49 protein-coding genes are annotated in these 42,134 nt (G+C 45.3%); 25 read left to right on the top strand and 24 right to left on the bottom strand.

The annotated features are described in order from the left end of the window. From QXE01_02445 to QXE01_02425, 5 genes are all read right to left on the bottom strand, one after another. Positions 1-393, bottom strand: a 393-nt coding sequence (locus tag QXE01_02445; GenBank protein ID MEM4970093.1) for a hypothetical protein, incomplete at its 3' end; no start/stop codon positions are given. 91 nt (positions 394-484) lie between these two features. Then, a complete protein-coding gene (locus QXE01_02440) occupies positions 485-955 on the bottom strand; it encodes a DUF411 domain-containing protein (GenBank protein MEM4970092.1) in 471 nt (156 codons plus the stop codon). 32 nt (positions 956-987) lie between these two features. Further along, on the bottom strand, positions 988-1,764 hold the full coding sequence (locus QXE01_02435; protein MEM4970091.1) for a hypothetical protein: 777 nt from the start codon (positions 1,762-1,764) through the stop codon (positions 988-990). Between the two features lie 123 nt (positions 1,765-1,887). Then, a complete protein-coding gene (locus QXE01_02430) occupies positions 1,888-2,160 on the bottom strand; it encodes a winged helix-turn-helix domain-containing protein (GenBank protein ID MEM4970090.1) in 273 nt (90 codons plus the stop codon). After that, positions 2,157-2,720, bottom strand: coding sequence for a hypothetical protein (locus QXE01_02425; protein MEM4970089.1), 564 nt, complete (start codon positions 2,718-2,720; stop codon positions 2,157-2,159). Before QXE01_02425 ends, QXE01_02430 begins: the two co-directional genes overlap by 4 nt. 98 nt (positions 2,721-2,818) lie before the next feature. Here QXE01_02425 and rbsK point away from each other — a divergent pair, with 98 nt between their 5' ends. The 4 genes from rbsK to QXE01_02405 all read left to right on the top strand — a co-directional run bounded on the left by rbsK (position 2,819) and on the right by QXE01_02405 (position 5,890). Further along, on the top strand, positions 2,819-3,760 hold the full coding sequence (gene rbsK, locus QXE01_02420) for a ribokinase (protein MEM4970088.1): 942 nt from the start codon (positions 2,819-2,821) through the stop codon (positions 3,758-3,760). Positions 3,761-3,862: 102 nt separating this feature from the next. Next, positions 3,863-4,417, top strand: a complete 555-nt coding sequence (locus QXE01_02415) for a hypothetical protein (protein ID MEM4970087.1) — start codon at positions 3,863-3,865, stop codon at positions 4,415-4,417. A 224-nt stretch (positions 4,418-4,641) separates the two neighbouring features. After that, the gene (locus QXE01_02410; protein MEM4970086.1) at positions 4,642-5,649 is read left to right on the top strand and encodes a PhoU domain-containing protein; all 1,008 of its coding nucleotides are present in this window, start codon (positions 4,642-4,644) and stop codon (positions 5,647-5,649) included. A gap of 97 nt (positions 5,650-5,746) precedes the next feature. Then, positions 5,747-5,890, top strand: a complete 144-nt coding sequence (locus tag QXE01_02405) for a hypothetical protein (protein MEM4970085.1) — start codon at positions 5,747-5,749, stop codon at positions 5,888-5,890. Between the two features lie 20 nt (positions 5,891-5,910). On the opposite strand, the gene QXE01_02400 is transcribed toward QXE01_02405, so the two are convergent. Beyond that, a complete protein-coding gene (locus QXE01_02400; protein ID MEM4970084.1) occupies positions 5,911-6,687 on the bottom strand; it encodes a hypothetical protein in 777 nt (258 codons plus the stop codon). 254 nt (positions 6,688-6,941) lie between these two features. Here QXE01_02400 and QXE01_02395 point away from each other — a divergent pair, with 254 nt between their 5' ends. The 6 genes from QXE01_02395 to QXE01_02370 all read left to right on the top strand — a co-directional run bounded on the left by QXE01_02395 (position 6,942) and on the right by QXE01_02370 (position 12,779). Beyond that, a complete protein-coding gene (locus QXE01_02395; GenBank protein ID MEM4970083.1) occupies positions 6,942-8,006 on the top strand; it encodes a TIGR00303 family protein in 1,065 nt (354 codons plus the stop codon). Beyond that, a complete protein-coding gene (locus QXE01_02390; protein ID MEM4970082.1) occupies positions 7,993-8,826 on the top strand; it encodes an adenosylcobinamide amidohydrolase in 834 nt (277 codons plus the stop codon). The genes QXE01_02395 and QXE01_02390 overlap by 14 nt, the downstream gene beginning before the upstream one ends. Next, the gene (locus QXE01_02385; GenBank protein ID MEM4970081.1) at positions 8,807-9,355 is read left to right on the top strand and encodes an NTP transferase domain-containing protein; all 549 of its coding nucleotides are present in this window, start codon (positions 8,807-8,809) and stop codon (positions 9,353-9,355) included. Before QXE01_02390 ends, QXE01_02385 begins: the two co-directional genes overlap by 20 nt. Beyond that, entirely contained in the window at positions 9,331-10,389 is a 1,059-nt protein-coding gene (locus QXE01_02380) for a histidinol-phosphate transaminase (GenBank protein MEM4970080.1), read from the top strand. Before QXE01_02385 ends, QXE01_02380 begins: the two co-directional genes overlap by 25 nt. 123 nt (positions 10,390-10,512) lie before the next feature. After that, positions 10,513-11,748, top strand: a complete 1,236-nt coding sequence (pgk, locus tag QXE01_02375; GenBank protein MEM4970079.1) for a phosphoglycerate kinase — start codon at positions 10,513-10,515, stop codon at positions 11,746-11,748. After that, the gene (locus tag QXE01_02370) at positions 11,745-12,779 is read left to right on the top strand and encodes a type II glyceraldehyde-3-phosphate dehydrogenase (protein ID MEM4970078.1); all 1,035 of its coding nucleotides are present in this window, start codon (positions 11,745-11,747) and stop codon (positions 12,777-12,779) included. Before pgk ends, QXE01_02370 begins: the two co-directional genes overlap by 4 nt. An 89-nt stretch (positions 12,780-12,868) precedes the next feature. On the opposite strand, the gene QXE01_02365 is transcribed toward QXE01_02370, so the two are convergent. After that, positions 12,869-14,506 carry a thiamine pyrophosphate-requiring protein gene (locus QXE01_02365; protein ID MEM4970077.1) on the bottom strand — a complete coding sequence of 546 codons (1,638 nt, stop codon included), beginning with the start codon at positions 14,504-14,506 and terminating at the stop codon, positions 12,869-12,871. Between the two features lie 191 nt (positions 14,507-14,697). Beyond that, positions 14,698-15,249, bottom strand: coding sequence for a hypothetical protein (locus QXE01_02360; GenBank protein MEM4970076.1), 552 nt, complete (start codon positions 15,247-15,249; stop codon positions 14,698-14,700). Between the two features lie 380 nt (positions 15,250-15,629). On the opposite strand from QXE01_02360, the gene QXE01_02355 reads away from it, so the two are divergent. From QXE01_02355 to QXE01_02345, 3 genes are read left to right on the top strand one after another with little or no spacing between them, the layout of a single operon-like run. Further along, positions 15,630-15,962 carry a hypothetical protein gene (locus QXE01_02355; GenBank protein ID MEM4970075.1) on the top strand — a complete coding sequence of 111 codons (333 nt, stop codon included), beginning with the start codon at positions 15,630-15,632 and terminating at the stop codon, positions 15,960-15,962. Positions 15,963-15,991: 29 nt separating this feature from the next. Next, positions 15,992-16,291: a DNA-binding protein gene (locus QXE01_02350; protein MEM4970074.1), complete on the top strand. Its 300-nt coding sequence runs from the start codon at positions 15,992-15,994 to the stop codon at positions 16,289-16,291. Positions 16,292-16,301: 10 nt separating this feature from the next. Next, positions 16,302-16,580 (top strand): hypothetical protein, encoded by a 279-nt coding sequence (locus QXE01_02345; protein MEM4970073.1) that lies wholly within the window; start codon positions 16,302-16,304, stop codon positions 16,578-16,580. A gap of 257 nt (positions 16,581-16,837) precedes the next feature. On the opposite strand, the gene ilvC is transcribed toward QXE01_02345, so the two are convergent. Genes ilvC through ilvB form a run of 3 tightly spaced genes read right to left on the bottom strand, consistent with a single transcriptional unit; the run spans position 16,838 to position 19,805 of the window. Beyond that, entirely contained in the window at positions 16,838-17,824 is a 987-nt protein-coding gene (ilvC, locus tag QXE01_02340) for a ketol-acid reductoisomerase (protein MEM4970072.1), read from the bottom strand. Continuing rightward, positions 17,824-18,051, bottom strand: coding sequence for a hypothetical protein (locus QXE01_02335; protein ID MEM4970071.1), 228 nt, complete (start codon positions 18,049-18,051; stop codon positions 17,824-17,826). Before QXE01_02335 ends, ilvC begins: the two co-directional genes overlap by 1 nt. Further along, entirely contained in the window at positions 18,036-19,805 is a 1,770-nt protein-coding gene (ilvB, locus tag QXE01_02330) for a biosynthetic-type acetolactate synthase large subunit (protein ID MEM4970070.1), read from the bottom strand. Before ilvB ends, QXE01_02335 begins: the two co-directional genes overlap by 16 nt. Positions 19,806-20,059: 254 nt before the next feature. Between ilvB and QXE01_02325 the strand changes: the two genes are divergently transcribed. Then, entirely contained in the window at positions 20,060-21,322 is a 1,263-nt protein-coding gene (locus QXE01_02325) for a hypothetical protein (protein MEM4970069.1), read from the top strand. Between the two features lie 105 nt (positions 21,323-21,427). Here the strand turns inward: QXE01_02325 and QXE01_02320 are convergent, their stop codons facing one another. From QXE01_02320 to QXE01_02310, 3 genes are all read right to left on the bottom strand, one after another. After that, positions 21,428-21,661 carry a hypothetical protein gene (locus tag QXE01_02320; GenBank protein MEM4970068.1) on the bottom strand — a complete coding sequence of 78 codons (234 nt, stop codon included), beginning with the start codon at positions 21,659-21,661 and terminating at the stop codon, positions 21,428-21,430. Next, the gene (locus tag QXE01_02315) at positions 21,645-22,001 is read right to left on the bottom strand and encodes a hypothetical protein (protein ID MEM4970067.1); all 357 of its coding nucleotides are present in this window, start codon (positions 21,999-22,001) and stop codon (positions 21,645-21,647) included. Before QXE01_02315 ends, QXE01_02320 begins: the two co-directional genes overlap by 17 nt. Positions 22,002-22,152: 151 nt before the next feature. Further along, positions 22,153-22,380 (bottom strand): hypothetical protein, encoded by a 228-nt coding sequence (locus QXE01_02310; GenBank protein MEM4970066.1) that lies wholly within the window; start codon positions 22,378-22,380, stop codon positions 22,153-22,155. A 110-nt stretch (positions 22,381-22,490) separates the two neighbouring features. On the opposite strand from QXE01_02310, the gene QXE01_02305 reads away from it, so the two are divergent. Then, positions 22,491-23,729 (top strand): extracellular solute-binding protein, encoded by a 1,239-nt coding sequence (locus QXE01_02305; protein MEM4970065.1) that lies wholly within the window; start codon positions 22,491-22,493, stop codon positions 23,727-23,729. A gap of 414 nt (positions 23,730-24,143) precedes the next feature. Here the strand turns inward: QXE01_02305 and QXE01_02300 are convergent, their stop codons facing one another. Next, on the bottom strand, positions 24,144-25,268 hold the full coding sequence (locus QXE01_02300) for a PrpF domain-containing protein (GenBank protein MEM4970064.1): 1,125 nt from the start codon (positions 25,266-25,268) through the stop codon (positions 24,144-24,146). A gap of 73 nt (positions 25,269-25,341) precedes the next feature. On the opposite strand from QXE01_02300, the gene QXE01_02295 reads away from it, so the two are divergent. The 4 genes from QXE01_02295 (at position 25,342) to QXE01_02280 (ending at position 30,783) form a co-directional block, all read left to right on the top strand. Then, entirely contained in the window at positions 25,342-26,724 is a 1,383-nt protein-coding gene (locus tag QXE01_02295) for an MmgE/PrpD family protein (protein ID MEM4970063.1), read from the top strand. 108 nt (positions 26,725-26,832) lie between these two features. Next, positions 26,833-28,089: an extracellular solute-binding protein gene (locus QXE01_02290; GenBank protein ID MEM4970062.1), complete on the top strand. Its 1,257-nt coding sequence runs from the start codon at positions 26,833-26,835 to the stop codon at positions 28,087-28,089. A 1-nt stretch (position 28,090) separates the two neighbouring features. Then, positions 28,091-29,725: an iron ABC transporter permease gene (locus tag QXE01_02285; protein ID MEM4970061.1), complete on the top strand. Its 1,635-nt coding sequence runs from the start codon at positions 28,091-28,093 to the stop codon at positions 29,723-29,725. Positions 29,726-29,730: 5 nt separating this feature from the next. Continuing rightward, complete coding sequence (locus QXE01_02280; protein ID MEM4970060.1) at positions 29,731-30,783, top strand: ABC transporter ATP-binding protein; 1,053 nt, start codon at positions 29,731-29,733, stop codon at positions 30,781-30,783. A 52-nt stretch (positions 30,784-30,835) separates the two neighbouring features. On the opposite strand, the gene QXE01_02275 is transcribed toward QXE01_02280, so the two are convergent. After that, entirely contained in the window at positions 30,836-31,927 is a 1,092-nt protein-coding gene (locus tag QXE01_02275; protein ID MEM4970059.1) for a mandelate racemase/muconate lactonizing enzyme family protein, read from the bottom strand. Between the two features lie 333 nt (positions 31,928-32,260). On the opposite strand from QXE01_02275, the gene QXE01_02270 reads away from it, so the two are divergent. Beyond that, positions 32,261-32,482: an antitoxin gene (locus QXE01_02270; GenBank protein MEM4970058.1), complete on the top strand. Its 222-nt coding sequence runs from the start codon at positions 32,261-32,263 to the stop codon at positions 32,480-32,482. Between the two features lie 256 nt (positions 32,483-32,738). Here QXE01_02270 and QXE01_02265 read toward each other — a convergent pair whose 3' ends face one another. Both QXE01_02265 and QXE01_02260 read right to left on the bottom strand, forming a co-directional pair. Then, positions 32,739-33,935, bottom strand: coding sequence for an ABC transporter permease (locus QXE01_02265; GenBank protein MEM4970057.1), 1,197 nt, complete (start codon positions 33,933-33,935; stop codon positions 32,739-32,741). A 3-nt stretch (positions 33,936-33,938) separates the two neighbouring features. Continuing rightward, positions 33,939-34,862, bottom strand: a complete 924-nt coding sequence (locus QXE01_02260; GenBank protein ID MEM4970056.1) for an ABC transporter ATP-binding protein — start codon at positions 34,860-34,862, stop codon at positions 33,939-33,941. Between the two features lie 136 nt (positions 34,863-34,998). Between QXE01_02260 and albA the strand changes: the two genes are divergently transcribed. Continuing rightward, positions 34,999-35,289, top strand: a complete 291-nt coding sequence (gene albA, locus QXE01_02255; GenBank protein ID MEM4970055.1) for a DNA-binding protein Alba — start codon at positions 34,999-35,001, stop codon at positions 35,287-35,289. A 52-nt stretch (positions 35,290-35,341) separates the two neighbouring features. On the opposite strand, the gene QXE01_02250 is transcribed toward albA, so the two are convergent. Genes QXE01_02250 through pstS form a run of 5 tightly spaced genes read right to left on the bottom strand, consistent with a single transcriptional unit; the run spans position 35,342 to position 39,770 of the window. Next, the gene (locus tag QXE01_02250; protein ID MEM4970054.1) at positions 35,342-35,962 is read right to left on the bottom strand and encodes a PhoU domain-containing protein; all 621 of its coding nucleotides are present in this window, start codon (positions 35,960-35,962) and stop codon (positions 35,342-35,344) included. Beyond that, the gene (locus tag QXE01_02245; GenBank protein MEM4970053.1) at positions 35,959-36,732 is read right to left on the bottom strand and encodes a phosphate ABC transporter ATP-binding protein; all 774 of its coding nucleotides are present in this window, start codon (positions 36,730-36,732) and stop codon (positions 35,959-35,961) included. The genes QXE01_02250 and QXE01_02245 overlap by 4 nt, the downstream gene beginning before the upstream one ends. A 4-nt stretch (positions 36,733-36,736) precedes the next feature. Continuing rightward, positions 36,737-37,615 (bottom strand): hypothetical protein, encoded by an 879-nt coding sequence (locus tag QXE01_02240; protein MEM4970052.1) that lies wholly within the window; start codon positions 37,613-37,615, stop codon positions 36,737-36,739. Beyond that, entirely contained in the window at positions 37,605-38,522 is a 918-nt protein-coding gene (gene pstC / locus QXE01_02235; protein ID MEM4970051.1) for a phosphate ABC transporter permease subunit PstC, read from the bottom strand. Before pstC ends, QXE01_02240 begins: the two co-directional genes overlap by 11 nt. A gap of 3 nt (positions 38,523-38,525) precedes the next feature. Continuing rightward, complete coding sequence (gene pstS / locus QXE01_02230; protein ID MEM4970050.1) at positions 38,526-39,770, bottom strand: phosphate ABC transporter substrate-binding protein PstS; 1,245 nt, start codon at positions 39,768-39,770, stop codon at positions 38,526-38,528. Between the two features lie 672 nt (positions 39,771-40,442). Between pstS and QXE01_02225 the strand changes: the two genes are divergently transcribed. From QXE01_02225 to QXE01_02210, 4 genes are all read left to right on the top strand, one after another. Next, positions 40,443-40,721 carry a hypothetical protein gene (locus tag QXE01_02225; GenBank protein MEM4970049.1) on the top strand — a complete coding sequence of 93 codons (279 nt, stop codon included), beginning with the start codon at positions 40,443-40,445 and terminating at the stop codon, positions 40,719-40,721. A 62-nt stretch (positions 40,722-40,783) separates the two neighbouring features. Continuing rightward, on the top strand, positions 40,784-41,131 hold the full coding sequence (locus QXE01_02220; protein MEM4970048.1) for an alpha-amylase family glycosyl hydrolase: 348 nt from the start codon (positions 40,784-40,786) through the stop codon (positions 41,129-41,131). A 7-nt stretch (positions 41,132-41,138) separates the two neighbouring features. Further along, positions 41,139-41,291 (top strand): hypothetical protein, encoded by a 153-nt coding sequence (locus QXE01_02215; GenBank protein MEM4970047.1) that lies wholly within the window; start codon positions 41,139-41,141, stop codon positions 41,289-41,291. 108 nt (positions 41,292-41,399) lie between these two features. Beyond that, positions 41,400-41,690, top strand: coding sequence for a DUF1953 domain-containing protein (locus QXE01_02210; protein ID MEM4970046.1), 291 nt, complete (start codon positions 41,400-41,402; stop codon positions 41,688-41,690). A gap of 38 nt (positions 41,691-41,728) precedes the next feature. Here QXE01_02210 and QXE01_02205 read toward each other — a convergent pair. Further along, positions 41,729-42,134: class I SAM-dependent methyltransferase (locus QXE01_02205; protein ID MEM4970045.1), on the bottom strand; the 406-nt coding region annotated here is incomplete at its 5' end.

Here is a 42,134-nt window from a genome sequence, read left to right as displayed (position 1 = left end):
AGGCGGGCTGACCTTCTTAATGAAGGGAGGTAGCCTCCCCTCCTTCATAGCCTTAAGCTGTGAGAAGAACGAGTTCCAGGCCTCGTTATTCTTCTGAATAACGGCCTGGGCGTTAACACCTAGAACATTTTTATACTTCTTATAGTACCTCCTCCAGGTTCCCTCGAAGTCCACCCGCTGGTTTCTAAAGAACTGTTGTCTCCTCTCGTAGTTAAGCTCATTATACAACCTGGCGCAGACATCAGCTAGCTTCAGCAACTTCCTATGCTGGCTACCGCTCGGTAGGAGTCTGATAACGTTGGTTCTCACATTCGAGGAGGGGGCCTCCGAGATGGTGGGTATTGCGGGGGATAATCGGCCCCCGCCCCTCATCCTAGTAGATTGACCCACCATCTCGGAAGCCCAGAGCATATATCGAAACAAAAACTTAAAAATCTAACCCCGCCTTTAAAGTCGAGGTTTGCCAACTATTTTATGTAACCCTTTATAGCACAGCGAATACTTTGATCGAGCCGTCGAAGCTATATATAATAAATGGCCCCTCCTTAGGCCCTGGCATTCCCGGGGATCCCTGTGGCATCCCCGGAAGAGATATTCCCTTGATATTTGGTTTTTCGTTGATGAGCTTCTTAATAGCCTCTGCGGGCACGTGCCCTACTACTATGTAGCCTTCTACTATTGATATGTGGCAGGATCTTAGCTCCGCAGGGATTCCCAGCTTATCCATCAACCCATCTATATCATCTATAACTCCAACCTCTACCTCAGCACCCAAGCTAGAGAGATACCCTGCATATCTAGTGCAGCACTCACAACCAGGAGACTTATATAGTGCTATGCTTAACCCGCTGAGATCCTTATTCTCACCCCGCATACCCAGCACAATGTAGAGGGCAACTATAGCTAGCACTAGGGATATGGAGGCAACGGTGAAAAGGGTTTTTCTTGAAGTCATAGGCATCACCAAAGAAAGGGGGAAATAAAAAATTATTTATTTGGAATTGCTGTGTAGCCGTTGAAGCTGATCTTGCTGACTATTATGTGGGGCAGGTTCATGAGGGCTTCACATGCTTCCATATGGTGCTCTTCCTCGTCGCTGTGATTTTCACCCCCCATAGCCATGCCCCCCATATGGTGGTTCACCATATGGCCCATGCTATGCATCATACCCCCCATACCTCTTTGTTGTGCTGGGTATCCTTGGAGGTTGTGGCACATAGCTGTTCCATGCATCATCCCTCCCATCATGCCCATCATGCCGCATCCCATCATGTTGCACATATCTGCCATGCTACCCATATAGATTCCCTCTATAGAGACTCTTGTGTTGTTCAGCGTCTTCCTCAGATCCTCTAGATCAAGAATAGCTCTTGTGCCATTAGGTGATATAACCACCCACTCCTCAGCTGGGAGCACTAAGGCATAACGCCCGCCTCTGCTATCGACCAGGATTGCCATGTGTTCCATATCCTCGATATCGCTTGTCACTAGGAAAACACCGCTCAGCCCGGTCTGGCTATAGTTCATCGACATCATCCCAGCCATGGAGGACATTCGGCCCATATAGCTGTTGCCCCACCCTATCATACCCCCCATACCATGCATGGCGCCTGGCATACCATATGATCCCATGGCGCTCTGCACGCCCATATATGCTGTGTTGAACATATAGCCCCAGCCATATGCTATCGCCTGTGCTATAGCTATAATAGGGATCAACAGTACCGCAGATGCCAAAGCTATAGCAACTACACCTATCCTCATATACCTCACCAAGATCAAAGGTGCAGGGATATTTAAAAGGGCTGCTCACGATCTGTACTAACGATCTGTTAGTGCTAGAACCCTTCCTAGAGTAGAGAGAAAACCTATAGTCTCAAGAGTCTGCTAACCTTCGAGGCCTAGCTTTTCGAGGATCTTAATCGCCTTCTCAAGATCCTCGAGACTCTTCAACCCCTTCTCCGTTATCGACACCCTCTTCGACGACCCCTCATAGGCTATCAATACAAGTCCTTTCCCCTCAAGCTCTTTAAGCAGGTTCTCCAGCCTATCATAGGGCATTCTAGCGATATATGTGAGGCCTGTTATTGTTGTTGAGCCCTTATATGCTAGGTGATATAGTATATCATATACAATCCTAGCTCTAGATCTTTTCTTCATCTATGCACACCTATACCTAGGGATATAGATAGAAACCCCCCTGTCCTGAGGATCTCTGCGATAGAGATCACTATGAATCCATATGGCGCTGGGGCGATCGATACTATGAATCTGAGTAGGTGTGAGGCTGAGAGTAGCAGGAATCCGGCTATGATAGGCGCTGATCTAGATCTAACTGCTATGAGGGTAGAGAGCACAAGCCCTATTAGCTCGCCATAAACATAGTAATATGCCAAGGGAAATATGAGCGCTTCCACATAGATCTTTGAGAACCTACATGCTATGATTAGAATATAGCCAGAGATGGAGGCATAGGTTGAGAACAAGATTAGGGATGAGAACACAAATAGATCGCCTATGAAGAATGATGCGAGAGACAGGACTATTGATCCTAGTAGAAGTGAGAAGGCTAGAGAGAGCATTGTGAGAGCATCATCATCCGTGGATCTCGCGGCATGGAATAATCTATAGCTGGTTGATGCAAGGATATATGTGGAGATCAGCTGCATAAAGATAAGGGGGATATCAGCAATACCTGGTAGCACGATCTGCAGGGCCATTCTACCTTCCACCTCTAGTGATGCTTAAATATTTAAATAGCCCCTATAGCTTTGAGTATATGAGGGTTTAAGGGGAAGTATATTGGCTGGGCTGTGATATGGTTATAGCTGTTGTTGTTGGTAGCATAAATGTGGATTTCATGATCTATCTGGATAGGTTTCCAAGCCCTGATGAGACTGTGAGTGATGGTGTCTTCGAGATCCACTTTGGCGGGAAGGGCGCTAACCAAGCCGTTGGCCTTGCTAGGCTGGGTTCGAAGGTATATATGGTTGGTCTTGTGGGGATGGATAGCTTTGGTGATATGGCTATCGAGAATCTCAGGAGGAACGGGGTTATAGTGGATTATGTTGGGAGGAGTGATAAGAGCCACACAGGGGTGGCGTTTATATTTGTTAATAGGCATGGGGGCACGATGATCGCTGTTGCTCCAGGGGCTAATAGGCTCTTAAGACCTGAGGATGCGGAGAAAGCCCTGAGATCGATTGGGAGGGCTGACATAGTGCTCTCACAGCTAGAGATCCCTGTTGAAACGGTTGCTAGGATCGCTAGACTCTCAAGGGATATAGGTGCTAAGTTTATCCTAACCCCGTCACCAGCTAAGAAGATCCCGGATGAGGTTCTTAGAGAGATCCACACGATAGTGCCAAATAAGGTTGAGGCGTATAAGATCCTTGGGATAGAGCCTAGAGAGGATGTTAAGGAGAGAGATCTTGAGGAGATATCTGGAAAGCTCATAGAAAAGGGGGTTGAGAATGTTGTTATAACGCTGGGGGATAGAGGGGCTGCATACTATACCAGAAAATCCACACATATATCTATTATACCAGCTATCAAGCCTGAAAAGGTGGTGGATACAACGGGGGCGGGAGATTCCTTCACAGCATGCTACTCCTACGCAGTAGCCTTGGGCAAGAGTGTTGAGGAAGCCGTTAAAATGGGGATCACATGTGCCTCGATAAAGATCTCAAGGAAGGGGGCCCAGGAGGGGATGCCAAGGCTGGATGAGGTTCTAGCAATACTAAACCAGAAGATGATCTGATACGTCTGCAACCCCTTTTAAACCCAACTCCAGCTTAGCGAGTCGATGTTCCCCGTTAAAAAGCTATATCGTGGAGTAGCGGAATAGCTCTAAGGATAGGCTATGTTTAGAAAATCCCCTAGGATTTCCGTATATATAGCAATAGCCATGGTGATTTTAGCGGTAATAGCATCCCTTATAATCGCTAACCAAGGTGAAAAAGCCTCTAACACGTTGGGTAGTAGTATATCATCTATAACCGCGACCCAATCGTGGCGGCTAATATGTTTATTGATAAATGGTGTTGAGGCAAAGCTATATCTAGCTGACACACCATCGAAACAGGCAGAGGGGTATATGTTTAAAAACTCAACCGACTTCCTCGGGGTAGGTGCTGTTGGGATGCTCTTCAACATATCAACCCAGCCAGGCTATACAGTTGCATTTACTATGAGAAATGTTATCTTCCCACTATATCTTCTCCATATAACACCTGTTGAAGGGGTAGGAGATATAGCTGTTGAAGTAATATATATGGAACCAGGTAGAGAGCCATATATTGTTTCTGCTAGATCGCAGCATGACTATTTCATAGAACTTGATACAAATTTCTACAACAAATACATAGCCCCCAGAGGAGCGGAGGGTATATTGGTGAGGGTTACTGGCATTTGCTAGATCATATTTACTGGATGGATATAGATCCTTCGGCTCTATCATATTTCCTCGAGATATTTAATTAGAGGCTAGGGCTGACCATTCATCTGTCTAGTAAAACCCATATAAACCGGGGCTCCTTAATGGCTGAGAAGCTTAAAAGGGTTTTTCTCTTCAGCATTTTCCATATGTATACATATTTATCATATTATAAGCTTCTATAGCATGTTTTATTATGGATGCATATGTCTACTTCTCTGCAGGAGGAGAGGAGGATCCAGGAGGTTAGGGGTTCATATATCCTCTATCTTCCGAAGGAGTGGTGTAGGGATCTCAATCTTGGAAAGGGTTCCAGGGTTCTTATTAAGAGGGTTGGCTCTAAGCTTGTTATAGAGCCTTCAGAGGCTCCCCGTATTAGGCTATACTCTGATGTGGATTTGGATGAGATTGGCGAGGGTTCTCTATACCATATGCTGATCTCACTCTATATCTCGGGAGCCGAGCAGATCAAGGTTGTCTCTAAAAAGCCATTGTCTAGTGAGGTTAAGAAGATGATATCCATCTATGTTAAGCATATGCCTGGTTTTAGCCTGTTCGATGAGGCTAGGAACTTTCTGGTTCTTAGAGAGGTTAGAAGGGGGTCTGAGCTAAACACAGTTGTTAGGAGGATAATCCTTAATGCGAGATCCCTATTCGAATATGTTATAAAAACATATGGTGGGGATAGAGCTGAAGAGGATCTTGAGGAGCTGGATAGCGAGATAGATGCTATTAGGAGGGAGGCTGAGAGGATTTTCAACATAATGCTGACAAGCCCTGGGCTAGACGGTGATTCAAAGCTTCTTCAGAAATCATATATAATGGTTCAGATAGCGAGGGTGATCGAGAGGATCTCGGACCATTTAGTAGCTATTGCACAATATACAGAGAGCTCCGAGGAGGATAGAGCTAAGATTCACTCGATGCTCAGCAATATATATAGCTATTACACAATGATTGAAGAGCTTATCAAGCAGAATCTACAAGATGAGGAGATGGGTAGAAGAGGTAGGGAGCCTCTTAAAAGGGTTATATCGAGACTCGTAGATCTTATAGAGAGCAAGAAGAAAATCCACAGCATGGTAGCCGAAGCAGGGCTTGAGAAGGATATAACAGCTTACCATATAATGAGGATCTATGACTATATAACAGATATAGCAGAGTATGTTCTAGATATGATAGCTATTTCATCGCTAATAAATAGATCCTCTTAGTTACAACTGAAAACCTCGCCCCTTTAGGGCGGGGATGGCTATATGCTTATAATCTTTGATGCTGGTGGTTTGGTTAGATGATGAGGTAGTGATGTGCTTGGCAACCAGGTCCCCGGATGATCATGGATGGGGGCTGGCATCTATAGCCCCGGATCCCCGAGAGGGGATGGGGGTAACTGGCTGGAGACCCGGCCTAGGGCTAAACCATGCGAGAGACCATGGTGATCTACTAGAGAATTGAAAGAAGAATTGAAAGAATAGCTATGATCTACCTCCGCTCAATGCTTCGTCTAGCTCTGAATGCCATTCCATATGCCTGCTGAGATTTAGTATAGAGGTTGATAGGGAGTAGATGATATAGAGCCCTAGTGTTATAATTGCGAGGAAGATCCCGAGGGATATAGAGCTTCTCTTGCTATTAACCCCTTCTATAAGTGGATCTTCTCTAGATATTTTTCTTATAATAGATATCTCTTGAGATCTATGTATGTAGAGCCATACCTCAAGATCCTCTATTAGTGAATAGATAGAGGAGATCACAGCTACTGGTGATGCTACCCCTGTTATAAGTACTAGTGCTAACCTTATCAGAGGATCTAGGGGGATTAGAATTGATAGTAGGAAGAGGAATAGGAGTACCATAGATATTATGAGTAGCTTGAGGCTTGTTAAAAGGGAGGGTCTATTACTTCTAATAGCATTTATCTCAGCTGAGAAGCCCTGTATATCTATCCCCCTTGATGAGAGATAACTACTGAGCTTCGAAGCAGAGTCCCTAGCATGTGTTGATAGAGCTCCTCCCAGATATATTATGCTTGGAGCTGCAATACCCATCCCCACAAAACATAGAATCGATCCTATGACGATGATCAAAATACTTAAGGGCATTGGAAAGCCTAGAAGGATCAGGAAGAGCATTATCAACCCTATATAGAGAATAAAAACACCAACACCTAGAATAAATGATATAGCTAAATATCTCGCAACAGGGATAGCAATGCTTTGCAAACCCTCTCGAGACGTCACAGCCCTTCCCATAGTAGTGCATTAAATAAAAAATATAAGCCCCGCTATAGAATGCTAGGTTCTTGAGAGCATTCTAATCTATAAAAGCTAAAAAGCAGCATACCTTAAGTATAGATATTTATATCTCGGAATATACTCTAGATATGGTGTGATGAGGGGGTTATGATCTGAATATATGAGGAGGATAGATCCGGGGCTGATCATTGAATAGCCCTCCGATGGCTTCTATATATTCCTAAATAAATATATATGGATGGTATATCCATATGGGCAGAGGTTTCAGGGTTTTAAGGGGGTCTCTAGATGATCTGGATCTAGATAGCTATGTAACCATCTACCTCATCGCTTCCACAAAAACCTCAACCATCCCGGGGATTTCTATTGCAGGGGCTACCCCCCAGCTAACCCTATATACACCTGCCCTTGATGTTGAGTATCTCTCATGTGGAAGGCCTAGAACCATGGATGTGATCCCTGTAACCCCTGATGGTCTTCCAACCCCAGCTCTTCTTACAAGGGCGTGTCTTAACCTTCTTGGTAGGAAGCCTCTTGTCGTTGACTCGGGCTCCTATGTTGAGCCCATGATAACCCATATAGATCTCTCTAGCAGGGTTGTGGGAGGCTCTATAGATGTTGAGAACGCTCTTCCGCGCGGCACCTCTAGAAGGCTGTTTAGCGAGGCAAGGATTTTGGGTAGGGTTCTCGGTAGAAGCTATGGATTGCTGGTTATAGGGGAGAGCATGCCTGGGGGTACAACAACCGCTATGTCGATCCTCGAGGCCCTAGGCTATAGGGCTGCGGTGAGCAGCTCCTCAAAGGATAACCCTTTGGAGCTTAAGAGGAGGGTTGTTTCGAAGGCCCTTGAAAGGGTTTCGAGGAATATGGATCTATTTGATCTTAACGATAGCGTTGGCGACCCCCTACACATATCTATAGCTGGGATAGCTGTTGGGGCCCTCGAGAGAGGCTCTGAGGTATTGCTTGCTGGAGGCACCCAGATGGCCTCTGCGGTGGCTCTTGCAAAGAGGATCCGAGGGTCTCTGGAGGGTCTACACGTTGCAACAACTAGATGGGTTATAGAGGATCCAACAGCTGATCTATCGGGTATGCTTAGAGAGATAGCCCCCGAGGTATCCCTAGCATATATAGATCTAAGTTTTAGCGGATCACCCTATCCAGGTCTTAGAAAATATGATGAGGGCTATGTGAAAGAAGGTGTAGGCGCTGGGGGAACATGCCTGCTAGCCCTTTTAAAAGGGTATAGCCTTGATGAGGTGCTATCCTCCATATATAGGGAGTATGGGGTGCTAACAAATTATGCTAAGACCTAGGCTATTAGATGGCGAGACACTGCTTGTAGAGCTCCCAACCACTATGAGATCCCTTGGAACAACTGTCTATGGGGGAGGGCTGGCATGGATCGACTCGGCTATATTTAAGAAGGTGGATAAATGCTTCTCCAACCCATCACCCCAGGAATATGCAAGATCCATTGCAACAATGGTTAGAAGAAATCCAGCTGTTTTCCTAACAGCTGCTGATGTTAGCGAATACATATACGTAGCTCTGGAGAGGGATGGGGTTAGGGTTGAGGCTATAGCTACCGTAGGGCTTACACATCCAGCATGCATCGGGTTAGAGCCTAGAGGTATAAGGGGGGTGGGCACTATTAACATCTTTCTAGCCACAGATCTAGGGCTTGATGAAACAGGAATCACAGATCTATTCAGATCCGTGTCAGAGGCTAAGGCAGGGATAATCTCGATCCTGGGCTTATCATGTGAAGGCCTCCCAGCTGTGGGAACCGTTTCAGATGCAACTGTAGTTGCATCTCCACCAGGCACCAATACATATGCTGGCCTGGGAACCACTGTTGGGTTTCTAGCTGCTTCAGCTGTGTTGGAAATTATTAGGAGGCATATGCTTAGAAGGGATTCCAAGGACTATCTAAGATATATGGGGCTAGAGAGATCTTCTGGGCACCATGGTATCGAGGCGAGGGAGCTACTTATAAAGAGACTCTCACTCCTTATAACCCAGCTCAGAAGACTCGCCATTATCCCTTGGATAGATGATGAGAGTTTCGAAGAGATCAGAAGGGCTCTTGAGAATCTCGGTGAGAGGAGAGACTGTGGAGAGGCGGAGAAATAGAGTCTCGATCCTCGTGATGGCTGGAGGGCTTAGCAGGAGATTCGGAGGCCCTGGCAAAGTGTTTATAGATGTATGTGGTAAGAGGCTCATAGACAGGGTTTTAGAAGCTGTATCTGGGCTGGGAGATGTATATATAGCTGTGTCTCCCCATACTAAGGCCTATTCCGAGGATCTATGTAGGATATATAGATGCATAGAAACAAGTGGGAAGGGATATCCATGGGATCTTTCTGAGGCTCTTTCAAAGCTCGATAAACCCGTGCTTGTTCTACCAGCCGATCTTCCCTTCATAACACCAGATGCTATAGAATCTTTCCTCTCAAGAGCATTCGAGGCTGGAGAGCCTGTGGTCACCCTTAGAATATGTAGGGAAGGATCTTGTGAGCCTATAGGTATATCCCTCATAACCGGTGATGGAACTTCCTGGGCTAATATAGACTATCAATACTCAGAGATATTCATGGATATAGATACCCCGGAGGATCTTGCGAGGGCTGAGGAGATATGCGGATCCACGGTGGCTCGGTAAGGGCTAGGCTGGATTTCAGCGTGAACACAAATCCTCTGGGCCCGCCGGAGGAGCTCTACAGGGTTCTGAGAGGCATCTGTGCTCTAGAGGATATGTTGAAGAGATATCCCGACTATAGCTATAGAGATCTTAGGAGAAGCCTCTCCGAATTCTATGGGGTTGATGAGGATTCATTACTACCCCTTAACGGCTCTTCAGAGGGCTTCACACTAGCCCTGCTAGCTTTCAGGCCTAGGAGGGTCTTATCTATAGAGCCAACATTCGGAGATCACATGCTGGCCTGTAGATCTCTTGGTATTGAGAGCATCTATATACAGTATAAGGAGCGAGGGGATAGATTCATCCTGAATGAAGAAGATCTTGGGGATTTGGAGAGCCTCTGCAGAGATCCATATACTATGATATATATGAGCAATCCTAACAACCCAACAGGCTCTTATATAGATATAGAGAAGCTCTATAGAGCTCTGGATAGATGCAGAGGCTATATAGTCATAGATGAGGCATATGCAGAGCTCTGTGATATATGTCCACTAAAGCCTGTGGAGCCTCCGGAGAACATGGTGATCCTCAGATCACTTACGAAATGGCTCTCAATCCCTGGCTTAAGGCTTGGATTTCTATACACCTCGTCGAAAAGGGTTCTAAGGGTTTTTGATGATATAAGACCTCCCTGGAATGTTAATTCTATAGCTGAGTGCGCTATTTCAAAGCTACTAGCTATATACCCGGCTGAGATGAAGAACTTCATCGAGAGATCCAGGGTATATATAGCTGGGGAGAGGGGCTTCCTTATAGAGAGCCTTAGAGGAGCAGGGGTTCCGAAGGTCTATAGAAGTATTGCTAACTACATATTAACATGGTTTGGCGATAAAGCCGAGGAAATCCTAGATGAGCTGTTGGAGAGGGGGATTTCTCTTAGGGATTGCAGCTCCTTCAAAGGCTTGGGGAAGGGATATCTGAGGATCTCTGTGAGGGGGAGGAGGGATAATGAGGAGCTTATAACAGTTATTAGAGATCTATTGAGGGGCTAGGTAGAATGGGTATACCCATTAATACTCATATAGAGGTGGATAAATATAGATACTAGGGTATATACATAGTAGATGGGTATAATCTTAATAGCCTCCTTGGATATATGATATGGGGAGAAGTTTTTGTCGTACAAGATCCTCGGATTCTATGGGATCGGAGATATAGATCTATCCTCTAAAAAGATCCTCTTAAGGCTTGATCTTAACTCCCCAATAGATCCTAGGTCTAAGAGGATATCAGATGATAGCAGGATAAAGGCCCATGCTGAGAGTGTTAAGAAGCTAATAGAGATGGGAGCTAGCATTGTTATTATAGCTCATCAGGGGAGGCCTGGGGATAGCGATTTCACAACTCTTATGGAGCATTGTGAGAGGCTATCTAAATACACAGGTTATAACATTGAGTATGTAGACGATATTATAGGACCATATGCTATAAAGAGGATCTCCTCTCTAGAGCCTGGCGAGGCTATAATGCTTGAGAACATCAGATTCCTCTCCGAGGAGATGATCGAGGCGCCTCCAGAGGCTCAGGCCAATAGGATCTATGTTAGAAAGCTCTCAAAATACTTCGATATATATGTTAACGATGCATTTGGAGCATCCCATAGATCTCAGCCCAGCATCGTGGGGTTCCCAGTTGTTATGAGGGGTGTTGCTGGGCCTATAATGGAGAGGGAGCTCTTAGAGCTCTCAAAAGCCTTCTCCGAGGAGAGTAGACCCAGGATCTTCGTTCTAGGGGGTGCTAAGGTGCAGGATACAGTGAAAATTATAAGGAATATTGTTTCTAGAAGAGCTGCTGACGCTATACTCCTAACAGGGGTTATATCCCTTGTCTATCACATGGCCTTGGGAACGGATCTAGGGGATGAGAATAGATCCTTCCTAAGCTCGAAAGGCTATACCCAGCTTCTAGAAGATGCTAGGGAGACCATGGGGGCTGGGGTGCCTATAATACTTCCAAGGGATTATAGGGTTCTCAGAGGGGAGGCTGTGGAGAACCTCAGGGTAAGCGATCTCAAGGCTGGTGGAAGAGCTCTCGATATAGGTGAGGAGACTATAGAGGAGTATAGCAGGATCATGAGGGGTGCTAGGGTAATAGTTATGAGGGGTCCCGCGGGATATATAGAGGATGAGAGGTTTAGAGCCGGTACTGAGGCCCTGCTTAGAGAGGCTCTCTCTTCAAGGGCTAGGGTTATAATTGGTGGGGGCCATCTAGGCTCTATGGTTCCAGAGGACTACGATAGATCCAGAGTTCTAGTCTCAACAGGTGGTGGTGCTTTGCTAACATATCTATCTGGAGAGCCTCTTCCAGCTCTTGAGGCGCTAAGGATCTCTGCTAGGAGGTGGTGGGGATGAGTGTGAGGGTAGCTATAAATGGCTTTGGAACCATTGGGAAGAGGGTTGCTGATGCTGTTGCGAAGCAAGGAGATATGATCCTCGTTGGTATATATAAGAATAGGCCTAACTACGAGGCATATATAGCATATAGAAAGGGCTATCCAATATATACAAGCCCTGAAAGGGTTGGAGAGTTTGAGAAGAGGGGCATACCTGTTAGGGGTACTCTCGAGGATCTCTTGGGCAAGGTTGATGTGGTTATAGATACAACACCCTCTAAGGTTGGTGAGAGCTATAGACCTGTCTACGAGAAACACGGGGTTAAGATGATCTTCCAGGGTGGTGAGAAGGCATCCATCGCGGAGATCAGCTTCAACGCCCTTGTCAACTATGATAAAGCCATAGGCTCGAGATCTGTGAGGGTTGTGAGCTGCAACACCACAGGCCTTGTGAGGATCATAAAGGCTATATCTAATCACTATAGGGTTGAGAAGGTGAGGGCATATATTGTGAGGAGGGCAGCAGATCCCAAGGAGATCGGTAGGGGTCCTATAAATGCGATAGTCCTAGACCCTCCCAAGATACCTAGCCACCATGCAGATGATGTGAAGAGCGTGCTCGGAGATATGGATATTGTTACAATGGCTGTCGCAGCCCCCACAACCCTTATGCATGTTCACATGATAACCATGAGGCTCTCTGAAAACACAACTAAACAGAGGATCCTAGAGATACTTGGGGAGACCCCTAGGATCGCAACAGTTAGCTCGGATCAGAGTGGGATAACATCTACAGCAGAGATTATAGAGGTTGCAAGGGATATGGGGAGGCCTAGGGGCGATATATATGAGAATGTGGTGTGGGAGGAGAGCATAGATGTTAGGGGGAACGAGGTAAGCCTGATCCAAGCGATACATCAGGAGGCGATTGTGATACCAGAGAATATAGATGCTATAAGGGCTATAACCGGTATTGAGAGGGATTGGAGGAGAAGCATTGCAAAGACAGACTCAAGCCTCGGAATAGTCAAGACATTTGCTAAGCCATAGAAATCCCTAGGAGATAAAAGCAGTTCTAAGGATCCACAATCTATGAATTGATAATCCATTCTTTTGAACCCTTAATAAAGCTCTATACCCTAGCTTCTAACCCTCTCAACGATCACCTGGATCACTGATGGTTTCAAGGTTTTCTTCATATGTATATAACCCTTCTCCAGCTCCCCCCATATCGACTCTGGATCCTCTACGAGGGAGTAATAGCCTCCAAGGCTCTTCACATTCTCGCCAAGGGGGAGTCTAATATCGAACATAGCTCCTGGGAAGAATGATCTTTTAACAGCCTCGCCATCGGGGAATAGATCTTTCACAGCTCTTGCACTAGCCAGCCACCCACCATTATCGAAGATCACTACGAGAACAGGGTATTTATATGCTATATAATAGAAGGCGTCTGGCACACCAAATATAAACGATCCATCTCCTACTACGGCTATAGCGTCTCTACCACTAGCAATTCTATATCCCACCGCAGCTCCTAAAGCCCATCCAAGGTAGCCCATGGAGGGGTTCCCAAAGTATGATCCATATTCATTAAGATCGGCGTATCTAGGGTTAAATGGGTATTCATTTAGGATTGCTAAGCCATATTTAGATGCTAGTCTTCCTATTTCATAGGATAGATATGCAGGGTTCACAGGCCTTTGATTCGAGATCCTCTCAATATATCTCTTCTTCTCTTCCTCCTGCTCCGCTTTGAGAGCACGGATCTCCTCCTTCATATAATCCTTAGGCTTGGTATGAGGCAATATACTATCGAGGGCGTCAGATACTGTGGATTGTATACATAGATCGCATTGGAAGCCGTTATAGGGTATATATGTTTGAATAGGATCAACATCGATCCATATAACCCTAGCACCAGCCCTTGGTCTCTGTATCCTTGGGATCCAGGGTACATCGTTCTCTATAACTATTAATAGATCTGCCTTTTCTATATCATAGCTATCAATAGCCATAGAACCCCTTGAAGGGTAGTTAAGCGTCTCACCAACATAGTTTATAACAGGTATTCCCACACCGTCTGCGAATCGCTTTAGCGATTCAAACCACTCCCTCCTCCTACCAGATCTCCAGGCTATGATCACAGGTCTCTCAGCCTCATTGATCATCTTCGAAGCCTCCTCAACAGCCCTTCTAGATATCCCAGGCTCGCTGGGGGCCCTGGGATAGGGCTTTCTAGGCTCTACCTCTTCCACACTTACCTCTCTGGGGATCATTATATATATAGGGCCTCTGGGCTCGCTATATGCTATCTGAAACCCCCTTAGGATCACATCTAGAGCCTGCCTCCCAACCCTGATCTCATATTCCCACTTAACCCATTGTCTAACGATACCCCCTTGATCCCTGGCCTCCTGAGGCCAGTGGATCCTTATATTCCTTGAAGCCCTATCGAGATCCTCCGTGTAGGGGGATCTTCCAGCAATAACTATCAATGGTATTCGAGATATATAGCAGTTCATTATAACCCCTAGAGCATTAGCGGTTCCAGGTGTTGTGTGTACAGCTAGAACACCTATTTTCCCCCCGAGGGAGTATCCCATCGCAACCGCTGCAGCGGTGATCTCATGTGGAACCACAACAAGATCTGGGAGACTCTCATCCCTCACCTTCTCCTCTATGAAAGCTGGGTAGTCCGTTCCAGATACTATGAAGATCTTGTCAACGCCGAGGTTCCTAAGTGTTTCAAGGATTATTCTTGCAGTTGTAGGCATAGTCCCACAATCTGATATATACTAAGGAAGGGATATAGAAGCGATTAGATCATCAATCTCCCCTCTCTCCGGTGGAAACCCCGCCCATATATAGAATAATGGGTATGAAGAACAACTGACTAGCCATGGATAAGGGGTGGGCTATATATTCGTATAAATACGTGTTCATTGGCTGGTGGATATAGGCAATGCTACTTCTTCTCCTCTTTTTCTCTCTTTTCCTCTTTCTCCCTCATCTTCCTTAGTGCGTATCCAACCATCATTGATGCGTATATATGTAGCTTCCACGCCTCAGGCCTATCGCCATATTCATCGGTGACCTTTCTAGCTAGCTCTCTGAGCTCCAGGGCTTCTTCAAGTGTTAGCTCGTCTTTCTCTAAAAGCTCTTTGATCCTCATCCACTCCTCCTTGGAGATAGGGTTCATAGTGGCTAGCTTCACAATTCTAGTAGCCTCATTCTTTAGCATCGACGCCTCTAATGGTTTTAACCATCCTTGGGAGGTTAGGTATTCTATGAAGAACTCCTGATAAGATCTAAATGCCTCTCCAAGCCTCGTGATCCTCCTATCTATATATTCCTTAAGCTCCTCGAGCCTCCTATCAATCGCCTCGAACCTCTTATCAATCTCATTAAATCTAGTATCGATCTCAGAGAACTTCCTACCAAGCCAATATGTTATCCCTCCAAGAGCAGATAGAATAGGGATCAGCACCGCTAGAATATCGATCACATTTACATCCATTAGCTAGCCCAACCTACCTAGATATCTATTAATTTAACTAAAATATATTTATAATATCTAGAGAACGCTACGACCTATTGCGACCTTCTTCTATTAATGATCACCGGTTTGAAACTCCTTAGAGGCTTTATAACTGAAAGCCTCGTCCTTTAAGGCGGGGAGGAGGTCAGCGCGGAAATTCGATCCTGGCTATCTAGAGGTTCTAAGCTCTATAGAGCTTAGGAATCTATGATAGCTATATGTTATCATCGGATCTCTAGGCTGTATCTTTTTCAGAAATATGGGATATATGGCCTGCATATGCATATCTCATAAGATATTAACAAGATAGAAGCAGCATCTATAGATAGAGAGCCATGGGTTGGGTGGATGATGTTTCTATGATATATAATATAAGCCATAGTGATCCGTATGTGAAGGGTCTTAATATTATGAAGAACATATCAGCGATCCTCAGCCCTATAAACAATATCCTTAGAATACTACCTGGTATCGCTCAGAATGCTGAGGACGCTCTTAAACAGCTATCCTATATATCCACTGTATCAAGCTATATGGAGAGCATTCAGGTTGCTAGTGAGAGGGCTGTTAGGGGGATGGCTATTCTTGAGATCCTGCCCTGGATATTCATTACATCCTCATTAATAGCTATTATAATGATTGCTGTGGGCCTCACAATAGTTAGAAGGGGTGCTAGGGGCTCAGCTTTGTAGTGGTTATTAATGTGTGTGGAGAATTGGTTATGGTGTGGATAGTGGCTTCTATAACGCCTGCAAGGGAGAGGGATGAGGTTGTCGTGGTTGGGAGGGAGAGGCCGTATAGATATGCTCTCGATATAATTGTTAGGATGAACCAGGGGAGCGATAATATAACGATTATTGGGAGGGATAAGAATATCCCAAAGGCTATAACCGTATATAATATCCTCAGGGATAGGCTTGGAGCTGCTTTAGAGCTTAGAGGGGTTAACATAGGCTCGACATATAATAAGAAAAATAGGAGGATCTCATATATAGAGATAAAGATCTCTAGGAAGATCTAGAGGATCCTATATGGGCTCCTCGAAAGACCCAGATCCCTGGAGAATCGATTTGGGGAACGTTATAAACTCTCTGAGAAACCTCCTTATAGTCTATATCATAGGTCTCTCTATACTACTTATATATGTATTTCTTCTCGGGATGGGGATAAGGATCCTATTGGAGCTGAGGATCCAGGGTAGGGAGGCTATAATGGCTATATATGGGGTTATACTAACAGCTATGTGGCTCTACGGCTGGTGGATGGCTATTAAATACCTCAGAAAGATCTTTATATCGAGGGCTAGCTAGCATCTACAAACCGATCTTATCGCTAGATCTAAACCGTGGGGAGGGGTTGAAACGTCTTTGATGGTCTTTAGAAGCTTTTATATGGGTTCATGGTTAATACCCTTCAGGGCTATTAGCTATGCTGATACATATAGGCTCAGGAGGTTATAAGTATTGGTGACCCCGGGTTTCCAAGACCCGTGGCTGAACCGCGGTGAGGGGGTCCGGGGAGACCGTGATGAGCCCGGGAGTGGCCAAAACCGCTCTCGGGGGAACGGTCAACGCTCTCCCTGTGATATCCTTCTAATCATTTCTCCAACAACTTCTGCCTTATGTCTCCTAATCTCATCCATTAGCTTTCTGAGGTTCTCAGCACCTCTTCTATACTCCTCAACCCAGATCCTTGCGAACTCACCATTTCTAACCCTTTCCGCGGCTCTTTTCATGTTCTCCTTAACCCTCTCATCTATTACCGTTGGGCCTACTGTTAGGCCTCCGAATCTAGCTGTTTCTGAGACGTTTTCAAGCATTCCTGTGAAGCCCTTCTCATATATTAGATCCATTATGAGTTTAGCCTCATTTATAACCTCGAAATAGGCTACCTCGGGCTGGTATCCAAGCTCTACCAATACCTCGAAGCCTTTTTTAAGCAGCTCTAGAAGCCCTCCCACGAGGACTGTCTGCTCCCCTATAAGGTCTGTCTCTGTCTCCTCAGCAAATGTTGTCTCTATAACACCTGCCCTTGTAGCCCCAATACCCTTTGCTATTGCCAAGGCATATTCGAGGGCTCTCCCGCTATAGTTATTCTCAACAGCTATCAGCGCTGGAACCCCCCTCCCCCTTAGAAACTCCTCTCTAACCTTTCTCCCGGGGGCTTTTGGAGCTACCATTATCACATCAACATCTCTTGGAGGCCTTATAAGGCCGAATCTTATGTTGAAGCCGTGGGCGAAGTCCACCACCATCCCCCTCCTCAGATTCGGCTCAACCTCATTTCTCCACACCTCGGGCTGCACCATGTCGGGTATAAGCATCATAATAATATCAGCCCTTCTAACGGCCTCTGCAACGCTATATACCTTAAAGCCGTCTCTAGAGGCCTCCTCCCAGGATCTACCTTTTCTAAGACCTATTATCACATCCAACCCGCTATCCCTGAGATTCAGTGCCTGTGCCCTTCCCTGGCTTCCATAGCCTATAACAGCTATTACCTTCCCCACCAGGGGGTCTAGAGATGCATCCTGATCTCTATAGATTCTCGCCATCAAATCACCTCAACACTTTCTACATCTAGAGAGACTAATATTTTTTTCCTAACCCACTCTATCTCAGACTCCTCACCCCTAACCCTTATAATCACCTCGACATCCCCGTTGGAGCCGAATTTGGAGGACATCTCGATCATCTGTATCCTGCCTCTTCTAACAATGTTTATGATCCTTGCGAGGGAGTCTATCCCCATATATGCTCTCACCACTAAGACCCTCTCCATATGAGATCAACCTCCAGCCCCTCTGGCGGGATCGCGTTTGCAAGCCATTCTCCAGGCTTTACCCATGGTAGCACGATATCCTTCTCCCTGTCTAGGGTTATATCTATGATCACAGGCTCATCATTCCTCACATATCTCCTAACAATAGACTCGATCTCGTCGTAGGTGGAGGGCTTATAACCATCTATCCCATATGCCTCTCCAATCTTTATGAAATCGGGTATGCTGCTGAACTCAGTAGCTATAACTCTTCTTGAGTACATATAGATCTGCCATTGCTTTACCAGCATGAGGGCTCTGTTATCGAATATAACCACTATAACTGGGAGGTTATAATCCCTTATAAGGGATAGGTTGTTCATAGTCATCTGGAAAGATCCATCGCCATCTATTACCGCAACAGGCCTGTTCCTAGCAGCGATCTTAGCTCCTATGGCAGCTGGTAATCCAAAGCCCATTGTTCCCAGCCCAGCACTTGTTATAAATGTACCTGGTATATAGACGTCCCAGTGGAGCTCGCACCACATCTGATGACTCCCAACCCCAGTGGTTACAATTGAGCTCGGGGGTAGTGCTCTTCTGAGGATTTTAAGCACCTTCCACGGTGCGAAGGGCTTCATCTCATCCGCCTTCCTAGCTATGTGATCCTCGTATTTCCTCCTAATATCCCTTAGCCATGCTAGGAAGCTCCTCCTACCATCTACTGGTTTCTGCGCCTCTATAGCGAGAACCTCTGGGAGTAGATCTAACATCTTTTTAAGGGCCTTCTTAGCATCTGATACAATACCTATCTCTGTCCTAACATTTTTACCTATCTCGCTTGGATCTATATCGATGTGGATTATCCTCTTAGCATTCATCTCCTTAAACCTACCAACGGTTCTATCACTAAACCTAGTCCCAACGGCTAGCACCACATCTGCGTTGGCTAACGCGGCATCAGCCTCTAGCCTTCCATGCATCCCAGCAGGCCCCATATAGAGGGGGTGATCGTTTGGCACACAGTTCTTCCCAGGGAATGTCGAGACTATCGGCATCCAGAGGATCTCGGCTAGCGATATAGCCTCATCCCAGGCCCCGCTCCAGCATACCCCTCCCCCTATGAGCATAACCGGTCTCTCAGCCCTTATAAGGATCTTTAGGGCCCTCAATATATCCTCCCTATCCGGCTCAGGGCTGGATACTCTAGGCCTTATCCTAAGCCTAGGGTTGGGGTTATCAACTACCATGCCGAGCTGGACATCCCTGGGGATATCTATGAGCACAGGGCCCGGCCTACCCTGGGTAGACGCTATATAGCCTGTTATGAATGAGCTAACAACATCATCAGGGGATCTCACCTGTATGTTGAGCTTTGTGATTGGGAATGTAACACCAATTATATCTGTCTCCTGAAACCCATCCCTCCCGAGGATCGATGTGGCTACCTGGCCGCTTATAGCTACAACAGGAGAGCTATCCATATACGCATTTGCAAGCCCAGTAACAAGGTTGGTTGCCCCAGGCCCGCTGGTAACAAGCACAACACCTGGCTTCCTAGTGATCCTCGCATATGCGTCTGCAGCATGTATAGCCCCCTGCTCATGCTTAAATAGAAAGTGCTTGATATCCTCTGCATCATAGAGGGCATCATAGAGGGGCATTATACTCCCGCCAGGTATTCCGAAGACATGTTTTACTCCGAGTCTCCGCATAGCATTAACAAGAGCATCTACAGCCCTTACCCTCACCTGATTTCCAAGGGCATCACCCAAAGTTCCATCACAACCACCGAAAAACCATCACCTATCCAGCCTTATAAGCATTTCCCTCCAGAAGATCTATTTTAACACATATAAATTAAAGATCTACAATGGCTTAGAGCCGAGAATAACAGATAACTAGGATCAAGAGGTCTTCCATGCTAATATATAGATAGAGTCACATGCTACAATCGCTTATATACAGCTGGAGCACCTGCCCACATAGAGATAATTACAATAGTAGCTATATCTCTATGATGATTTAGATGGGGCTAGAGAGATCTAGGATGCTTATGCACATATCATCGCTAACCATGATCCTAGTCATCATGGGAGCTGCTATAGCAATGTGGAGCGATAGCCTAAAGATAAAAACCACCATCAACACCGGGGATGTTGATGTTGAGTTCGGAGAGATAAGCACCAATGATCCTGAAGGCTCTGTTGATCCAGGATATACTAAGAATGTGGGCACGTGCTACGCCAATAAGGTAGAGATTGAGAACGAGGATCAAGGGAATCCCAGCGGCAACAACGATCTAGATCTAAATATAACGATTGTAAATGCATATCCAAGCTATAACTGCACAATAACCTTCGAGGTGAGGAACACAGGAACAATACCGGTTAAAGGACCACATGTAACTACTGATAGCGATTTCAACAGCTGGAACGGCACGTATGTGATCTGTATAGCTAACTTCACAGAGATACAGATAGATCCTGGGCAGAGTGCTTGGTTCAAGATAAGCTGCCACGTATTACAATCCGCACAGGAGAATCAAATATATAAAGGGCAGATCTACCTAATGTTCCACCAGTGGAACGAGGAGCCAACAACCACAACACCACCTCCACCCCTACAACCCCAGATCAGGAAGTTCTTCACCAACAGTACGGGCGGCCAGCTACCATATGATGGGCAGAGCTTCTACGTAAATATAAGCAGCAAGGGTCCGCCAGGAAACAAAAGGTTTGACGGTACTAATCCACAGCACGTGGTTCACATAATAGATTTTCAGAATGGTGGAAGTGCCATAAGTAGCCTCAATATAACGGATTACCTCCCAGTCGACTGGATAGCATCGCCAAGTGGTAATAGCATAGCTATGTGTAAATACACCTCGCTACCAAGCGGATTCCCATATGGCTCGGGATGGCCTAGCCTCTCATGCACAGGAGGAACACAGCTAGCCACTGTTGTTAGCTATGGGGGAGGCAACTATATGAATACCTATACCTTTGGAGGCGGCACAATAATGGTTAACATAACGAGAACAGGTAGCTTTCCAGGGATAAACCAGGTGATCAGGATAAACATTACAGGGATAACCATCGGCCCAGGGGAACACATAGTGATAGTGATCAAAACTGAGTTCGCTGGAGAAGATAACCCATATGATCTAGGTTATTTCAACAGCGGCACAGGACCCCTAGGAAACTACAAGCTATTCACAAATACGGCAAAGGCTGAGTGGGATAGCAACTCTATTAGTGTGAGTGCAAGCTACAGAGGCTATCCCAAGTAGGATTGAAATATTTTTATTCTGGATATCGATCTCTATGGAATAGGGAGAATAGTTTATCAGCTATCTAGGGCTGTCTAGACGTGTATTGATTCTTAAGATCATGATCTAGAAATAGGTTCTGGGTATTCTTGCTTTCTCTAGGAGCTCAATGAATTCTTCTAGGGATAATCCTGAGAGTCTCTGGGCCATCCTCAGATCCCCCTTTTCTATGTAATATATCAGCGCAGCCCTTATCCTGGGTGGCTGCTTATTTATGAAATCCCAGTCTGCCTCTCTCCTCCTAATCTCTCTACCTTCCTCCTCGTATTCCCTCAAGATCTCTTCAAACTGTTTCTCCAATCCCTAGCACCCTTAGATCTCTTCGTGAGAATCTATGGTGGGTCTCCTCCTGGTATCTTATGAACTCGCTCACATCTATCAGCCCCCTTCTATATAGCTCTAATAGGACTTCAAAAGCCCTCCACACCCTTATACCCTTAAGATATATGTATTGGGAGGCATATGCACCTCCATTCTCACTAAGCACTGTGATCCCTAGTGCCTTCCCTATGCTCAGGCATATTGCTTCTGGATAGTCAATGCTCCTCACAGGATATCTCCTCGATATCCTCATAATCCTCATAGCCTCCTCCCTAATCTCGGGTGTCTCTGTGAAAAGGGCTATCCTGTCTCTCACCATGTTATCTGTGATCCAATATATTGTGGATTCACTCCTAACCTCATTAAGAACACTCTCAGGGAGATATATGATTTGGAATATCTCAAAAATAAGATCTCTCTTAGAATATCTAGCCCAGTCGATTAGGAAAGAGGTGTCTGCAACAGCCTCGCTAATTTGTATTCGGGATTCTAGCCTTGATCCTGAGATCGTTCATCTCCTCCATAGAAACCCCAGCTATTCGAGAAGCAACATATAGATCCCCTTTCTCTATATAGTATATCAGTGCAGCCCTTATCCTCGGCGGTTGCTTATTTATGAAATCCCAGTCTGCTTCTTTTCTTCTAATCTCTCTACCCTCCTCAAATCTCCTTCTAAGCTCCTCTATGATTTCCTCCACTATATCCCCACATTATATTATTTGATTCTCCTAATAATAAAGCCAAAGAAGAGTAGAGATCTCAGCCGGTATTTATAACCCATGTTATAGTACATCTATCGGGGCATATTATGAGTAGGCCGGGGGGAGTTATATATGCTATTATGGTAGTTTTGATCGTTATAGCCGGGGTAGCCGGTTTTCTAGCAGGGCAGATGACAACACCTAGCAAGGCTCCCCAAACAGCTACCTCATGGGCTACAGCTACGCAGATGGTTACATATACACAGGTTATCACGGCTCAACAGGCTATAACAGCTATACAGACACAGACGCGAACTGCTAGTCAGGAAGAGATATTAGCACCTATAGTGGAGGCAGCTAAGAAAGAGGGTAAACTAGTGATCTATAGCACGCTTGATAGGCCGAGTGCGGAGCCTCTTCTAAATGCTTTTAAGGCTAAGTATCCATTCATAGATATACAGTATGTAGAGTTAAACACGATACAGCTCTACAATAGATATATTAGTGAGAGGGCAGCGGGAGCCCCTACAGCTGATATTCTGTGGTCAGCAGGTCCTGATCTACAGTATCTGCTTATCCAAAATGGTAGTGCTCAGCCGTATAGATTGACTATATATGATAGGATACCTGAGGCAGCAAAATACAGAGATCTAGCATATGTCTCTTCCTACACATTAATAGCCCCTATATATAACTCGGAGAAGATCCCGGCGAGCCTATATCCCAAGTCATTCTCGGATCTCTTGAGCATATTAACAGAGAGAAAAGATCTATTTCCTCCGAGATCTATCGTAGCATTTAATATAGAGCAGAGCTCTCTAGGCCTTGTATTCACATACTACCAATACAAGGCAGATCCAGATCTGATCCAGAGGTTATTTAAGGCCGCATCATCAATAGGCATCATACTCCAGGCATCGACAGGCCCACAGATAGAGATGGTGAAGACAGGACAGGCATATATATCCCTCAGCCTAATAGCTAACTACGCATTTAGAGAGGCTAGAAACGACACTAGGATCGGGGTCTTTATACCCTCAGATCTAGCAGTCCTAGTACCCAGGGTTATGTTCATAACCAAGGAGGCTAGAAACCCCAATGCAGCTAAGCTCTTCATGGAATTCGTCTTCTCCGACGAGGGACAAAAAGCCCTTGCTGCCTCTTCCGAAGTTGTTGTAACGATAGATAATCCCTATTACCCCCAGCTCTCAATAAAATACCTACAGGCTAATGTGAGAAAATTAATGATCGTTAGATTCGGCGATGGAATCCTAGATGAGCTTCTAAAATCCGATGTTAGAAGCAGCTTCATATCTACATGGAAAAGCTGGCTCGGAATAGGGTAGAAGCCCACTATAAATATAGATTTTTTAATATAAACATCATAGTTCGTGAGGAGATGGGGCATTATAAATAGGTTTTTGATTGAAAGAGAATTATCCCTTTGCTATGTTATCTAGATGCTATCTTGACCCTCAATAAGAGCTTCAGAAGAGTTATATCCTAAATAATAAATTTATATTATCAACGCTAAGAGTGTTTGATGGGGTTGGGAGCTAGAGTCCTTATTACTATCTCATTGTCACAATTGATAACAATAGCTTCGGAGCTTAGTAAGTTTATCACTATCTCTTACAGAAGAACAAGTCTTTTAATTGAGTGGGCTGTTAGGCATGGGCGTAGTTACAATATACTGGTTCTACTTTGATATCTTTAGCTTTAATTCTTAAAAGCCTAGTCTCTATAAGGATTGTTTTTACTTATTCTATGTAATATGCTATGCCGGCCATGAGTCTTCTGGCTGTTCTCCCTACTGTGACGCTGTTTATGTGGACACTCTCCCCCGAGGGCCTTGCATCTACCTTAAGATCTATGATTCCCTTGGGATGGCCTATTATCACAATATCTCCTCTATCCTCGGAGAGCTGGTTAACGATTGTCCCGGGGATTTTGGCTGCGGCTGCTGTACATATAGCCCCTGTTACTGGGTATGCGTGGTGCATCTTCTGCATTGAGAATAGCCTTGCAAGGACTGTATATTTTTCTTTGGATATGATCCTTCCATCGGCTGCTCTGTAGTCTTTCTTCTCACCTATAATTGCTATGAATGGGAAGTGGGGGCTCTTTATGGTTGCATCCTCTGCTCTATCTACTAGCCCTATGATCTCCGCAGCCTTAGATCTTATAGCCTCTAGCCTATCTAGAGTCTCTCTGCTTATATCGCCAGGCATCTCGGCCCCTGTGAGACCGAGGTCTCTAGCCCTTATAAAGACAGCTGGATTACCTGCATCAACTATAGAGACCTCATATGTTCTCCCACCAACTACTATCTTATCAACAGGGTTGCCTGTTGGCAGGAGCTTCCCTGTATGTGAGCCCCCTGGCTCATGCCATATTACATCTATTCTAGACCCTGGGTTTGGAACACCATCGATCATATAATCCCCCTCATAATCGGTCATCCCATCCTTGGTTGGGACTATAGCGTCAATCCTCTTCCCGGTATTTACATTATACATCCTCACCAGGGTTTTAGAACCCGTTGCTTTGACCAAGCCCTCATCTATTGAGAACGGTGCTACCGCAGATGTCAGATTTCCACAATTCCCACTCCAATCTATAAACCTCCTCTCTATACCAACTTGGCCGAATAGATATTCAACATCGACTCCAGGTATGTTGCTTCTCCAAACAATCATCACCTTGCTCGTATGGGTGTGGGATCCTCCTAGCCCATCTATCTGCATAGGATCTCCACTACCAAAGATCTTCATTATGATTTCATCCCGCTTCTTCTCATCAGCTGGAAGATCCTCTCTCTTGAAGAAAAGCCCCTTACTAGTCCCGCCCCTCATGATAACACAGGGTATACCTTTTAACGGCATAACCTCACCCATTACTCTAAACCATAATCGATATATAAGGGTCTTGTATTGCATGTTGCATAGGGTGTCTAAATTGGAGAGGAGGTCATTGGCTCAGGTGATCTCAGAATTCATATATAATCTAAGCTATAGCGATATACCCTCTAGCGTCATAGAGAAGGCGAAGATACATATTCTAGATCTCATGGGTATAATGATGGCGATGCATAGTGATGAGAACGTTAAAAAAGTTGTTAATATGGTAAGGGCTCTAGGGGGATCTGAGGAAAGCGTGGTTATAGGTCATGGCTTTAGAGTTGCTGCAGCCAGCGCTGTGATAGCGAATGCCTCTATGGCCCATAGCGCTGACTATGATGATACGCATTTAGAGCCTATAATACATCCAAGCTGTGTCGCTATCCCCACAGCCCTTGCTATGGGAGAGGCGATGGATATAGATGGTAAAAGGTTTGTCGAGGCTGTTGTAGCTTCTTATGAGGTTAGCATTAGAATAGCGCTCGCAGCAGGTAGAAAGCTCCATGAGAGAGGCTTTCACCCAACATCGGTAGTCGGTGTATTTGGAGCTGTGGCTGCCTCATCAAAGATCTTAAACCTAGATCCCTCGAAGATCTTAAACGCCCTTGGGATTGCCGGTAGCATGGCATCTGGGATTATGCAGGGACATAGAGAGGGTATCTGGTTAAAACCCCTCCACCCAGCTATAGCATCGCATAACGGGATCCTAGCATCTCTATTGGCTATGAATGGTGTTGAGGGCCCTAAAATGGTTTTAGAGGGTGAATGGGGCTTCTTCAGATCATATCTCTGGGGGGAGGAGCCTGTTTTCGGTAGAGTAGTAGAGGATCTAGGGGTTAGGTGGGAGACTCTCAACATAGCTATAAAGCCATACCCGGTTGGACATGCCGCCGTAGCCCCGATCGACACTGCTATCATGTTGAGGGAGAAATATGGTGTAGGGTTATCAGATATAAAGGAGCTGATATTCTATTTACCAAAAACAGCTATAGATCTTGTATGTGAGCCATGGGAGAAAAGAATAAGACCTAGAAACCCCTATGAAGCCAAGTTCAGCGTGCCATTTCTAGCCATAATCGCTATTAAAAAGGGCTGGGTGGGGCTTAGAGACTTCACCTGGGAGAATATTGGGGATGAAGAGCTCCTCAAATATACAGGCAAGGTCAAATGTATCCATGACCCTGAATACGATAGACTAGCTCGAGAAGCAGTTATACCGGCTAGGGCTAAGCTGCTAACAACCGATGGGAGGGCATATGAAGAGGAGGTTATAAACCACAGAGGATCTCCTAAGAACCCCTTCACATGGGGTGATGAGGAGAAGAAGTTCTATGAAAACATAGCAAATACAAAGTTCGCCCACATAGGCAGAGACTTTGTGGATGCTATTAAGAGCATTGAGAGACATAGTATTAGATATATAGCTAATATGCTTTATTAAAAACCATGTTTTTACCAAATCTAAAACACATCTAATCCTAAAAACTAAAAGGGCTATAACATACAATAATATATATCCAGCTAATTAACTGATTAATGAGGGTCAGATATGGCTATTAAATCTAGTAGAATGCTATACGTTATAATGATCATAGCGATCGTTGTTGCAGCGGTAGCAGGCTTCCTAGCCGGTCAGTCCTATGCGCCTGGAGCTACACAGCAGACGCTAACAATATGGAGAACAGCTACCCAGGTGTTTACACAAACATATGTAACAACGATCCAACAGCCTGCAACAACACCGCCCCAGACACCCATAGCAACAGCTACTCAGACACCTACTCCCGAGCAGCTCCTAGCACCTATAGTTGAGGCTGCTAGAAAAGAGGGCAAGCTCATAATATATAGCACTGTTGATAGGCCGAGTGCAGAGCCTCTTCTAAATGCTTTTAAGGCTAAGTATCCCTTTATAGATCTTCAATATGTAGAGCTTAACTCGGTACAGCTCTATAATAGATATGTTAGCGAGAGGGCTGCGGGTGCTCCTACAGCTGATATTCTGTGGTCCTCAGGAGCTGATCTACAGTATCTGCTTATCCAAAATGGTAGTGCTCAGCCGTATAGATTGACTATATATGATAGGATACCTGAGGCAGCTAAATACAGAGATCTAGTATATATACCGTTCTTCGGCTTGGTAGCCCCTATATATAGCACTCAAAAGGTTCCAAAAGACTTGGCGCCTAAGTCCTACTCGGATATACTTAAACTGCTAACAGAGAGGAAGGATCTCTTCCCTCCAAGGAGTGTGGCAACGTTTAATATTGAGGGGAGCGCTTTTGCCTTAACATTCACCTACTACCTGTATAAGGGAGAACCCGACCTGATACAGAAGATCTTCACAGCCGCTGGCTCCATCGGCGTTGTTATGCATACAGCAACAGGGCCTCAGATCGAGATGATCAAGACCGGGCAGGCTGTGATATCTACAAGCCTCTTCGCCAACTACGCGTTTAGAGAAGCCGTAAATGATCCGAGGGTAGGCGTGTTTATCCCCACAGATATAGTAGTTCTCATGCCTATAACAATGTTCATAACTAAGGAGGCTAGGAATCCCAATGCAGCTAAGCTCTTCATGGAATTCGTCTTCTCCGACGAGGGGCAGAAAGCGTTGGCCCAAACATCAAATGTAATTGTTATGGGAGATAATCCGTTCTACCCACAGCTATCCCTCAAATATATCCAGGCAAACGTTAGGAAACCAATGATAGTTAGGTTTGGCGATGGCATTATTGACGAGCTGTTAAAACCCGATGTTAGGAATAGCTTTATATCGATGTGGAAGAAGTGGTTGGGGATAGGATAGGTTGATAAACCAGATCTTCAAAATAGTATCTATTTTTTTCGCCGCAATAGCTGTGCTGGCTATGGGTATAATTGTCTATCAATCCTTTCTAGGAGCAGCCTTTTATGAAAAGGGTCTCCATGTAACGATAGATAGCTATCTATCTACCCTCAGAGATCATGATTTCTATAGAGCTTTGATAGGTTCGCTCGCTATAGCAGCGCTCACAGTACTAGCGCTTCCAATAGCTTTGTTCGCAGCTATAGCTATCCACAAGATAGGGGTATATGGGGCTAGGGTTATAGAGCCCATGCTGATAATCCCCATGTTCATCTCACCCATTATCTGGGGCTTTGCATGGCTATATTCATATGGGCCTGCTGGTGTGTTTCCAAATCTGTGGGGAGATATATATGGCTTGATCCCTAGTGGAATTATATCAGCATTGATCCATGTGCCCAATGCATATGTAATCATATCAACATCGATTCTGGGGATAGATTCCTCCTATGAAGAGGTGGCCAGGTCTCATGGGGCGAGAGCGCTGCTAGTGATCACGAGGGTGGTGATGCCATTGATAAGGCCCTCTATAGTGTTTTCAGCAATTCTACTCTTTATATTGGGGATGGAGCAATTTGGCATCCCACTTTTATTCTATACATCGGTTGGGGGGCTTGTGCTGACCACCTATATATATCAGCAACAGGTTCTCAGCATAACCCCTAACTATCCTAAAGAGGCTGTAGCAGCATCAATACTCATCTACATGGCATTATCTCTTCTATTCCTTCAGAGATACCTAGCTATGAGGCTTTCAAGAAGATATGCTGTTCTAGGATCTAGGGTCAGGAGCATCGCCAAAATAGCTGTTTCACCGGTGTGGAGAGGAGTTGCCACAGCTGCTCTGCTATTATATCTCGTATTCGCTGTGCTCATACCACTAGCCTCTCTAATAATGAGATCGCTTAATCCTCTCTATGGTGGTAAAGGAGGTTTCTCGCTTGACTACTATATAACAATTCTATCCTCTGAATATCATAGAGGGATAATTATGAATACGCTAGAGATAGCGCTAATAGCAGCCTCTCTAGGCACTCTAGCATGTATAGGCTTCTCACTCTCTATCATGAGGAGTAGAAATGTTTTTGAGAGTAGGTTATTCGATGTGGTTTCAACGCTTCCCAGAGCTATGCCGGGTATTGTGATGGGCCTAGCATTTCTGTGGATATATCTCTTCACACCCCTCAGGCCAATTCTATATACCCCCCTAGGGATAGCGATAGCCCATGTTACTGCATGGTCTATCATGGGTACAAGGGTGCTGGTATCAAGCCTAGGCCAGCTCTCCCCCGAGCTGGAGGAGGTTGCAAGGGTTCACGGGGCCAGCGCGTCTATAACCCTTAGGAAGGTTGTATTGCCATTGGTTAAAAGGGCTGTTCTGATCTCTTGGCTGGTTATGTTCATATATTCTATTCGTGATTATGCGATAGCCACTCTACTAGTTCTACCCCAGACAATGGTTGTCGGAGCGTTTCTTATAATGTCATATGGCTCTGGAGAGATAGGTGTTGTATCTGCGCTCTCATCGATGTTGGTTATAATTATACTGGCTATGACCATAGCTATATTTAGGCTGGGTTGGAAGCCCTATGGGTGATGTATATGAGCATCCTCTATGTCTCAGACCTTGTGAAGAAGTTTGGCTCTGTTGTGGCCCTCAATATGGAGGGTAGATCTCTGGGTATTGAGAAGGGAGAGATCTTCGTGGTGATAGGCCCATCAGGCAGTGGTAAAACAACCTTTCTGAGATGCATAGCAGGTCTTGAAACCCCTGATAAGGGGGAGATAGTTATAGGTGGTAAGGAGGTCTTCAGCTATTCAAAGGGAATCAACCTACCCCCGGAAAAGAGATCTGTAGGATATGTGCCCCAGACATGGGGTCTATGGCCTCATATGAAGGTTTGGGATAACATAGCTTTTGGCCTCAAGATCAAGAAGATGCCTAGGGAAGAGATAGCGAGGAGAGTTAAATCTGTTGCCGAGTCTCTAAAGATAGATCATCTGCTAGATAGATACCCATGGCAGCTCTCTGGTGGGCAGCAGCAGAGGGTAGCACTTGCAAGGGCCATAGTGTTAGAGCCCTCTCTACTGCTCCTGGACGAGCCCATATCTAATCTAGATGCAGCCCTTAGAGATGAGGCTAGGATATGGCTTAGAGAGACTATAAAGAGCCTTAGAATCACCTCGATATATGTTACACACGATATAAGGGAGGCATTTGCCCTCGGAGACAGGATCGCCCTTATATCTGATGGTCTCTTCAGAAAGGTTGGGACACCAAGCGAGATATATAGATCTGTTGATGATCCTGTGCTAGCTAGCCTACTAAGATTTAACATTGTAAGGGGTAGAGTAGTCAGGGTATATAGAGACTCTGTAGAGGTTGATATAGGGGGTGCTACTATTAAGTGCACAGCTAGGGGTGATCTAAAGGAGGGATCCGATGCTCTTATATACTTCTCGCCCAGGGATGTGGCTATTGGTGATGGGGATCTCGAAGTTAATATTATAAGCACAACATTCTCAGGCGAGTACTACGAGGCTGTGGCAGAGCTAGGCGGTAAAATGATTAGAATATATATGGATAGAGATCTTAGTCAGAAAAGGGTTAAGGCTAGGATCGAGAGGTGTATAGCTTCCAACATATATATCTAGCTGTAATCATATCATTAAAGATCATTTATATTGTTAAGCAAGGAAGGGGAGATCATGAAGCTTTCTTCAGCTTAAGCCCTAGACCCGGGCTCTTAGGGGCTTTCAGAGATCCTTTCTCAGCATATAGAGATTCTCTGGGCTCTTCAAACACCTCATACACCAGCGAGTAGAGGGGGTTATCGGGGTAGAAGTACTCCACCCACATGGTGTTCGGCTTGGCAGCCACTAGGTGAGCATGTATGGGGTGTAGTGCGTGGGGTGCGACTGGTACTCCATATGCTGTTGCTATGGACCAGATCTTGAGCCACTCGCTTATCCCACCACACCAGGAGGCATCAGGCTGCACTACGTCGACAAGCTCATCCTCTACGAGGACTCTGAAGTCATGTACTGTTGAGTGTTGCTCACCAGCAGCGATCATGGTGTTAGAGTATTTCTTAATCCTCTTATATCCCTCTAGGTTATCTGGGTGTAGGGGTTCTTCGATCCAATAGAGATCATATCTCTCCCATTTCCTCAGATACTCTATGGCTTGATGTGTATCCAGAGATCCGTTCATATCAACCATTAGCTTAACATCATATCCAAGAGCATCCCTAATAGCCCTGATCCTCTCTGTGGCCTCCTCAAATGGAACCTCAGTCCTAGCCCCCCTTATCTTGAAAGCTCTAAAACCCTTCTCATAATACTCAATAGCCTTCTTAGCAAGCTCCCTTGGAGGTAGGTGGTGTGCAACATTAGCATATGCCGGCACATCCTCTCTATAGCCTCCCAAGAGTCTCCAGAGAGGAAGACCCGAGATCTTGCCGAGTATATCCCAGAGAGCCATATCGATGCCTGATATAGCCTGTATAACTATGCCCCGCCTACCCCATCTAGTGAGTCTGTGGAATAACCTGTTCCAAATCGCCTCAATAGATGTGGGGTCCAGCCCCACTATGTTCTCCCTAATAACACCCTCCACAATCTCCTTGAAGGCCCTTGAAAGGGGGGTTGGAATATGCGAGAAACCTGGAACATAGCTGATACCCTCCACCCCATCATCCGTTATAACCCTCACCACTGCGAGATCTCTTCCCCCTCCAAAATCTGCTAGATCGACTTTATGGGAGAAAATCTCCACCTTTATATCTTTTATCTTCAACCCACACCCCCATTCCATAGAGGTCTTGAGATAATATATACGCCCTTTCAACCTACCCTTATATGGAGACATCCGCTAAGAGTTAGAAAAACATCCACAACCTAGAGAGAACATGATCTCCGCTTCACCCTGTGGGAATCTTGCCCCTTAAAGTAAAAAGCCAGATACGATATCCCGAGGCTTTTGCAACTGAAAGCCCCCGTCCTCCAGAGGAGAGGTCAGCTATTATGATCCATATATCTTCCCCAAGTTATATTCCTTATAGTATCTTCGTTATCAGACGTTTTTAGATATAAATAATCCGTATACATGGTTATCTATACAGGGTTTGTTTTGAGTGTTGTTATAAGTATTAGGATCCCGAGGTGGTTGAAGGAAAAGCTTGAGAGCTATGGTATCAATATATCCGAGCTTGTGAAGAGAAAGTTATTTGAGGAACTAGAGAATATTGAGCGGGAAAACGCTGAAAAGATTCTTAGTGAGCTGAGGAGTTTAGAGGGTAAAGTAGATCTATATGAGCTTGCAAAGATCATCGATGAAGAGCATAAGGGATAGATGATCAATAATGTTAATATTGGATTTAACTGTCTACCTATCCTTAGTGACTGTGCCGTGTGAGCGCTCCCAAGATATTGTCTGGAAACATGGTTCCACCATATCTAATTTAATAGGTTTGCTATGCTTTTTAGAAGCGGTACGTGGAACTCAATGAGATAAGCTTCAACGGAGTTGTAAGGGTCTATATCAAGGGATATGCTCTTTGGAGTAGGGGAACGATTTGATTTTCTAATAATGTTTGATCCTATCTGTGTTATGGGTTTTCAATGGCTTTCTCTAGCGCTCTTCTATATAGGATCCATCCTATTATGATTATTGCTATGCTGGCTATTATTGCGGGGGCTGAATATAGGATTGCCTGGATGGGATCCCATTCATATACTGCTATGTTTCTAACGCTATCCACTATCCTTGATAGTGGGTATATGTCAGCGAAGATCTGGAGGCTGCTGGGTAGTAGGAATTTGGGGATCGCTATTCCTCCTATGAACATTGTGGGGAACGCTATCATGTTTGCGATCGCTGTTGCAGCCTCTGGGGTTTTAATAAACGGTGCTATTATGAATCCCAGGCCCATCGTTCCTATGGCGCCTATCAGCAGGAGGATAGCTATGGCTGTCCATGCATATGCTGGGATCCTATGTATATCCGCCCCTAGTGCTATCCCCAGCAGTGTCACTGCTATAGATGTTATGGATATAGATGCGAGCCCGGCTAAGATCCTTGCCATGAATATCCTATGACCCTTAATGGGGCTTGAGAGTATTAGCTGGAGAACACCGCTTCTCCTAGCCTCGACTATAGAGCCTATTGATGTGAATAGCCCGCTATATAGGATCATGAATCCTATGGTGCTAATCATATAGTATGTCCTGATACCCCCTGGGCTTGATATATAGCTCCCCCTAACCTCTATATATGATGTGTTGATCGGTTTTGCTATGAAGATCGCGTATCTATATGCATCGCTAGGCATGAAGCTCTTTGCTACCTCGATGATCCTCTCAACATATATAGATCCAAACCTGCTTATAAAAGACTCTAGTGAGCTCCTCGCAGCCTCAGAGGATTGGAGATTGCTAATATATGCTATGGAGATATACGTTTGATTCGCTGTGGTTAGATTCTCTCCAAAACCTCTTGGGATAACAATTCCCACATCATACCTCCCGCTTCTAATAGCATCTTCCAAGCTGCTGTTCACATAGGCAACCCTGTATATTCCCGTATCTCTCATAGCATCTATGAAGATCCTTGAGAGTGTGGAGTTATCGAGATCCTGGATCGCTACCGAGAAACTTATATTAGATCCGCCTGGGTTTCCGAACACAGCAAATATTATGGATAGATAGACCAGGGGGAAAACTATTGTCCAGAAGAGAGTCTGTCTCTCCCTAAACATGGACTTCACATATACATATACCTCGTATAGGTATTGGGAAGCAGGCAATAGCTACACCTCCATAGCCTCGCCAGTAACCCTTAGAAAGACCTCTCCAAGACCCGGCCTTCTAACCTCAACCCTCTCCGGCGTGTAGCCCTTGGCTATATATGCCGCCACTATAGCCCCCAAATCCCTCCCAGGATCCCTGGCCTCATATAGAGCAACCCTCTCACCATTATCAATGCCCTGGAAGCCCTCTAGATCTAGTGGCTCTACCCCTTCTGGGAGGTATATAGCTATTAGGGGCTTTGGAGCATATCTCTCTATAAGCTCTGAGGCGCTTCCAGACACCACTATCCTCCCCCTATGCATTATAAGCACCCTCGTTGAGTATCTCTCGGCTTCATATGGGTTGTGGGTTGAGTAGATAATGGTTCTATCCCCCGCTATCTCTAGGAGGAGGCTCCAGAGATCCTGTAGGGCTGTGGGGTCAAGGCCTGAGCCGGGCTCATCTAGGATTATAACCTCTGGATCGTGGATCAGGGCTGAGGCTATTGATAGCCTCTTAAGCATCCCACCACTATATTTAGAAACAGGCTTGTTAGCATGTTCAGCAAGTCCTAGAGCCTCTATAAGCTCTCTAGCCCTCCTCCTCGAATCCCGTATACCCAGCCCCCTAGCCATTCCAATCCATACTAGGTTCTCATACCCAGTCAGAGATCTCTCAAATACCGTGGCCTGGGGTGAGAATCCTATATATCTCCTAGCCCTCTCCATCTCATCCCCAGTTCCCCATAGATCTATGCCCTTCACATATATCCTCCCAGATGAGGGTCTTAGAGCGCCGCTTAGCATTGATAGAAGGGTTGTCTTTCCACTCCCATTGGGCCCCATAATAGCTAGGATCTCCTTATTAGCTGTTATAGAGACTGAATCCACAGCTACAAAGGATCCGAATCTCTTTGTAACGTTTTCAGCCCTTATAGCCTCCATGGATTTGATCCTCCTAAACGCTCTGCAAATAATACTATCGCTGATAAGGTATATATCTACATGAAGCAGGATCTTATTAAAAGCTTATAAAGCCCAGAGCCTTACATTCATGTGACAGGATTCTGAGGTGGTGGAGATGGCACAGCCACAGCCTGTAAACACAGTGCTAGTAGGTAAGAAGCCTGTTATGAGCTATGTACTAGCAATACTACAGCTAGCTAGCCAAGGAGTGAACGAGGTTGTTGTCAAGGCAAGGGGGAGGGCTATTAGCAGGGCTGTAGATGCTGTTGAGATTGTGAGGAGCAGATTCCTCAAAGACGGAATCACCATAGAGAGGATAAACATAGGGAGTGAGGAGCTGCAGAGCAAGGAGGGTAAGAGGTCTAGGGTATCTACGATAGAGATTGTTATCAAGGTAAAGAGATAAGGTTTTTTAAAAGGGTAGTGGATAGCTGGGAACAAACTATTTCATATCTCCGCTATAACATCTCAACAGTCTCCTGAGCTATATACACACTGTGATCCGCTATCCTCTCCAGGTACATTAGGATCAGCAGATCCAGGGTTGAGCATAGATCCGTAGATCTGGATGCTCTAGAGAGGGTTTGGAATAGCTTCTCATCAACAGATCTATCCATCTCTATAACACTCCTCGCCAAATCTTTATCCCTCTTTAGAAACGCCTCTATACTCCTCCTAACCATCTCCCTAACATATCCAGCAACCACCATCTCCCTAACATATCCAGCAACCTCCGATGACCCTTTTAACTCGCATACCTCGCTAGATCCTCTAAGCACTGTTGATAATATTGTAGATATGTCTAGAGCATATCTAGCGAATCTATATAGCCCGTAGGATATCTCTAGAGACGCTATCAAGCCCCTGAGATCTGATGCTGTTGGTTGGAACCTAGCTATTATCTCTATAATACTGCTGTGTATCTCAAGCCTTCTCCTCTTAACCTCATCAACCCTCCCCCTTATCACCTCTGGCGATGCCTTTAGTGTAACCACGTCCTCAACGATCTTCTCTGAGATTGCTGAGAGCTCTCTAAGCCTTGATTCGAGCCTAGATATATGCTGATCTATAGGCCTCAAGCCACCAGCCTCCCCGTAACATATTTCTCTGTAAGCTCGTTCTCAGGTCTCGTAAAGATCTTGGATGATGGGCCTACCTCGACGAGCCTTCCATCGTATATGAAGGCAACATAGTCAGAGACCCTAGAGGCTTGGAATGGATTATGGGTTACCAGAACAACTGTTAGGTATTCCCTGAGCTCTGTTATTAGGCTCTCGATCTTTGATGTGGCCACGGGATCTAGATTCGATGTTGGCTCATCCATTAGAAGAGCCTTCGGCTTCATAGCGAGGGCCCTTGCTATGCATAGCCTCTGCTGCTGCCCACCAGAGAGCTTACCAGCGGGCATATCAAGCCTATCCCTCACCTCATCCCATAGATAGGCCCTTTCAAGAGCCCATCTGACAAGCTCATCAAGCTCCCTCTTGCTCCTAACCATCCTGTTGATCTTAGGTCCTAGGGCTACGTTCTCATATATAGACATATTCGGTATTGGGTTGGGGACTTGGAAAACCATCCCGATCATCCTCCTAACCGATGAGGGATCCACCGAATCGCTATATATATCGAGACCATCAACCACAACCCTACCCTCGACCCTAGCCTCTGGATATAGATCTAGAATCCTGTTTATAGCCCTTAAAAGGGTTGACTTGCCACTCCCAGAGGGCCCCATTACTGTGAATACTGTGTTGCTTGGTATCGATAGGCTGATCCCCTTTATAACCTCTCTAGAGCCTAACCAGACCCTCAGCCCCTGGATCTCTATCGATGCACCCTTGGAACCCATAGCCTCACCTCCTTCCAGATATAATCCTTATAGCTGTGAAAAGAGCTATAGATATTGCTAACAGGATAAACGCGGCTCCCCATGAGGCCTCGACCCAGTTGCTATAGCCTGATAGAGCCATGGTATATATTCCAAGTGTTAGAGCTCCTATGGGCTTTAAAAGGGCTTCTAATCCTCCAGAGGGGTAGTACTCACTCCCAAATGCTGTGAATAGGAGGGGAGCCGTCTCACTCATAGCCTTTCCAACCCCTATGCCTATCCCAGCTAATATAGATGCCCTTACATATCTCAGCAATATATATGATGATACAAGCCTCGAACCCCCTAGGGAGTAGATCGCTTCTCTAAGGTGCATCGGAACCCCCTTCAGGCTCTCCTCCACCTGGGAGTATATGAATGGGATCATGATTATAGCTAGGGCTATGGAGCCTGAGAGGGCGCTGAACCTAGGTATAGGGCTATGGAGTCCTATCACCTGGAGGGCGAGATCCAGGAGCCTTAGGGTACCATATACCGAGAGGCCTATTATAATGGTTGGAAACTCGATCATAGTCCTGACAAATATAGATGTTAGGGGGCCAAGCCTGCTCCTAACACTCTGTGTTGCGTAGACCGCAGCCAATATAGATATTGGTATCCCTATGAGGGATGCAATGGCCGTGAGGATGAGTGTTCCAACGATATATGGTCCAACACCTCCGATTGCCTCGGAGCCTGGAAGGGCTCTCTCCTCTATGAAGAAGCCTGGGAAGTTCTTTGCTATAGCTTTAACACCGTTGACTGTGACAACCGCTATTAGATGTACTAGGGGTGCTAGACCAGCTATTGTAATCACCACCGCAATGGCTAGCCCTGCATAGGACTTCAGCATCCTAGCCTCCATATCTAGCCCCCCTCGAGATCCATATAACAGCTATGTTGACTGAGAGGCCTATCGCGAATAATACCAACGCGGCTCCGAATATCGCTGGAACCATATAGTAGTATGACTCTGCATTCTGATACTGATCAGCTATTAGGCTTGCAATGGTATAGCCTGGATTTAGGATCTTCCAGAACTCTGGGTTCACCACATTACCAACAACCATTGACACAGCTATGGTCTCCCCAACGGCTCTTCCATATGCTATCATAGCAGCAACGAGGATAGCCCTTCTAATATATCTTATCTTTAACATCGCAACCTCGAATCTTGTTAATCCAAGCGAGTATAGGGCTTCATCAACATATTTCGGAACATTATATAGCGCCTCCCTAATTATCGCTGTTGCGAAGGGCGAGATCATGATTGAGAGTAGTATTGATGCCGCGAAAAGGGAGGTGCCAAGAGATCCTGGGGATCCCAGGTAGCTCTTGATAGTGCTTAATAGGGGGTTCCCAGCTATATTTGCTATTAAAGGTGCTAATATGAATAGTCCCCAGAGGCCATATATTACTGTTGGTATACTGGCAGAGAGATCTACGAGTGAGCTGATAAGGGGTTTAAGCCTTCTAGGCAAGATCTCAACGATCGTTATCGATGATGCTATAGCTATCACAAGGGCTATCACTATCGCTATGACGCTGGTGATAAGGGTCCCCCCCAGTGCGAATAGTATCCCATATCTCTCCCTAGCCCCGCTCCAAATACTTGTCGATATAAAGCTTAGACCCTCTCTAATAAAGATCCTGAGGCCCTCGGCGCTTAGTATAGCTACGATTAGAACCACGGTTATTATTATAGCTATATTTGAGATCCCTATTAATCTAAAAAGATCTCTTCTCTTTAAAAAGCCCTGTATAGGGGTCACCCACTATATTCCTAAGCCTTGCTCCACATATTTAACAGCTATCTTCGCTAGCTCTGGTGGGAGGGGTAGGTAGCCCTCTACCAGGTTCTCCGGCTTCTGACCCTCGGTCAGGATCCACTTCAGAAACGCTGAGACCGCTTTCGCCATATCGGGATCTTTGGTAATATCCTTATATATAAATATATATGATAGCCCAGCAATTGGATATGTATTCTGCCCCTCCCTGTTGATGAAGCTCTTCGGAATATCTCCCCAATATGCATTCGGAGGTGGCAGGTTACTAGCCCCTCTCTTAAGAGCCTCAGAGACGGTTTCGGGGGTGGGCTTTACAAAGTTGCCATCTCTATTCTTTAGAGCTGCAGTTGGAAGCTTATTCACTATTGCATAGGCGTATTCAACATATCCTATTGAGTATGCCGTGCCCTTGACCTTTGCAGACACACCGTCACTACCCCTACCTCCCTCACCATATCCCAGAGCGTCTCTAGGCCATTCGACTGTGTATCCATAGCCTATCCTGGTTCTCCACTCCTCAGACACGTCTGAGAGGTAGAGGGTGAAGAGGGCTGTTGTACCGCTTCCATCGCTCCTATGGATCGCCCTTATAGGTTCGTGGGGTAGTAGGGCTCTGCACCCCTCTATCTGAAGCTCTTTTATCCTATCATCATCCCAGTATATTATCTTGCCAAGATATATGTTGGCCAGCACCTCACCACTTAGCCTGAGGGCTCCACAGCGGTTCTCATCCCACTCTGGGAGGTTATATATGATCGCTACTGAGCCCGCTATTACTGGTATCTGGATGAAATCAGATCCAGAGGCTACTAGTCTCTGATATGTTACATTGGATATAGGGACATCAGATGCTCCAAAATCAAGGCTTCGATCAAACCACTTCGCCTCACCAGCCCCGCTACCAATGGGTTGGTAATTAACCGTTACAAGGCCGCTGGACACAGATCTGAACTTCTGGATCCAGGACTGCATCTGTACATTAACAAAGGTAGAGCCTCCACCAGTAATAGTTATAGGCCTGCTTGGAAGAATCGCCTTAACAGTGATATCACCATAGCTAAACACCAGCTGAGAAGACTGGGAAGAGCTCTGCGTCTGTAAAGGCGTACTTGTTATATGCTGTATAGTAGTTGGAGCGTAGGACGGCTTAGAGCCCTGGAAATATATATAAGCTATCACACCCAATAACACCAAAGCTATAACTACAACCGAGATCAAAAGAACTTTATTCATACACACACCAAATACTTATACCATAGATGAGATGATATATACATACATATGAAAACATATGGCTAGGGATATATAATAGGTGAAATCACAGTAGCATATGCATAGAGGATCAAGATAAAACATGATTCATATTAATTAAAGCATCTAAATCAAGACACACTCTTTTCATCCACACCATTAAGTAGCTAGAAACAAAGTCTAGGAAACATGAGAATTCTAATATTGAAATAAAAAGGTGGGAGGGGGCAACAGACATATTGTCCCTAGCCCACTACCCATACCCCTAAGCCCTGAGGTTACCCTCAAGGCTTAGAGATATGGTTTGTGGGTTAGGGGGCGCCTGTCTGTTGCCCCCTCCCGATATATAGTTAATGAAAAGGGTTGTTATAAGCTTTTATAGTAATAATACTTCTTTGATCTTAAATTATAGATCGGTATTATTAGTAGGGTTTCACAGTATTTTTCTCTATAATTTTTATTGGTAATACATAGCAGTTATTTATATTATTTACTATATATTTTTGATCCCCTGGTTGGGTGGGTGAAATTTTGTTATGGGCTTTGCATAATAGCTTAGAGTTTCTGAGAAGTGTTGGATCACATTGGATGTTTAGGGTTGTTATAAGCTTAGATTTATTCAATGTATCCGGGTAAGGGATATTTGGTGGTTTTTTGGTATGGATTATAGGTGTCTTGTTGGTCTGTAGCAGATATGGTAGAGCGATCTATGGTACGAGTTTGATTAACGGTGTTTCCGCTTATTTTGAGGTGTGGGCTCCATATGTTAGGGAGCTCAGCGTTAAGCTCCATGGTAGGGGTGTTTTTAAGGCTGAGAGGGATGATAGGGGGTATTTTAGATTGGAGCTTGATGGTGTTAAGGAGGGGAGCTATATAGTTTTCTTGTTGATGGTGAGGAGATCCCTGATCCTACTTCGAAGTATCAACCGCTAGGTGTTCATGGGCCATCCCAGCTTGTTGATCTATGTTTTGAGATAAGGGAGCTGGGGAAGAGGGTGGATCTGAGGGATCTTCTGATCTACGAGATCCATGTTGGCATCTTTACAGAAAGGGGTGATTTCCTAGGCGTTATCGAGAAGCTGGGCTACCTAGTAGATCTAGGTGTTAATGCTATAGAGCTAATGCCGGTTACACAATTCCCTGGAGAAATGGATTGGGGCTATAATGGAGTGTTTCTCTATGCTGTGCAGAATAGCTATGGAGGGCCCAAGATGCTTGCAAAGCTTGTGGATGAGGCTCATAAGAGGAGGATAGCTGTGATCCTCGATGTGGTTTATAACCACATAGGTCCTGAGGGAGGCAAGCATATATACAAGCTGGCTCAACCCGAATATAGAGTATGAGCGCGTAATGCCGGATCTCGTTGAAGAGGCATTTACGAATAGAAGCTTTATCAACAGCTTCTCCAAGTTTGAAGCGAAGATCAGAAGAGTCGGTATGGAGAAGTCCCTCTCACTAGTAGCACTAAAGATCATGTCGCCTGGTGTGCCAGATATCTACTAGGGAACCGAGGCCTGGAGATATCTGCTAACAGATCCAGATAATAGGAGACCTGTTAACTTCAAGGAACTGGCAGATCTTCTGAAGAGATCTAGATCCTTTGATAAGGAGATGATCAGCAATATGGATGATGGCAGAATAAAAATCTATATAACCCATAGGCTTCTAAAGCTGAGAAGAGACCTCAACATAAATTCACTAGCATACAAGCCCATGAGAACACCAAATGGTGTATGTGGTTTCTGGAGAGGGGATAGGGTTTTGGTTTTAGTTAAGACCAGGGGTATTGGTAAGGTTGTTGTAAGGGTTGATGGTAGGTTCATCGATTACTTAACGGGAGAATATGTTGTGAACGATGTTGAGATAGATAGCCTACCCAGGATATTGATTAGGAAGAAATGAAGATAGTGGATAATAAACCTCGGATGTTATATACATAGCTATGGGTAGATCCCTATATAGAAGTCTCCATACCTCTCCCTATAGATCTTTTTCAGCGGATGTTCTAGGGATATAACTACTGTTGGCTTCCTAGCCTCCCTCACGATCTTATCCTCTATCTTCGCTACTGCTGGTGGCCATAGGAACATATATATCAAGTCATATCCCCCTAGGTCTATGTTGAAGATGTTCCCCCACATGAATCTAGCTCTTCCACCGCATTTTTTGAATTTAGATGCGATCCTGCTCCACATAACCTTAAGAGGATCTATGTCTATCCCTGTACATTTAGCCTTGGGGAGTATCTCTAGTGCTTTGAAGCATACCCCTCCGAAGCCTGAGCCTAGGTCTATGATCTCTAGATCCTCTCTTCCAGCTAGATATTTCTCAACGACATATCTGAGC

Source organism: Sulfolobales archaeon, assembly GCA_038897115.1.
Classification (GTDB): domain Archaea; phylum Thermoproteota; class Thermoprotei_A; order Sulfolobales; family AG1; genus AG1.
Note: the sequence above shows the minus strand (reverse complement) of the source record. Positions and strands in the feature narration are given on the sequence as shown.

What these genes read in the sequence shown, in the direction of transcription:
- QXE01_02440 (MEM4970092.1), bottom strand. Translation starts at nt 955, where the DNA reads ATGACTTCAAGAAAAACCCTTTTCACCGTTGCCTCCATATCCCTAGTG.
- QXE01_02435 (MEM4970091.1), bottom strand. Translation starts at nt 1,764, where the DNA reads ATGAGGATAGGTGTAGTTGCTATAGCTTTGGCATCTGCGGTACTGTTG.
- QXE01_02430 (MEM4970090.1), bottom strand. Translation starts at nt 2,160, where the DNA reads ATGAAGAAAAGATCTAGAGCTAGGATTGTATATGATATACTATATCAC.
- QXE01_02425 (MEM4970089.1), bottom strand. Translation starts at nt 2,720, where the DNA reads ATGGCCCTGCAGATCGTGCTACCAGGTATTGCTGATATCCCCCTTATC.
- rbsK (MEM4970088.1), top strand. Translation starts at nt 2,819, where the DNA reads ATGGTTATAGCTGTTGTTGTTGGTAGCATAAATGTGGATTTCATGATC.
- QXE01_02415 (MEM4970087.1), top strand. Translation starts at nt 3,863, where the DNA reads ATGTTTAGAAAATCCCCTAGGATTTCCGTATATATAGCAATAGCCATG.
- QXE01_02410 (MEM4970086.1), top strand. Translation starts at nt 4,642, where the DNA reads ATGTCTACTTCTCTGCAGGAGGAGAGGAGGATCCAGGAGGTTAGGGGT.
- QXE01_02400 (MEM4970084.1), bottom strand. Translation starts at nt 6,687, where the DNA reads ATGGGAAGGGCTGTGACGTCTCGAGAGGGTTTGCAAAGCATTGCTATC.
- QXE01_02395 (MEM4970083.1), top strand. Translation starts at nt 6,942, where the DNA reads ATGGGCAGAGGTTTCAGGGTTTTAAGGGGGTCTCTAGATGATCTGGAT.
- QXE01_02390 (MEM4970082.1), top strand. Translation starts at nt 7,993, where the DNA reads ATGCTAAGACCTAGGCTATTAGATGGCGAGACACTGCTTGTAGAGCTC.
- QXE01_02380 (MEM4970080.1), top strand. Translation starts at nt 9,331, where the DNA reads ATGCGGATCCACGGTGGCTCGGTAAGGGCTAGGCTGGATTTCAGCGTG.
- QXE01_02370 (MEM4970078.1), top strand. Translation starts at nt 11,745, where the DNA reads ATGAGTGTGAGGGTAGCTATAAATGGCTTTGGAACCATTGGGAAGAGG.
- QXE01_02365 (MEM4970077.1), bottom strand. Translation starts at nt 14,506, where the DNA reads ATGCCTACAACTGCAAGAATAATCCTTGAAACACTTAGGAACCTCGGC.
- QXE01_02360 (MEM4970076.1), bottom strand. Translation starts at nt 15,249, where the DNA reads ATGGATGTAAATGTGATCGATATTCTAGCGGTGCTGATCCCTATTCTA.
- QXE01_02355 (MEM4970075.1), top strand. Translation starts at nt 15,630, where the DNA reads ATGATATATAATATAAGCCATAGTGATCCGTATGTGAAGGGTCTTAAT.
- QXE01_02350 (MEM4970074.1), top strand. Translation starts at nt 15,992, where the DNA reads ATGGTGTGGATAGTGGCTTCTATAACGCCTGCAAGGGAGAGGGATGAG.
- QXE01_02345 (MEM4970073.1), top strand. Translation starts at nt 16,302, where the DNA reads ATGGGCTCCTCGAAAGACCCAGATCCCTGGAGAATCGATTTGGGGAAC.
- ilvC (MEM4970072.1), bottom strand. Translation starts at nt 17,824, where the DNA reads ATGGCGAGAATCTATAGAGATCAGGATGCATCTCTAGACCCCCTGGTG.
- QXE01_02335 (MEM4970071.1), bottom strand. Translation starts at nt 18,051, where the DNA reads ATGGAGAGGGTCTTAGTGGTGAGAGCATATATGGGGATAGACTCCCTC.
- QXE01_02325 (MEM4970069.1), top strand. Translation starts at nt 20,060, where the DNA reads ATGGGGCTAGAGAGATCTAGGATGCTTATGCACATATCATCGCTAACC.
- QXE01_02315 (MEM4970067.1), bottom strand. Translation starts at nt 22,001, where the DNA reads ATGGTGAGAGACAGGATAGCCCTTTTCACAGAGACACCCGAGATTAGG.
- QXE01_02305 (MEM4970065.1), top strand. Translation starts at nt 22,491, where the DNA reads ATGAGTAGGCCGGGGGGAGTTATATATGCTATTATGGTAGTTTTGATC.
- QXE01_02300 (MEM4970064.1), bottom strand. Translation starts at nt 25,268, where the DNA reads ATGCCGTTAAAAGGTATACCCTGTGTTATCATGAGGGGCGGGACTAGT.
- QXE01_02290 (MEM4970062.1), top strand. Translation starts at nt 26,833, where the DNA reads ATGGCTATTAAATCTAGTAGAATGCTATACGTTATAATGATCATAGCG.
- QXE01_02280 (MEM4970060.1), top strand. Translation starts at nt 29,731, where the DNA reads ATGAGCATCCTCTATGTCTCAGACCTTGTGAAGAAGTTTGGCTCTGTT.
- QXE01_02260 (MEM4970056.1), bottom strand. Translation starts at nt 34,862, where the DNA reads ATGGAGGCTATAAGGGCTGAAAACGTTACAAAGAGATTCGGATCCTTT.
- albA (MEM4970055.1), top strand. Translation starts at nt 34,999, where the DNA reads ATGGCACAGCCACAGCCTGTAAACACAGTGCTAGTAGGTAAGAAGCCT.
- QXE01_02245 (MEM4970053.1), bottom strand. Translation starts at nt 36,732, where the DNA reads ATGGGTTCCAAGGGTGCATCGATAGAGATCCAGGGGCTGAGGGTCTGG.
- QXE01_02240 (MEM4970052.1), bottom strand. Translation starts at nt 37,615, where the DNA reads ATGGAGGCTAGGATGCTGAAGTCCTATGCAGGGCTAGCCATTGCGGTG.
- pstS (MEM4970050.1), bottom strand. Translation starts at nt 39,770, where the DNA reads ATGAATAAAGTTCTTTTGATCTCGGTTGTAGTTATAGCTTTGGTGTTA.
- QXE01_02215 (MEM4970047.1), top strand. Translation starts at nt 41,139, where the DNA reads ATGCCGGATCTCGTTGAAGAGGCATTTACGAATAGAAGCTTTATCAAC.
- QXE01_02210 (MEM4970046.1), top strand. Translation starts at nt 41,400, where the DNA reads ATGATCAGCAATATGGATGATGGCAGAATAAAAATCTATATAACCCAT.